Annotated in this window: 48 protein-coding genes and 1 tRNA gene; 19 read left to right on the top strand and 30 right to left on the bottom strand. The window is 40.9% G+C overall.

The window, feature by feature from the left end; genetic code table 11:
- The 13 genes from BW142_RS17195 to BW142_RS17255 form a co-directional block, all read right to left on the bottom strand.
- Positions 1 to 127: GTP-binding protein (locus BW142_RS17195; RefSeq protein WP_033023824.1), on the bottom strand; the 127-nt coding region annotated here is incomplete at its 3' end.
- Positions 128 to 189: 62 nt separating this feature from the next.
- The gene (gene fusA / locus BW142_RS17200; protein WP_024600089.1) at positions 190 to 2,304 is read right to left on the bottom strand and encodes an elongation factor G; all 2,115 of its coding nucleotides are present in this window, start codon (positions 2,302 to 2,304) and stop codon (positions 190 to 192) included.
- A gap of 27 nt (positions 2,305 to 2,331) precedes the next feature.
- Entirely contained in the window at positions 2,332 to 2,802 is a 471-nt protein-coding gene (gene rpsG, locus BW142_RS17205; RefSeq protein ID WP_010555004.1) for a 30S ribosomal protein S7, read from the bottom strand.
- A 97-nt stretch (positions 2,803 to 2,899) separates the two neighbouring features.
- Positions 2,900 to 3,274 (bottom strand): 30S ribosomal protein S12, encoded by a 375-nt coding sequence (gene rpsL / locus BW142_RS17210; RefSeq protein WP_002958885.1) that lies wholly within the window; start codon positions 3,272 to 3,274, stop codon positions 2,900 to 2,902.
- A 194-nt stretch (positions 3,275 to 3,468) separates the two neighbouring features.
- Complete coding sequence (rpoC, locus tag BW142_RS17215; RefSeq protein WP_076925752.1) at positions 3,469 to 7,644, bottom strand: DNA-directed RNA polymerase subunit beta'; 4,176 nt, start codon at positions 7,642 to 7,644, stop codon at positions 3,469 to 3,471.
- Between the two features lie 104 nt (positions 7,645 to 7,748).
- A complete protein-coding gene (rpoB, locus tag BW142_RS17220; protein ID WP_024600087.1) occupies positions 7,749 to 11,774 on the bottom strand; it encodes a DNA-directed RNA polymerase subunit beta in 4,026 nt (1,341 codons plus the stop codon).
- 271 nt (positions 11,775 to 12,045) lie between these two features.
- On the bottom strand, positions 12,046 to 12,408 hold the full coding sequence (rplL, locus tag BW142_RS17225; RefSeq protein WP_002958882.1) for a 50S ribosomal protein L7/L12: 363 nt from the start codon (positions 12,406 to 12,408) through the stop codon (positions 12,046 to 12,048).
- 76 nt (positions 12,409 to 12,484) lie between these two features.
- Complete coding sequence (gene rplJ, locus BW142_RS17230) at positions 12,485 to 12,979, bottom strand: 50S ribosomal protein L10 (RefSeq protein ID WP_002958881.1); 495 nt, start codon at positions 12,977 to 12,979, stop codon at positions 12,485 to 12,487.
- A gap of 321 nt (positions 12,980 to 13,300) precedes the next feature.
- Positions 13,301 to 14,005, bottom strand: a complete 705-nt coding sequence (gene rplA / locus BW142_RS17235; protein WP_024600086.1) for a 50S ribosomal protein L1 — start codon at positions 14,003 to 14,005, stop codon at positions 13,301 to 13,303.
- Positions 14,006 to 14,008: 3 nt separating this feature from the next.
- Complete coding sequence (gene rplK, locus BW142_RS17240) at positions 14,009 to 14,437, bottom strand: 50S ribosomal protein L11 (protein ID WP_002958879.1); 429 nt, start codon at positions 14,435 to 14,437, stop codon at positions 14,009 to 14,011.
- A 213-nt stretch (positions 14,438 to 14,650) separates the two neighbouring features.
- Positions 14,651 to 15,214 (bottom strand): transcription termination/antitermination protein NusG, encoded by a 564-nt coding sequence (gene nusG, locus BW142_RS17245; RefSeq protein WP_024600085.1) that lies wholly within the window; start codon positions 15,212 to 15,214, stop codon positions 14,651 to 14,653.
- Positions 15,215 to 15,218: 4 nt separating this feature from the next.
- The gene (secE, locus tag BW142_RS17250) at positions 15,219 to 15,596 is read right to left on the bottom strand and encodes a preprotein translocase subunit SecE (RefSeq protein WP_002958877.1); all 378 of its coding nucleotides are present in this window, start codon (positions 15,594 to 15,596) and stop codon (positions 15,219 to 15,221) included.
- Positions 15,597 to 15,728: 132 nt separating this feature from the next.
- Positions 15,729 to 15,805, bottom strand: a tRNA-Trp gene (locus BW142_RS17255).
- Positions 15,806 to 15,969: 164 nt separating this feature from the next.
- Here BW142_RS17255 and BW142_RS17260 point away from each other — a divergent pair.
- Together BW142_RS17260 and BW142_RS17265 are read left to right on the top strand one after the other, a co-directional pair.
- Positions 15,970 to 19,950: a hybrid sensor histidine kinase/response regulator transcription factor gene (locus BW142_RS17260; protein ID WP_076925754.1), complete on the top strand. Its 3,981-nt coding sequence runs from the start codon at positions 15,970 to 15,972 to the stop codon at positions 19,948 to 19,950.
- A gap of 136 nt (positions 19,951 to 20,086) precedes the next feature.
- The gene (locus BW142_RS17265) at positions 20,087 to 21,217 is read left to right on the top strand and encodes a CsgG/HfaB family protein (protein WP_076925755.1); all 1,131 of its coding nucleotides are present in this window, start codon (positions 20,087 to 20,089) and stop codon (positions 21,215 to 21,217) included.
- A gap of 50 nt (positions 21,218 to 21,267) precedes the next feature.
- Here BW142_RS17265 and BW142_RS17270 read toward each other — a convergent pair whose 3' ends face one another.
- Both BW142_RS17270 and deoC read right to left on the bottom strand, forming a co-directional pair.
- Positions 21,268 to 22,116, bottom strand: coding sequence for an SPFH domain-containing protein (locus BW142_RS17270; RefSeq protein WP_007580116.1), 849 nt, complete (start codon positions 22,114 to 22,116; stop codon positions 21,268 to 21,270).
- Positions 22,117 to 22,126: 10 nt separating this feature from the next.
- Positions 22,127 to 22,873: a deoxyribose-phosphate aldolase gene (gene deoC / locus BW142_RS17275; protein ID WP_076925757.1), complete on the bottom strand. Its 747-nt coding sequence runs from the start codon at positions 22,871 to 22,873 to the stop codon at positions 22,127 to 22,129.
- Positions 22,874 to 23,159: 286 nt separating this feature from the next.
- Here deoC and cysG point away from each other — a divergent pair, with 286 nt between their 5' ends.
- Genes cysG through cysQ form a run of 6 tightly spaced genes read left to right on the top strand, consistent with a single transcriptional unit; the run spans position 23,160 to position 30,122 of the window.
- Positions 23,160 to 24,587, top strand: a complete 1,428-nt coding sequence (gene cysG, locus BW142_RS17280; RefSeq protein WP_076925759.1) for a siroheme synthase CysG — start codon at positions 23,160 to 23,162, stop codon at positions 24,585 to 24,587.
- Between the two features lie 49 nt (positions 24,588 to 24,636).
- Positions 24,637 to 25,536 (top strand): sulfate adenylyltransferase subunit CysD, encoded by a 900-nt coding sequence (gene cysD, locus BW142_RS17285; RefSeq protein ID WP_008133447.1) that lies wholly within the window; start codon positions 24,637 to 24,639, stop codon positions 25,534 to 25,536.
- A complete protein-coding gene (gene cysN, locus BW142_RS17290; protein WP_076925760.1) occupies positions 25,536 to 26,960 on the top strand; it encodes a sulfate adenylyltransferase subunit CysN in 1,425 nt (474 codons plus the stop codon). The genes cysD and cysN overlap by 1 nt, the downstream gene beginning before the upstream one ends.
- 31 nt (positions 26,961 to 26,991) lie before the next feature.
- Positions 26,992 to 28,716 carry an SLC13 family permease gene (locus tag BW142_RS17295; RefSeq protein ID WP_076925761.1) on the top strand — a complete coding sequence of 575 codons (1,725 nt, stop codon included), beginning with the start codon at positions 26,992 to 26,994 and terminating at the stop codon, positions 28,714 to 28,716.
- Between the two features lie 32 nt (positions 28,717 to 28,748).
- Entirely contained in the window at positions 28,749 to 29,342 is a 594-nt protein-coding gene (gene cysC, locus BW142_RS17300; RefSeq protein ID WP_010555008.1) for an adenylyl-sulfate kinase, read from the top strand.
- Positions 29,343 to 29,351: 9 nt separating this feature from the next.
- The gene (gene cysQ / locus BW142_RS17305; protein WP_024589584.1) at positions 29,352 to 30,122 is read left to right on the top strand and encodes a 3'(2'),5'-bisphosphate nucleotidase CysQ; all 771 of its coding nucleotides are present in this window, start codon (positions 29,352 to 29,354) and stop codon (positions 30,120 to 30,122) included.
- A 103-nt stretch (positions 30,123 to 30,225) separates the two neighbouring features.
- On the opposite strand, the gene BW142_RS17310 is transcribed toward cysQ, so the two are convergent.
- The 5 genes from BW142_RS17310 to BW142_RS17335 form a co-directional block, all read right to left on the bottom strand.
- Positions 30,226 to 30,522, bottom strand: a complete 297-nt coding sequence (locus tag BW142_RS17310; RefSeq protein WP_076925762.1) for a hypothetical protein — start codon at positions 30,520 to 30,522, stop codon at positions 30,226 to 30,228.
- Between the two features lie 58 nt (positions 30,523 to 30,580).
- Complete coding sequence (locus BW142_RS17315; protein ID WP_143475955.1) at positions 30,581 to 30,994, bottom strand: hypothetical protein; 414 nt, start codon at positions 30,992 to 30,994, stop codon at positions 30,581 to 30,583.
- Between the two features lie 71 nt (positions 30,995 to 31,065).
- Positions 31,066 to 31,320: a hypothetical protein gene (locus BW142_RS17320; protein WP_076925764.1), complete on the bottom strand. Its 255-nt coding sequence runs from the start codon at positions 31,318 to 31,320 to the stop codon at positions 31,066 to 31,068.
- A gap of 47 nt (positions 31,321 to 31,367) precedes the next feature.
- Positions 31,368 to 31,649, bottom strand: coding sequence for a hypothetical protein (locus BW142_RS17325; protein WP_076925765.1), 282 nt, complete (start codon positions 31,647 to 31,649; stop codon positions 31,368 to 31,370).
- A 779-nt stretch (positions 31,650 to 32,428) separates the two neighbouring features.
- The gene (locus BW142_RS17335; protein ID WP_007580097.1) at positions 32,429 to 33,226 is read right to left on the bottom strand and encodes an alpha/beta hydrolase; all 798 of its coding nucleotides are present in this window, start codon (positions 33,224 to 33,226) and stop codon (positions 32,429 to 32,431) included.
- Positions 33,227 to 33,671: 445 nt separating this feature from the next.
- Between BW142_RS17335 and BW142_RS17340 the strand changes: the two genes are divergently transcribed.
- Entirely contained in the window at positions 33,672 to 34,955 is a 1,284-nt protein-coding gene (locus BW142_RS17340) for an aromatic amino acid transport family protein (protein WP_076925766.1), read from the top strand.
- Positions 34,956 to 35,085: 130 nt separating this feature from the next.
- Positions 35,086 to 36,429 (top strand): M24 family metallopeptidase, encoded by a 1,344-nt coding sequence (locus BW142_RS17345; RefSeq protein WP_076925767.1) that lies wholly within the window; start codon positions 35,086 to 35,088, stop codon positions 36,427 to 36,429.
- A 53-nt stretch (positions 36,430 to 36,482) separates the two neighbouring features.
- Here BW142_RS17345 and speD read toward each other — a convergent pair whose 3' ends face one another.
- The 8 genes from speD to BW142_RS17385 form a co-directional block, all read right to left on the bottom strand.
- Positions 36,483 to 37,295 carry an adenosylmethionine decarboxylase gene (speD, locus tag BW142_RS17350; RefSeq protein WP_007376266.1) on the bottom strand — a complete coding sequence of 271 codons (813 nt, stop codon included), beginning with the start codon at positions 37,293 to 37,295 and terminating at the stop codon, positions 36,483 to 36,485.
- Between the two features lie 88 nt (positions 37,296 to 37,383).
- Positions 37,384 to 37,797, bottom strand: a complete 414-nt coding sequence (locus BW142_RS17355) for an OsmC family protein (RefSeq protein ID WP_024600073.1) — start codon at positions 37,795 to 37,797, stop codon at positions 37,384 to 37,386.
- 85 nt (positions 37,798 to 37,882) lie between these two features.
- On the bottom strand, positions 37,883 to 38,230 hold the full coding sequence (locus BW142_RS17360) for a DUF3802 family protein (RefSeq protein WP_007580087.1): 348 nt from the start codon (positions 38,228 to 38,230) through the stop codon (positions 37,883 to 37,885).
- A 132-nt stretch (positions 38,231 to 38,362) separates the two neighbouring features.
- Positions 38,363 to 39,832, bottom strand: a complete 1,470-nt coding sequence (astD, locus tag BW142_RS17365; protein WP_024600072.1) for a succinylglutamate-semialdehyde dehydrogenase — start codon at positions 39,830 to 39,832, stop codon at positions 38,363 to 38,365.
- Positions 39,833 to 39,847: 15 nt separating this feature from the next.
- Positions 39,848 to 40,864, bottom strand: a complete 1,017-nt coding sequence (gene astA, locus BW142_RS17370; RefSeq protein ID WP_024600071.1) for an arginine N-succinyltransferase — start codon at positions 40,862 to 40,864, stop codon at positions 39,848 to 39,850.
- 85 nt (positions 40,865 to 40,949) lie between these two features.
- Positions 40,950 to 42,155 carry an aspartate aminotransferase family protein gene (locus BW142_RS17375; RefSeq protein WP_024600070.1) on the bottom strand — a complete coding sequence of 402 codons (1,206 nt, stop codon included), beginning with the start codon at positions 42,153 to 42,155 and terminating at the stop codon, positions 40,950 to 40,952.
- A 379-nt stretch (positions 42,156 to 42,534) separates the two neighbouring features.
- Positions 42,535 to 43,695: an HDOD domain-containing protein gene (locus BW142_RS17380; protein WP_076925768.1), complete on the bottom strand. Its 1,161-nt coding sequence runs from the start codon at positions 43,693 to 43,695 to the stop codon at positions 42,535 to 42,537.
- Between the two features lie 43 nt (positions 43,696 to 43,738).
- Complete coding sequence (locus tag BW142_RS17385) at positions 43,739 to 44,320, bottom strand: aminodeoxychorismate/anthranilate synthase component II (protein ID WP_010555016.1); 582 nt, start codon at positions 44,318 to 44,320, stop codon at positions 43,739 to 43,741.
- A gap of 551 nt (positions 44,321 to 44,871) precedes the next feature.
- Here BW142_RS17385 and BW142_RS17390 point away from each other — a divergent pair.
- The 8 genes from BW142_RS17390 to glpD all read left to right on the top strand — a co-directional run bounded on the left by BW142_RS17390 (position 44,872) and on the right by glpD (position 54,574).
- Positions 44,872 to 45,114, top strand: a complete 243-nt coding sequence (locus BW142_RS17390; protein WP_024600067.1) for a YdcH family protein — start codon at positions 44,872 to 44,874, stop codon at positions 45,112 to 45,114.
- A 444-nt stretch (positions 45,115 to 45,558) separates the two neighbouring features.
- Complete coding sequence (galE, locus tag BW142_RS17395; protein ID WP_024600066.1) at positions 45,559 to 46,572, top strand: UDP-glucose 4-epimerase GalE; 1,014 nt, start codon at positions 45,559 to 45,561, stop codon at positions 46,570 to 46,572.
- A 1-nt stretch (position 46,573) separates the two neighbouring features.
- The gene (locus tag BW142_RS17400) at positions 46,574 to 47,638 is read left to right on the top strand and encodes a UDP-glucose--hexose-1-phosphate uridylyltransferase (RefSeq protein ID WP_076925769.1); all 1,065 of its coding nucleotides are present in this window, start codon (positions 46,574 to 46,576) and stop codon (positions 47,636 to 47,638) included.
- Positions 47,628 to 48,776, top strand: coding sequence for a galactokinase (galK, locus tag BW142_RS17405; protein WP_076925770.1), 1,149 nt, complete (start codon positions 47,628 to 47,630; stop codon positions 48,774 to 48,776). Before BW142_RS17400 ends, galK begins: the two co-directional genes overlap by 11 nt.
- A gap of 19 nt (positions 48,777 to 48,795) precedes the next feature.
- Positions 48,796 to 49,800 carry a Gfo/Idh/MocA family oxidoreductase gene (locus tag BW142_RS17410; protein ID WP_076925771.1) on the top strand — a complete coding sequence of 335 codons (1,005 nt, stop codon included), beginning with the start codon at positions 48,796 to 48,798 and terminating at the stop codon, positions 49,798 to 49,800.
- A 27-nt stretch (positions 49,801 to 49,827) separates the two neighbouring features.
- Positions 49,828 to 51,150 (top strand): dienelactone hydrolase family protein, encoded by a 1,323-nt coding sequence (locus BW142_RS17415; RefSeq protein ID WP_076925772.1) that lies wholly within the window; start codon positions 49,828 to 49,830, stop codon positions 51,148 to 51,150.
- A gap of 208 nt (positions 51,151 to 51,358) precedes the next feature.
- Positions 51,359 to 52,858 (top strand): glycerol kinase GlpK, encoded by a 1,500-nt coding sequence (gene glpK / locus BW142_RS17420; RefSeq protein ID WP_033037088.1) that lies wholly within the window; start codon positions 51,359 to 51,361, stop codon positions 52,856 to 52,858.
- Positions 52,859 to 53,068: 210 nt separating this feature from the next.
- Positions 53,069 to 54,574 (top strand): glycerol-3-phosphate dehydrogenase, encoded by a 1,506-nt coding sequence (gene glpD, locus BW142_RS17425; protein ID WP_076925773.1) that lies wholly within the window; start codon positions 53,069 to 53,071, stop codon positions 54,572 to 54,574.
- Positions 54,575 to 54,653: 79 nt separating this feature from the next.
- Here the strand turns inward: glpD and BW142_RS17430 are convergent, their stop codons facing one another.
- Positions 54,654 to 55,604, bottom strand: coding sequence for a 2-dehydro-3-deoxygalactonokinase (locus BW142_RS17430; RefSeq protein WP_076925774.1), 951 nt, complete (start codon positions 55,602 to 55,604; stop codon positions 54,654 to 54,656).
- A 3-nt stretch (positions 55,605 to 55,607) separates the two neighbouring features.
- The gene (locus BW142_RS17435; RefSeq protein WP_002958845.1) at positions 55,608 to 56,366 is read right to left on the bottom strand and encodes an SDR family NAD(P)-dependent oxidoreductase; all 759 of its coding nucleotides are present in this window, start codon (positions 56,364 to 56,366) and stop codon (positions 55,608 to 55,610) included.
- Positions 56,367 to 56,565: 199 nt separating this feature from the next.
- On the opposite strand from BW142_RS17435, the gene BW142_RS17440 reads away from it, so the two are divergent.
- Positions 56,566 to 57,267 (top strand): FadR/GntR family transcriptional regulator, encoded by a 702-nt coding sequence (locus BW142_RS17440; RefSeq protein WP_007580047.1) that lies wholly within the window; start codon positions 56,566 to 56,568, stop codon positions 57,265 to 57,267.
- Positions 57,268 to 57,671 lie beyond the last annotated feature (404 nt).

Below are 57,671 nucleotides of genomic sequence, written 5' to 3' on the forward strand. Positions count from 1 at the left end.
CACCGCCGTATACTTTTGCAAGTACGTTAGTGATTGCTGCAGTTAGTGTAGTTTTACCGTGGTCAACGTGGCCGATTGTACCAACGTTTACGTGCGGTTTTACGCGTTCAAACTTTTCTTTTGCCATCTTAAAAAATTCCTAATAAAGAAATTAAAGCCTGACTCACTATTGAGCCAGACAAGCTAAAATTATATAACAGCGCGAGCTGAAATTATTGTATCTGCAACATTTTTAGAGGCTTCAGCGTACTTCACAAACTCCATAGAGTATGAGGCACGGCCCTGTGTTGCAGATCGTAAAGCAGTCGCATAACCAAACATTTCAGAAAGAGGAACTTGCGCATTAATTTGCTTAAGTCCACCTAATGCATCTTCCATGCCTTCGATTATGCCGCGGCGACGGTTTAAGTCGCCAACTACATCACCCATATTTGAATCAGGAGTGAGTACTTCAACCTTCATTACTGGCTCTAAAAGTACAGGGTCAGCTTTACGCGCCCCATCTCTCATTGCCAGTGAACCTGCTATTTTAAATGCCATTTCATTCGAATCTACATCATGGAATGAACCATCATATAAAGTCGCTTTAACGCCAAGTAATGGGTAGCCTGCCAGTACACCTTGAGACATTTGCTCTTGGATACCTTTGTCTACCGCAGGAACGAACTCTTTAGGAACAGAACCACCTACGGTTTCGTTAACGAACTCGTAGATTGGTGACTCATCATCCGTAATGTCCATCGGTTCAAGTTTAAGCCAAACGTGACCATATTGACCACGACCACCTGACTGACGTATAAACTTCCCTTCAACCTTAACAGTTGAACGAATAGCTTCTCGGTATGAGACCTGCGGCTTACCAACGTTACATTCAACACTGAATTCACGTTTCATACGGTCGACGATGATATCTAGGTGAAGCTCACCCATGCCAGAGATTATAACCTGGCCTGATTCTTCGTCAGTTTGTACGCGAAAAGAAGGGTCTTCAGCAGCTAGTTTACCTAGCGCGATACCCATCTTATCTTGGTCAGCTATAGTGCGAGGCTCAACCGCAATAGAGATTACTGGTTCAGGGAATTCCATACGCTCAAGCGTAATAATAGAATTCGGATCACACAGTGTTTCACCTGTTGTTACGTCTTTAAGACCAATAGCTGCCGCGATGTCGCCTGCGAAAACTTCTTTGATCTCTTCACGAGAGTTTGAATGCATCTGTACGATACGGCCAAGTCGCTCACGCTTACTTTTTACTGGATTATATACCGTGTCACCCTGTTTAACAGTACCAGAGTAAACACGGAAAAAGGTCAAGGTTCCAACAAACGGGTCTGTTGCAATCTTAAAAGCGAGTGCAGCAAACGGCGCTTTATCATTAGCTGGACGTTCTTCCTCAGTACCATTTTCTAGAATACCTTGGATTTGTTTCACTTGCTCTGGTGACGGCATATACTCAACAACGCCATCAAGCACAGCTTGAACGCCTTTGTTTTTAAATGCGCTACCACAAGTAACTGGAACAATCTCATTCGCTAATGTTCGTTGGCGTAAAGCATTTTTAATTTCTGCTTCACTTAACTCTTCACCTTCTAAGTATTTATCCATTAGTTCTTCTGTTGCTTCAGCAGCGCTTTCAACTAAATGAGAGCGCCATTCTTCAGCTAATTCCAGAAGTTCTGCCGGTATTGCCTCATAAGAGAAAGTCATACCCTGGTCCGCTTCGTTCCAGTTAATCACTTTCATTTTAATAAGGTCAATAACACCTTTAAAGTCGTCCTCAGCGCCTACAGGCAACTGAATTGGAACAGGCGTTGCTCCAAGACGAGATTTCACCTGGCTAACCACAGCTAAGAAGTCAGCGCCCGTGCGATCCATTTTATTTACGAAGATCATTCTCGGAACTTCGTATTTGTTCGCTTGACGCCAAACTGTTTCAGTTTGCGGCTGTACACCAGATGAAGCACAAAGAACAACTACCGCACCATCAAGTACACGTAAAGAACGCTCTACTTCGATAGTGAAATCTACGTGTCCTGGAGTATCAATAATATTGATACGATGGGCGTCAAATTGAGCGTCCATCCCTTTCCAAAAACACGTTGTTGCAGCAGAAGTGATTGTGATACCACGCTCTTGTTCCTGCTCCATCCAATCCATAGTTGCAGCGCCATCATGTACTTCACCGATCTTATGAGAAAGACCTGTGTAGAACAGAACACGTTCTGTTGTGGTGGTTTTGCCTGCATCTACGTGAGCAACAATACCTATATTACGATAGCGCTCAAGTGGAGTTGTACGTGCCATATGATCCTCTTAAAGGTTAAAGACAGATTACCAACGGTAATGAGCGAATGCTTTATTCGCTTCAGCCATACGGTGAACGTCTTCACGTTTCTTAACCGCAGTGCCTTTATTATCAGAAGCGTCAACGATTTCTTGAGCTAAACGTAAGCCCATAGATTTTTCGCCACGCTTACGTGCAGCGTCTACTAACCAACGCATACCTAATGCGTTACGACGAACTGGACGTACTTCAACTGGTACTTGATAAGTTGAACCACCAACACGGCGAGATTTAACTTCTACCTGTGGGCGAATGTTATCAAGTGCAGTTTCAAAGATTTCTAGGTGCGACTTGCCTGATTTCTCAGCAGCCACGTCTAGCGCACCATAAACAATTTTTTCAGCAGTAGATTTCTTGCCGTCTAACATCACGATGTTAACGAATTTAGCAAGAAGTTCCGATCCGAACTTAGGATCTGGAAGAATTTTACGTTGACCGATTACGCGTCTTCTAGGCATTTTGTATCTCCGGTTTATTCAGGTTTGCTCTTTCGAGTCAATCACCCAAAACAATAATTATAAATATTTAGTGCTTGGCCTTACTAACGGAAAACAATTAGCCTTTAGGGCGTTTTGCACCGTATTTAGAACGAGCTTGACGACGATCGCTAACGCCTGCACAGTCAAGTGCACCACGAACAGTGTGAAAACGCACACCTGGTAAATCTTTAACACGACCACCACGGATTAGGATTACACTATGCTCTTGAAGGTTATGACCTTCACCGCCAATGTATGAAGTTACTTCGAAACCGTTAGTTAAACGTACACGTGCTACTTTACGTAACGCCGAGTTAGGTTTCTTAGGTGTAGTTGTATATACGCGAGTACATACACCGCGCTTTTGCGGACACGCTTTTAGTGCAGCTGAGTTACTTTTCGTAACCTTGCTACGGCGTGGCTTACGCACTAGCTGGTTAATAGTTGCCATTTAAATAGCTCCTGAAATTAAAATTACTACTGAAAAAAATAAAAAATCCGCCCTTTATTTACGAGCCTGCATTGAGCACACAAGTAAATGGGTGGCGGAATTTTAATGAGCAAAGTTTAACCTGTCAACCTAAACTAACCGTAAGACAGCATATAACTGCCTCACGATCACTTAATCTATTGATTAAGAACAGTTTATTGATTTCCAGACAAATCAGCATTTAGAGCGTCTGTAAGTGCTTGAGTTGCCTCTTCTGCACTTACTGTTTGCTCTTCTACTACTACTTTGCTTTGTTTACGGCGAGCCATACGTTCTTGATGATACGCAAAACCGGTACCGGCTGGGATCAAACGACCCACAATTACGTTTTCTTTCAGACCGCGAAGCTCATCGCTCTTACCATTCACTGCCGCATCTGTAAGAACACGTGTTGTCTCTTGGAAAGATGCTGCAGAGATGAAAGATTCTGTTGCTAGTGATGCTTTTGTGATACCCATTAACTGGATTTCAAACTTAGCTGGTATCTTACCTTGTTTTTCAAGGTCACGGTTTGCGATATTAACGCGCGCCACTTCGATTTGTTCACCGGCTAAGAAGTCAGTATCACCACCGTGTATGATGGTACATTTACGAATCATCTGACGGATAATTGTTTCAATGTGCTTGTCATTGATCTTAACGCCTTGCAAACGGTAAACCTCTTGCACTTCGTTAACGATGTAGTTAGCAACATGAGTCACACCACGTAGGCGTAAGATGTCATGCGGCGATTCAGGACCATCGGCGATAACTTCACCTTTAGACACTTGCTCACCTTCAAACACGTTAAGTTGGCGCCACTTAGGAATCATTTCTTCGTAATGATCGCCTTCTGCTGGAGTAATAACTAAACGCTTCTTACCTTTGGTCTCTTTACCGAAGCTAATAGTACCAGTTACTTCAGCTAATATAGCTGGTTCTTTTGGCTTACGAGCTTCAAATAAGTCGGCTACGCGTGGTAGACCACCCGTGATATCACGAGTTTTCGAACCTTCTTGCGGAATACGTGCTAACACGTCACCTGGGTTTGCTGTAACGCCGTCAATAACTTCAATCGTCGTGAATGAAGGAAGACGTGTTTCTTGCAGACCGCGCTCTTCATTTTCAATGATAAGCTTTGGTTCTTTCGTATTTACTTTAGCAAGATCTTTAACAACTATACGGGTTAAACCGGTTAGTTCATCAGTCTGCGTTTCTGTATTTGAATCATCGATATCGCTAAACGATACTTTTGATTTATGCTCAAGAACGATTGGGTGACTATGCGGGTCCCAAGTAGCAACGATGTCGTTACCTTGAACTTCAGCATTATCTTGCACTGTTAATACCGCACCGTAAGGTACTTTATAACGCTCTTTTTCACGACCATAGCTATCAATGATAGTGATCTCAGTAGAACGTGAGGTAATAACAATCTTACCATCTGTATTTAATACATATTTAGCGTTGTGCAGTTTTAATGTACCGTTAGTTTTAACTTGTACGTTGTTTTCTGCTGACGCTCTTGATGCTGCACCACCGATGTGGAATGTACGCATCGTAAGCTGTGTACCCGGCTCACCGATTGACTGCGCCGCGATAACACCGACTGATTCACCCGCGTTAATGATATGACCACGTGCAAGGTCACGACCATAACACTTAGCACATACACCAAAGTCGTTATCACATGTGATAACAGAACGTACGCGAACTTCATCCACTGAGTGCTCTTCTAAAAGATCACACAGTTTTTCATCAAGCATGATATTACGTTCAACAAGTACTGTATTAGTACCTGGAATTACAATATCTTCAGCAACAACACGACCTAGAACACGTTCACGAAGTGCTTCTACAACATCACCACCTTCAATAAGCGGTTTCATTGTTAAGCCATCTTCTGTGCCACAGTCATCTTCATTGATTACCAAATCTTGTGCAACGTCTACTAGACGACGCGTTAGGTAACCCGAGTTAGCTGTTTTAAGTGCTGTATCGGCAAGACCTTTACGCGCACCATGCGTTGAGATGAAGTACTGAAGTACGTTTAGACCTTCACGGAAGTTAGCTGTGATTGGCGTCTCGATGATTGAACCATCTGGACGTGCCATTAGACCACGCATACCCGCCAACTGACGAATCTGTGCAGCACTACCACGAGCACCTGAGTCGGCCATCATAAACACTGAGTTAAATGACGGTTGCTCTACTTCTTCACCTTTAGCATTAATAACTGTGTCTTTCGACAAGTTAGACATCATTTCACGTGATAAGTTTTCGTTTACACGTGACCAGATATCGATAACTTTATTGTACTTTTCACCAGCCGTTACAAGACCTGATTGGAATTGTTGGTTGATTTCAGTAACTTCAGCTTCAGCTGATTCAATTATCTGTGCTTTAATCGGTGGGATAACTAAGTCATCAATACCGATAGAAACACCTGACTTCATTGCGTAATGGAAACCGGTGTACATAACTTGGTCAGCAAAGATAACTGTATCTTTAAGACCTAGACGACGGTAACACTCATTCAATAAGCCAGAAATCTGCTTTTTACCTAGCGGCTGGTTGATTGACGCAAACGGCATGCCTTTAGGTAAAATTAGAGACAAAATTGCACGACCAACAGTTGTATCGATAACAGTGATAGTATCTTCTACTACGCCGTCTTCGTTTTTAACTGATTGGCTAATACGTACTTTCACAATAGCGTGAAGGTCTGCATTGCCACTACGGTATGCTTTTTCTGCTTCTTTTGGATCTTTAAATATCGCGCCTTCGCCTTTAGCGTTAATGCGGTCACGAGTCATGTAATAAAGACCCAATACAACATCCTGTGAAGGAACGATGATTGGCTCACCATTCGCAGGAGATAGAATGTTGTTTGTTGACATCATCAATGCACGAGCTTCAAGCTGCGCTTCGATTGTTAACGGTACGTGTACCGCCATTTGGTCACCATCGAAATCGGCGTTGTAAGCCGCACATACTAATGGATGCAAATGAATCGCTTTACCTTCGATAAGCACAGGCTCAAACGCTTGGATACCCAAACGGTGAAGTGTTGGTGCACGGTTAAGTAATACTGGATGTTCACGAATTACTTCGTCAAGTACATCCCATACTTCCGGAACTTCACGTTCAACCATCTTCTTAGCTGCTTTGATTGTCGTAGCCATGCCGCGACGCTCTAATTTGCCATAGATGAATGGTTTAAATAGCTCTAGTGCCATCTTCTTAGGAAGACCACATTGGTGAAGCTTAAGTGTAGGACCAACTGTGATTACAGAACGGCCTGAATAATCTACACGCTTACCAAGTAAGTTCTGACGGAAACGACCTTGCTTACCCTTGATCATATCAGCAAGAGATTTAAGAGGACGCTTGTTAGAACCTGTAATTGCACGACCACGACGACCGTTATCAAGTAGCGCATCTACCGCTTCTTGTAACATACGTTTTTCGTTACGTACAATAATGTCTGGTGCTGCTAAATCTAGTAGACGCTTAAGACGGTTATTACGGTTAATAACACGGCGGTAAAGGTCGTTTAGATCAGATGTCGCAAAACGACCACCGTCTAATGGTACTAATGGGCGTAGATCTGGTGGCAATACTGGAAGTACTGTCATGATCATCCACTCAGGGTTATTACCTGATTGGTGGAACGATTCCATTAACTTAAGACGTTTAGTGATTTTTTTACGCTTAGTTTCAGAGTTAATTGTTGGTAACTCTTCACGCATCTCAGCAATTAATTGAGCAAGATCGAGTTCACGAAGCAAGTCTAAAACTGCTTCAGCACCCATCTTCGCTTCAAACTCATCACCATGCTCTTCTAGTGAATCTAAGTATTCTTCTTCACCTAATAGCTGACCACGCTCAAGCGTTGTCATACCAGGCTCAGTTACTACGAATGATTCGAAGTAAAGAACACGTTCAATATCACGAAGCGTCATATCTAGCATTAAGCCAATACGTGACGGTAATGATTTTAAAAACCATATATGTGCAACTGGGCTCGCAAGGTCGATATGACCCATACGATCGCGTCGCACTTTAGTGAGTGTTACTTCAACGCCACACTTTTCACAGATCACACCACGGTGTTTAAGGCGTTTATATTTACCACATAAACACTCATAATCTTTCACTGGGCCGAAAATACGGGCACAGAATAAGCCATCGCGCTCAGGCTTGAAAGTACGGTAGTTAATAGTCTCAGGTTTCTTTACTTCACCGTATGACCATGAACGAACCATGTCTGGTGAAGCAAGACCAATGCGAATTGCATCGAATTCTTCGGTCTTATTTTGTTGCTTCAGAAACTTAAGTAAGTCTTTCACCTTAGCTCTCCTGTCGGAGTTAATCTTGAGGACGGATAGTCTCGTCCCTACATTCTATTCAGCCGTAACAGATGCTGCAGCGTTAACTGCAGCATCTAATTGGCTTAATTTTCTTCCAACTCGATGTTGATACCCAGTGAGCGGATTTCTTTCAACAATACGTTGAACGATTCTGGCATACCTGGTTCCATTTTATGGTTACCATCAACGATGTTTTTATACATCTTAGTACGACCGTTCACGTCATCCGATTTCACTGTTAGCATTTCTTGTAGAGTGTAAGCAGCACCGTAAGCCTCAAGTGCCCATACTTCCATCTCACCAAAACGCTGGCCACCGAACTGTGCTTTACCACCCAGCGGCTGCTGAGTAACAAGGCTGTAAGAACCAGTAGAACGTGCATGCATCTTATCGTCAACCAAGTGGTTAAGTTTAAGCATGTACATGTAACCAACAGTTACTTGACGTTCAAACTGATCACCAGTACGGCCATCATAAAGTGTAACCTGACCACTACGAGGATAGCCCGCAAGCTCAAGCATGTCTTTGATTTCGTTTTCTTTCGCGCCATCAAATGCAGGAGTAGCTATTGGTAAACCACCTTTTAAGTTTTCAGCTAGACGACGAATTTCGTCATCAGTGAAGCTAGCAATGTCTACAACTTGGCGAGATTCACCAATTTCGTAAGCTTGCTTGATGAATTCACGTAGCTCATGAAGCTCACGTTGTTCTTTCATCATCTCTTCAATACGTTCACCGATACCACGTGCAGCAAGACCCATATGTGTTTCAAGGATCTGACCGATGTTCATACGCGATGGTACACCTAGTGGATTCAATACGATATCTACCGTACGACCTTTGTCATCGTAAGGCATATCTTCTACTGGTACGATAGTCGAGATAACACCTTTGTTACCGTGACGACCCGCCATTTTATCACCCGGTTGGATACGACGTTTAACAGCTAGGTATACTTTAACAATCTTAAGTACGCCTGGTGCTAGGTCATCACCTTGGGTAATTTTACGACGTTTGTTTTCAAACTTCTTATCGTATTCAGCTTTAAGTTCATCGTACTGTGCAGCTAGTTGCTCAAGCTCAGCTTGCTTGTCTTCTTCAGCAAGGCTTTGCGTAAGTACTTTTTCAGCATTTAGAGATGCAAGTTTATCTTCATCAAAACCAGCAGCTATAAGTAGCTTACGTGCACGGTCTAAAACGCCTGCTTCTAAAATACGGAACTCTTCGTTGAAGTCTTTCTTCGCTTCGCGAAGCTGCATGTCTTCAACTTCTAACGCGCGTTTATCTTTTTCAACACCATCACGGGTGAAAACTTGCACGTCAATTACGGTACCAGTTACAGAATTTGGTACACGTAAAGAGCTGTCTTTAACGTCAGACGCTTTTTCGCCGAAGATAGCACGCAGTAGCTTCTCTTCAGGTGTAAGCTGTGTCTCGCCTTTAGGAGTCACTTTACCTACTAGGATATCGCCGCCTTTAACTTCAGCACCAATATATACAACGCCTGATTCATCAAGCTTGCCTAGCGCAGACTCACCCACATTCGGGATATCTGCAGTGATCTCTTCTGGACCTAATTTAGTATCACGGGCAACACACTGTAGTTCTTGAATATGGATAGTCGTTAGACGATCTTCTTCAACTACGCGCTCTGATAACAAGATTGAATCTTCGAAGTTGTAACCGTTCCATGGCATGAATGCCACGCGAAGGTTTTGACCAAGGGCTAAGTCACCTAAGTCAGTCGAAGGACCATCTGCTAACACGTCACCACGAGTAACCGGTTCGCCAACCATACAAGTTGGTTTTTGGTTAATACATGTATTTTGGTTTGAACGTGTGTATTTGGTTAAGTTGTAGATGTCGATGCCCGCTTCACCAGGAATGCGTTCTTCTTCATGTACATTTACAACGATGCGACTTGCGTCAGCATACATTACTTCACCACCACGTTTAGCAACGATAGTTACACCAGAATCTTTCGCTAGTGTTAACTCAATACCAGTACCTACTAACGGTTTATCCGCTTTCAATGTTGGTACTGCTTGACGTTGCATGTTTGAACCCATCAATGCACGGTTAGCATCATCGTGTTCTAGGAACGGGATAAGTGCTGCCGCTACAGAGATCACCTGTTGTGGTGATACATCCATATACTGCTGGTCCATGCGACCCATAAAGGTAGATTCACCTTTGTGACGACATGGGATAAGTTCATCAACAAACTCATTGGTTTCAGTTAAGTTTGAGTTCGCCTGTGCGATAACAAACTGACCTTCTTCAATGGCTGATAAATAATCAACTTCATCAGTTACAACACCGTCTACCACTTTGCGGTAAGGTGTTTCTAAGAAACCGTAGTCATTTGTACGTGCGTACGTAGACAACGAGTTAATTAGACCGATGTTTGGACCCTCAGGAGTCTCGATTGGACATACGCGACCATAGTGAGTTACGTGAACGTCACGTACTTCAAAGCCTGCGCGTTCACGAGTTAGACCGCCCGGACCTAATGCAGAGATACGACGTTTATGCGTAACTTCTGATAGTGGGTTATTTTGGTCCATAAACTGTGATAACTGAGACGAGCCGAAGAACTCTTTAACAGCTGCCGAAATAGGCTTAGCGTTAATAAGATCTTGTGGCATTATCGCGTCAAGGTCACCTAAGCTTAAACGCTCACGTACAGCACGTTCAACACGTACTAGACCAACACGGAATTGGTTCTCAGCCATTTCGCCAACACTACGTATACGACGGTTGCCTAAGTGATCGATATCATCAACATCGCCTTGACCGTTACGAATAGCAATTAATACTTTCATAACAGACACGATGTCTTCTTTGCTTAATGTGCCAGGGCCTGTGTCTGTATCGTAACCAACACGGCTATTGAACTTCATACGACCTACAGTAGATAAGTCGTAACGTTCTTCAGAGAAGAACAAGTTCTGGAATAAGGCTTCAGCCGCGTCTTTCGTCGGTGGCTCGCCTGGGCGCATCATGCGATAAATTTCTACTAGTGCTTCTAAACGGCTGCTTGCAGAGTCAATGTTCAAAGTATTTGACATGTAAGCACCGCTGTCCACTTCATTGATATATAACGTATCAATTTTAGTGTAACCAGCTTTAACCAATTCAGCCATTAGCTCTAGAGTTAGCTCGTCATTTGCATTTGCAATAACTTCACCAGTTGACTCATCAACATAGTTTTTAGCTACAATACGGCCAATGATGTACTCATGTGGTACTTCTAATTGCTTAATGCCTTTCTTCTCGATGCTCTTGATGTGGCGAGCCGTAACACGACGACCGCTTTCAACAAATACTTCACCGTCTTCGCTCTTGATATCAAAAGCGGCAGTTTCACCACGTAAACGCGAAGGTACAAGTTCCATAAGAACTTTACCGTTCGTTACTTCAAACGTAGTGTTATCGAAGAACATATCTAGGATTTGTTCGCTAGAATACTCTAGTGCACGTAGGATGATAGACGCCGGTAATTTACGACGGCGGTCAATACGTACATATAAGTTATCTTTTGCATCAAATTCGAAGTCTAACCATGAACCACGGTAAGGTATAACGCGTGCGTTATATAATACTTTACCCGATGAATGGGTTTTACCGCGGTCGTTATCAAAGAATACACCAGGGCTACGGTGTAGCTGAGAAACGATAACACGCTCTGTACCATTGATTACAAAAGTACCGGTATCTGTCATGAGCGGAATTTCGCCCATGTAAACTTCTTGCTCTTTAATGTCTTTAACTGTGCCTGGTGCTTCTTTGTCCATAACAACAAGACGCAGTTTCACGCGAAGTGGAGCAGAATAAGTCACACCGCGAATTTGACATTCTTTTACATCGAAAACTGGCTCACCAATACGATAACTTACGTATTGAAGCTCAGAATTTCCCGAGTAGCTTTTAATAGGGAACACAGAACGGAAGGCAGCTTCCAAACCATGATCGCCATCAGCGTCCGGCACTAAGAATTTTTTAAACGATTCTAACTGTGTAGACAGTAAAAAAGGTATATCCAAAACTTGTGGACGTTTACCAAAATCCTTACGGATACGTTTCTTTTCAGAATAAGAGTAAGCCATGGGGTTCCTCAGCTTGCTGATCTTTGACCCGACCTGTTCTTGTAAGAACAGACTTAACTGGCAGCTATGCCAAGATTTTACAACATTTAACTGTTGTTCTAATTAGATCTCACTTTAACACTAGCAAACTATAAAGCGTTGAAAGCAAAGAAAAAATCAGATTTTATTTGAACTAAAAGAGTGCATCACTCTATAGCGCAAAAAGGCCGGTGATTAAATAATCACCAGCCCTTGCCTGATTTCTCAGGCAGCGAACTTAGCAAAAGCTAAATTACTTAACCTCAACTTCAGCACCAGCTTCAGTAAGATCTTTTGCAAGTGCTTCAGCTTCTTCTTTAGATACACCTTCTTTAACAGGTGTAGGAGCAGCTTCAACAAGAGCTTTCGCTTCTTTAAGGCCAAGGCCAGTTGCGCTACGAACAGCTTTGATTGCAGAAACCTTGTTAGCGCCAGCGCCAGTAAGGATTACGTCAAATTCTGTTTTCTCTTCAGCAGCTTCAGCAGCTGGACCAGCTACCATTGCAGCTGCAGCAGTTACGCCGAATTTTTCTTCCATTGCTTCGATAAGAGCAACAACGTCCATTACTGACATTTCAGCAATTGCGTCAAGGATTTGGTCTTTAGATACAGACATTACAAATTTCCTAATAATTAACGGACATTACGTCCAAATAAATTTTACACCGAAAGTGAGATTAAACAGCTTAAAATTAAGCAGCTTGCTCTTCTTTCTGTACACGTACTGCTTCAATTGTTTTACACAATTTGCCAGCAGACGCTTCTTTCATAGCACTCATTAAGCGTGCAACAGCTTCGTCGTATGTAGGTAATGTAGCAAGCATTGCTGCATCAACAACATTTCCTTCAAAAGCGGCCGTTTTAAGCTCGAATTTCTCATTCTTTTTCGCGAAATCTGAAAAGATACGCGCAGCAGCACCTGGGTGCTCTGATGAAAAAGCGATTAAGCTTGGACCAACAAATGAATCAGAAAGACACTCAAAATCTGTTCCTTCAAGAGCACGTTTTGCTAAAGTGTTACGGACAACTTTCATCCAAACACCATTTGCACGAGCTTCTTTACGAAGGGCAGTGATTGCGCCAACTGTTACACCACGAGAATCTGCAACAACTGCAGATAGAGCACCATTGGCTGCTTCGTTGACTTCAGCAACTATTGCTTTTTTGCCTTGAAGATTTAAAGCCATGGGTGTTACTCCTGGTTTAATGGGGATACCGATTATCGGATTCCCCTGTTCTACTCTTCCCTACCAAACAAGGTAGAGATGCTTTTTACGGCGAGAGCCAGAAGGATTAGGAAAAATCTATCTGGGGTCTACACCGTCTACGTAGGTGAATATTAAGGCCTAAGCCACCTACGGTCTTGGACGGAAGCCCAATTTATCGCTTTGCCAAAGGCTTAGCGAAATTATGGACTTCAACCCGAATTCTTTACTTTGCCAATTAATAAATTAATCAACAAAATGGCGCAAAATTATAGTACAAATTTCACGCCATGTAAACACTAATTAAGCTACAACAGTGCTTAAAGTGTTTTGGTCAACAGAAACACCTGCGCCCATTGTTGTAGAGATAGTTACTTTCTTCAAGTAAACACCTTTAGCTTGAGAAGGCTTAGCCTTCTTAAGTGCAACAATTAGTGACTCAAGGTTTTGTTGTAATTGCTCAGCAGTGAAATCAACCTTACCAATAGTAGTATGGATGATGCCATTTTTGTCATTACGGTAACGTACTTGACCTGCTTTAGCATTTTTAACTGCTTCTGCAACGTTAGGCGTTACAGTACCAGTTTTAGGGTTTGGCATTAGACCACGTGGGCCTAAAATTTGACCTAGTTGACCAACAACACGCATAGCGTCTGGTGATGCAACAACAACGTCAAAGTTCATCTCGCCTTTTTTAACTAGTTCAGCAAGATCTTCCATGCCTACTAATTCAGCACCGGCTTCTTTTGCAGCTTCTGCATTAGCGCCTTGTGTGAATACAGCAACACGAACGTCACGACCAGTACCGTTAGGTAGTACAGTAGCACCGCGAACGTTTTGATCAGATTTACGAGCATCGATACCAAGGTTAACGGCAACGTCAACACTTTCTACGAATTTAGCTGTCGCTAACTCTTTTAAAAGAGCAACTGCTTCATTGATTTCGTAATCTTTTGTTACTTCCACTTTTTCGCGGATAGTACGCATACGTTTAGTTAATTTAGCCATTTCTTAGTCCTCTACGTTCAAGCCCATCGCACGCGCAGAACCTGCGATAGTGCGAACCGCTGCGTCCATATCGGCAGCTGTAAGGTCAGTTCGTTTTGTCTCAACGATTTCTTCAAGTTGAGCACGAGTTACTGTGCCTACTTTATCAGTGTTAGGACGGCCTGAGCCTGACTTGATACCAGCAGCTTTCTTAAGTAAGTAAGCAGCAGGTGGCGTTTTCATGTCGAACGTAAATGAACGGTCACCGTAAACAGAGATCACTACAGGAACTGGAGCGCCTTTTTCGATAGACTCTGTACGTGCGTTAAACGCTTTACAGAATTCCATGATGTTTACACCGTGTTGACCTAGTGCAGGACCTACTGGAGGACTAGGATTAGCCATACCAGCGGCAACTTGTAGCTTGATTAGAGCTTCAACTTTTTTAGCCATTATAAATACCTCATTTGGTGGGTCTCAGCCTTGTGCGCGCGAGGACGCGTACTCTAACGGCTTCCCAGTTTAAAAATTGGTTTCGTACTTTTTGCACAGTAAAAATAAATTTTACCTTAATACAAAAAGGCCGCTGATTATAAGTTAATCAGCGGCCTTTTTCAAGCTTCATGCCAAAATTTAAATAAAAATTAGCGAAGCTTTTTTAATCAATTACTTATCTTGCTCAACTTGACCGAATTCAAGCTCAACTGGCGTAGAACGACCAAAAATAAGTACAGATACTTTTACGCGGCTCTTTTCGTAGTCAACTTCTTCAACTACACCACTGAAATCTGCAAATGGTCCATCAGTAACGCGAACAACTTCACCTGGTTCAAATAATGTAGCAGGTTTAGGTGCTTCAGCATTTTCTTGAAGGCGATTAAGAATGCGTTCTGCTTCTTTAGGGCTGATTGGAGCAGGACGATCAGACGTTCCACCAATAAAGCCCATTACACGTTCAGTGCTGTTCACTAAGTGCCAGCTTGCGTCGTTCATATCCATTTGTACTAATACATAACCTGGAAAGAATTTACGCTCAGATTTACGCTTTTGGCCAGCGCGCATCTCAACAACTTCTTCAGTTGGTACTAGTATCTCACCGAAGCTCGATTCAAGACCTTCGATTTTAATGTGTTCAGTTAACGTTTGAGCTACACGCTTTTCGTAACCAGAAAAGGCTTGTACTACATACCAACGTAACTTAATTTCTTTGTTCTCGTTCTCATCCGACATGGGATCAGATCTCCAATCCAGTTAAAAAGCCTACAGCGCGGAATAAAATGCCATCTAATCCCCAAAGGATAAGTGCCATAATCACTGTTGCAACCATTACAATTAATGTCGTGTGGGTAGTTTCTTGGCGCGTTGGCCAGATAACTTTGCGTACTTCAATTCGAGCTTCTTTAGCGAAAGCAAGAAAGTTACGTCCCTTAAATGTTTGCGAGGCAATTGCTAATCCGGCCGCTATTGCAACAACAACGCCGATAGCACGTAGTAGTACAGATTGATCTGCATACATGTGATTACCAACAACTGCGCCTGCAAGTAGCGCGATTGCTACTAACCACTTTACTGACTCCATCGCACTTGATGGTGTTTCTACATTCGTGCTCATAATATTATTACCTTAACTACAGACACAACAACCCTACACTACGGTAAGGTTAATCCATTAAAATCTAAACTTAAAAACAGACTTAATTTAAACCGGTTTTTAATCTCAGACTACTCAAACTACAAGTAAAACTGGCAGGGGCGGAGAGATTCGAACTCCCAACCATCGGTTTTGGAGACCGCTGTTCTACCAATTGGAACTACGCCCCTGCAAAGTGGATGCCTATTATACTTACGCAGTCCATTAACACAAGCCTAAAAGATACCCACATTGGAAAATCTCGGCATTGCATTAAAAAATCAATCTTAACATTGATTAAAAAGCAGTTTATGATTGTCTAAATTATAGGGACTCACAATTAGATAGAAAATCTGTGAAAGCAATAAAAACAATCATAAGATATAAAATTATTAGCTTTTTATTATTATTTCATATTAGCTCTTATGCCCTGCCATTGTACTTAGATACATATACAAATGAACAAGGTTTATCACAAAATTCAATTACATGTAGTACCACTGATGAAAAAGGATTTCATTGGTTTGCTACCCAAGGTGGCTTAAATCGATTTGATGGATATGAATTTAAGCACTATAAATTCAATCCTTTACACCCTAGTATTTCGGGGAATTGGATTACAGACTGCCTGAATTTAGGAAATGGCCACATTTGGTTTGCTACAACAAGTAATGGCCTCAACTTATTAAATACTGAAACAGGAAGTTTTAGTGTTTTTAACCAGTATTCAGCCCCTCGTATTACAAACGAACGTATTTCATCAATTTCTTCTAATTCGCCACAAATCATTTGGATTGGTCACGATAAAGGGCAACTTACTCGTTTAGATACATACACAGGTACTACCGAATTATTTTCTTATCAGGGCACGAATTACTTAAATGTTGTTTTTAAGGATGTGCTTTTTGATGATAAAAAAAACCTTTGGTTAGCAAGTAGTATCGGGCTGATTAAATTCGATACACAAACACATCGGTTCGAACATATACCTAATAGCCCTAAACAGCTCTGGCAATTAAAAAAAGCAACAAATAGCAAATTTATTATAGGAGGTAAGACTGGTCTAAGTGTTTTTGACTCAAGCACACTCGCATTTTATAACTTTGAGCAACTCAAAAATGTTTGGGTTACAGATATACTTTTTGATGATGAAAAAAAATTATGGGTAAGCACTTATGGTCATGGTCTTTATTACCAAGCTACAGATAATTTATTAAGTAGCGAGTTTCATCAACTTACTCACTCTCCAGATTTAAAACATGGCTTAGCTAACGATCACCTATTGTCACTTTACCAAGACTCTCAAGGCATTATTTGGATTGGTACAGACGGCTATGGGTTGCATCGCTATGATAAAAGGCAGATTCAGTTTGGTCATCAAAAACATCAAAGTAATAACCCAGCTTCTATCTCGAATGACTTTGTAAGAGCAATACTCAAAGACAGTAACAACTTACTTTGGGTGGGCACGCGCGACGGACTTAACAAGCAAACTGACACAGGCTTTAAACGCTATAAAACAGATAAAAATAAAGATATAGGCTTAACTAATAACAATATATTTAGTCTTTATGAAGATGCCAATAAACGCGTATGGATAGGTACATACGGAGGTGGTTTACTGCTTTACAAACCAATTAATGATAACTTTTCGGCTTTTACTGTGCAAAGCCATCAACTCAGTAGTAACCGTATTTATGCAATAGAAGGTGATCTAAGTGGTAATTTATGGCTTGGCAGTAATGAAGGCTTAACACGATTTAATCCCGATACTTTACAGGTTACAAATTTTAAATACAGCGCAGATAAAAATAGCATCTCAAATAATACTGTTTTTAGTGTTACTTATGACAGCGACAACAACGCTATATGGGCAGGAACCCGCGCAGGGTTAAATAAACTTTCTTTACATGATGAAACATTCACTCATTACAAAAGCGATCTTAAAAAGCCTAATAGTTTAACGCACGACATGGTTACATCCTTGCATTTACAAGATAAAAACACTTTATGGGTAGGTACTTTTGGCGGGCTCAATAAGTTAAATATCCAAACAAACAAAGTAATAAACATTACAGAGTTTGATGGTTTACTTAACGATAATATTTTTGCAATTAAACAAGATACCAGTGGTTACTTGTGGCTAAGCAGCAACCAAGGCCTAACCCGTTACGCTCCTCAAACCCAACAAATGCAGCATTTTTTACCCGCAAACGGTATACAGCATCATTCTTTTATTTTAGGCGCTGCTTTTCAAGCAGATGACGGCGAGCTATTTTTTGGTGGTATTAACGGTTTTAATCAATTTGATCCGTTAAAACTGACTCTAGCAACTCAACCCCCAGAACCTGTTATTACAGACTTACTTATTTATAACCAGTCAGTCGCAACGCAGCAATATATAAAAAACAAGACTCAAACGCCTAAGCTTATAAGCTATACAGACAGACTATTTTTTAAAGAAGAAGATGGTGTTATCGGCTTTAAATTTTCTGCTTTAAACGGTGCAGAGCCCCCTTCTCAATACCAATATGCTTACAAGTTAGCTGGGTTAGATAAGCAGTTTTTATACGCAAGCAAAAACCAGAGGCAAGTTAGCTATTCTCAACTTCCCGCTGGAAGCTATCACTTTATTGTAAAAGTTAAAGATCAATACGGTCAATGGAGTGATGATAAAACAATGGTTGCGCTTACAGTTACTCCACCTTGGTGGAAGAACAATGTTGCCTATGTCACTTACATCATTATCGTATTATTTATAATGTGGTTAATTATAACAGCAAGATATAGGGCTAACGTTGCAGAGCAAGCAAACTTAAAAGAGAAAGAACTTAGCAACTTAAAAACTCAACTATTAGATAATGTTAGCCATGAACTTAAAACACCATTAAGCCTAATATTAGCGCCACTTGAGAGTTTACAAGAAAGCCATAAAGATTCAGACACCCAACAAAAATTAGCTATGATTCAACGTAATAGCTATAAGCTATTAGATCAAATAAACCAACTTTTACAGCTCAGCCAGCGCCCAAGCACTGCAGTGAAACACGTCACACCCTATGCTATAAATCCGGTAGTTGAACAATTAATTGAAGATTTCACCCCTTTATTTAAACAAAAAAATATTATGTTCGAGTTTGAAGATCTAACGCAAAAAACTATTCCCATTAAATTAGAGCTAAATCATACAATTTCTATTATCAGTAACTTATTGAGTAACGCCCAAAAATATACTCCAAACACTGGCAAAGTATTACTTCAGCTATTAACTCAAAAACAAACATTAATCATCACAGTCTCAGATACTGGTGTTGGTATAGATAAAGAGCACCTTGAGACCGTTTTTCAACGATTTACACGCATAGATACGAGTAATCAAAGTGGTAGCGGTATTGGCTTAGCGCTTGTGAAGCAGCTAGTTGAACAATATGGAGGAACTATTGTACTTAAAAGTGAATTAAACAAAGGAAGTTGTTTTACTGTTTCACTCCCAACAACTCAAATAGACGAAACCTCTAACCTTACTGCTCTTGCTGTGTCTAAAAACAATAATTTATGTGCAGTAAAAAGTAATAAGATTCTTATTATTGAAGACAACGATGAAATGCGTGATTTAATAACTTCACTATTTATTAGTAGCTTCACGTGTATAAGTGCAGCTAACGGAGAGCTAGGTTTAGCTTTATGTAAAAACGAAATGCCTGACTTGGTAATAAGTGATGTAATGATGCCTGTTATGGATGGCTATCAGTTTATTAAAGCACTGCGCAGCGACACGGCTATTAGCCATATTCCGGTGTTATTACTTTCAGCAAAGGCAGATACGCATAGCAAATTAAAGGGCCTAGACTTACTTGCTGATGACTATTTGAGTAAACCTTTTGAGCCGCAGCTGTTACTCAGCCGTGTTCAAGGGTTATTAACGATTAGAGAAGTACTTAATCAACATTTAAAACAACAACTACCTGCTTTATCACTAACAACCCAGCTCGACCCACAAATGGCGCAAAGTAAAGATTATGTATTTACCGAGCGTGTAAAAACGACAGTAAAAGAGCATTATCAAGACGAAGCATTTAGCGTAGAAGAATTTGCAGCAGCGCTCTATCTTAGCCCTCGCGCTTTACAATTAAAAATGAAAGCCTTGTACAACCTAACACCAAGCGATTACATTCGAAATATTCGTTTAGAATTTGCACAAGAGCTTTTAAAAAATAGTGAGCTTGCAATTGGTCTAGTAGCACAGCAAGTTGGCTTTAATTCACAAAGCTACTTTGCCCGGTGCTTTAAAGCAAAATATAATATGTCCCCAAAACAGTTTCGTGAAAAATCCTGATAAATTTCGCCTGTGTGACTAAACATTTCGTGCCAGTGCTATTATTAACCTACTGATTTAACTAAATTAACATGAATTTAAATATTAAGGGAAATGCACTGCATTTCCCTTGAGCATATTAATTAAGGACAGTCATATGTTAAAAGCACCACAAAAACTATTATTAACGGCACTATTAACTACCACCCTAAGCGCTTGTCAAAGCACCTCCACAAATGTTACGTCAGGTCAAAATTCACCAGACATAAACACTGTCGCCCAAGAACAATACAATGGGCCTAAAGCTCGTATTGCTGTTGCACGCTTTACCGACAAATCAAACAACTCAAAATGGTGGCGTAAAGAAATAGGCGACGGTATGGCTGATCAATTAACTACAGCTCTAGTATCAACAAATCGCTTTATTGTTTTAGAGCGCCAAGCGCTTGATGCTGTTTTATCAGAACAAGACCTAGCAGCCTCAGGTCGCGTTAGTGCATCATCGGGTGCCGCTTATGGTGAGATTGAAGGCGCTGAAATAGTCGTTATTGCAGCGGTAACTGAATTTGATGACGATAGCTCTGGTGCAAGTGTTGGCAGTGGCGGCTTTATGGGTGATGTATTTAGCTCTGTATCTGCTGGTTTCTCAGGCTCTCATATGGCGATTGATCTTCGTCTAATAGATACACGCACATCACGCATTTTAGCTGCAACAAGTGTTGAAGGTGGCAGTAAAGATTTTGACTTTACTGGAGCCGCAACCAACTTTGGTGGCGCACTTGTTGGCGGTAATATTAGTGGATGGTCTGATACCCCTAAAGAAAAAGCCCTTCGTGAAGTAATTATTAAAGCGGTTGAGTTTTTAGAAACTAAAATTCCAGATACTTACTATCGCTATAACAGTAACAACACTTTAGCACCGGGTTACACTGCGCCGCCACCGGCAGCTGTACAAGCAAAAACAGCCAGCAAGAGCGCTGTAACAGTTGATGTACCAACCCATAGAATGCCACATTATGAAAAAATGGATTTAGCAATGTCACGCCTAAGCTTAGTTTGTTTGGGTTACCTAAGAAATCAGCCTGACTACGAAGAGTTTGAAACACAAGATGTTGAATACGATCGTAAAACAGTTATCGCGCTTCGTGAGTATCAGCAAGACAAAAAACTCAAAGTAACCGGTTTAGCTGATGAAACAACCAAAAAGTCACTTGATGACAGTGGTTGTATTGCTAAAACGAACAAATCAAGCCTCGAAAGTATAAGCAACATGTTTAAGTTTAATTAATGGCTTTGGCTTGGGTAGCTAATAAAAAGAGCTACCCAAGTACTCACTATCTAGTTAGCGCCTTTAACAAGTGGTACTCCGTTATTACCTACCGGAATATAAACAGTTGTATGATTAGGTGACTCAGCCATTTTTATTTGTGCATTAATAGCTTCATGTTGAATGTAATTAGCTGTTAGTGTTGCGTTAATGATCTTCTGAGCTTGAGCAATCCCTTTGGCTTCTTCAACCCTAATTTCAGCGTCTTTTTTGGCAATCTCTTTTTGTGTTTCTTTTTCCGATAATAGCTGCTGAGCTGCCAATTTTTTCTCAACTGCATTAGCAACAATATCGGGGTAATTAATATTGCCTACTACAACGTTTGCAAGTTTAAACGGCGTTGTCGATAAATAACTTTGCAGGCGCAGAGTCACTTCTTTCGCAATTTTCTCACGATTTGTTTTAAGCTCACCACTATCGTATTTTTGTACTGTATCGCGCACATACGTTCTAAAAGTTTCACGTACAAAGCGTTTATACCAATTTTCGGCGCCGTACTGCTCTACCACAGTTTTAACAGAGCCACTCTCAATAGCAATAACAGCATGAAAATCAAATTTAATATTTAAATCATCATTCGCTAAGATTCTAAATGTCTCGGTATATGTATTAGGTCGCATATCGATGTTTACCACTTCATTTCGCAGTAATGACATACCGTAATTAGATGGGCCCTTCATTGTTCCTTGATAACCACCTTCACCAAATACACGCGGCTTTTCGAATACGTAGCCTTCTTCACCTGCGGGTGTGCTTGGGTTAGTACATGCAGTTAATCCAAAACCAACGACTCCTACAACCAATGCACCTTTAAATAGGTTATTAAACAATGTTTGTGTCCCGGAGTTTCTTGCTCTCATCATCTTTCCTTTAATTACTTTTTAATATTGTATAAACGTCACTTAACAAGCTTGAAGCACCAAACCTAAATGTATTTGCTTGCAGATAATCATCACCCATTATTGCGCGTGCTAGCGTTAAATAATCACTGGCATCGGCAACAGTTTTAACACCACCGGCAGCTTTAAAGCCCACACGTTTATCCGAGTTTTTAATGGCTGTTAGCATAATTTCTGTTGATTCAAGGGTTGCATTAATGGCCACTTTACCCGTACTGGTTTTTACAAAATCGGCACCACCTTCAATTGCAAGCTTCGTGGCCTGTGTTATTAGCGCTTCGGTTTTTAGCTCACCGCTTTCTATTATTACTTTTAGTTGCGCGCGCGACCCACATGCTTTTTTACTTTCGCTTACATAACTAAGTACTGTTTGAGCATCGCCCGCTATGAGTTTTTTGTAAGGAATAACCAAATCAATTTCGTCAGCGCCGCGCTCTATTGCAATAAGTGTTTCGTTAATTACATCACTCAGTGGCGCATCACCTGTTGGAAAGTTAGTAACCGTTGCAACTTTTACGTGGTTAAGCTCACGTGCTGCGAGTGCTATTTTTGCATCATCAACAAAGTCGCTATAAACACATACTGCGGCAGGCATGCCCAGCGTCGGGTTTATACTATCAACAAGCGCTTGAATGCTTTTGGTGGTATCGCTAGTGTTTAAGCTTGTTAAATCCATCAGTGCGACTGCTAATGCGGCATCATTTTGGTGTTGTGTCATTAGAGCTCCGTTGCCTCTTAAGTACAAAATAGAATATGCTTCCATATTAACAAATTAAACCAAACTCGCTATAGCTCATAACCAAACACTATAAGCTGTTTATTTTACTTGTAACTCGGCGCAATCCCTTGTTAACTAACTCTTAGGCCTAAAAAGCCCACCTATTATAACTTTTGGTTATATCAACTTGGTTTTAATTATTTTTTACTTATTGATAGCCGCTATATTCTGCTTATCAGAATAAAGCGTTTTCTTATATTTGAATTTGTTTAGGGGTCTTATTAACGTGCAGTATTTACCTATCTTTACCAAACTCGACAACAAACCAGTATTGGTTGTTGGCGGTGGAGAGGTCGCATTACGCAAATGTCGCGCGTTTTTAAAAGCGAGAGCGAGCGTTACTTTAGTAGCGCCTTGGTTTTGCGACGAACTAAAAGAGCATGCGCATAATAATGAAGTAACGCTTATTGATGCCTATTTTGATGAATCGCACCTTGATGGCAAAATGCTGGTTATAGCAGCCACTGACCGTGATGACGTAAACAACAATGTATTTGAGCTGGCAAACGCACGAAATGTATTTGTGAATGTGGTTGATGACCAACCTAAGTGTACGTTTATATTCCCATCCATTGTTGACCGCGACCCAATTACGATTGCTATATCAAGTGCAGGCACAGCGCCGGTACTTGCACGTCGCTTACGCGAAAAACTCGAAACCCTTATTCCGCATCATATTGGCCCTCTTGCAACACTTGTCGGTGGCTTTAGAGACAAAGTAAAAAAACGCTTTAAACATTTTTCAGACCGCCGCCAATTTTGGGAAGGCGTATTCGACTCATCTGTCGTGAGTAAAGTACAAACCGGTGATACTCAAGCCGCACAGCAACAACTAGAGCAAATGTTAGATGCTAAAGCCGAGCCTGAAGGCGAAGTATATGTAGTAGGAGCAGGCCCTGGCGATCCAGAGCTTTTAACACTTAAAGCACTGCAACTTATGCAACAAGCAGATGTGGTTGTATACGACTTTTTAGTGTCTGACGAAATTATGGAATTAGTGCGCCGCGATGCTGACCTTATTTGTGTAGGCAAACGTTTAGGCGATCATAGTGTTGTTCAAGACGACACCAACCAAATGCTGGTCGACCTTGCTAAACAAGGAAAAAAAGTGTGCCGCATTAAAGGTGGCGACCCGTTTATTTATGGTCGTGGTGGCGAAGAAGTACAAGTACTGGCTGCTAACAACGTAAATTATCAAATTGTACCGGGTATTACAGCTGCTGCAGGTTGTAGTGCGTATGCGGGTATTCCGCTAACGCATCGTGACCATGCACAAGCCATTCAATTTGTAACGGGCCACTGTAAAAAAGACGGCCAAGAACTTGATTGGCAATCACTGGCAAAAGCAAATCAAACGCTTGCTATTTACATGGGCGTAATTAAATCGCCGCACATACAAAGCGAGCTTTTAAAACATGGCCGTAAAGCCGACACCCCTGTTGCCATTATCGAAAACGGTACACGTAAAAATCAGCGTGTAGTAACAGGCCAATTAGGCGAACTTGCCGACTTAATTGAACGCAACAGCATTATATCGCCTGCGCTACTCATTATTGGTGAAGTAGCCGCCCTGCACTCGCAACTAGCGTGGTTTGGGAAAAACGAACAAACAAGCAGCTTTGCACAGCCGCTAACAGATGTATCAAATACATAACCGAATTTTAAATTTGTAACTTTTAATCATTTTAGTAGGACGACTAACAATGGCTTTAACTCACCTTCAGCAACTTGAAGCTGAAAGTATCAAAATCATGCGCGAAGTCGCCGCTGAGTTTGAGAACCCAGTAATGCTTTACTCTATTGGTAAAGATTCGTCGGTACTTTTGCACTTAGCGCGTAAAGCATTTTACCCTGCAAAAATTCCGTTTCCGTTATTACACGTAGACACCAATTGGAAGTTTCGTGAAATGATTGAGTTTCGCGACCGTATAGCTAAAGAATACGGTTTTGACCTACTGGTACACAAAAATCCAGAAGGCATTGAAATGGGTGTAGGCCCGTTTACGCATGGCTCTGGTAAACATACCGATATAATGAAAACCCAAGGCTTAAAGCAGGCACTTAACAAATATGGTTTTGATGCTGCATTTGGTGGCGCACGCCGCGACGAAGAAAAGTCACGCGCAAAAGAACGTGTTTACTCGTTCCGCGACAAACACCACCGTTGGGACCCTAAAAACCAACGTCCTGAGCTTTGGAATACTTATAACAGCCAAGTTAATCCGGGCGAAAGCATTCGTGTTTTCCCGTTGTCTAACTGGACTGAGCTAGATATTTGGCAATACATTTACCAAGAAAACATCGACATGGTACCGCTTTACCTCGCAAAAGAGCGCCCTGTTGTTGATCGCGACGGCACCCTAATAATGGTTGACGATGAGCGTATGCCACTTAACGAAGGTGAAGTACCGCAAATGAAATCTGTACGTTTTCGTACATTAGGCTGCTACCCACTTACCGGTGCAGTTGAGTCAACAGCCAGTACTTTAACCGAAATTATTGAAGAAATGCTGCTATCTACGTCATCTGAACGTGAAGGTCGTGTTATTGACCATGATTCAGCAGGCTCAATGGAGAAGAAAAAACGTGAGGGGTATTTTTAATGTCTAGCCAAAATAACGATACATTTAACGAAGTAAAAGAAATAGGCATAGACGCCTACCTAGCACGCCAACAAGACAAAAGCTTATTGCGTATGCTTACGTGTGGCAGCGTAGATGACGGTAAATCAACATTGATTGGCCGCCTACTGCACGACAGCCACCAAATTTATGAAGATCAGCTAGCAGCCCTTCATAAAGATAACGAAAAAGTAGGTAATGCAGGTGAAGATCTTGACCTTGCATTATTAGTTGATGGCCTACAAGCTGAGCGCGAGCAAGGCATTACCATTGACGTAGCGTACCGTTACTTTTCAACGGCTAAGCGTAAATTTATTATTGCCGACACACCTGGGCACGAGCAATACACGCGCAACATGGTAACGGGTGCATCAACAAGCGATGTCGCCATTATTTTGGTTGATGCGCGTTACGGCGTACAAGTACAAACTAAGCGCCATAGCTTTATTTGTGACTCGCTGGGCATTAAGCAGTTTGTTGTTGCCGTTAATAAAATGGATATCGTTGATTTTGACGAAACCGTGTATGAAAAAATTAAGGCTGATTACCTTAAATTTACTGAGCAACTTAACGTATCAAACATTAAGTTTGTGCCTATGTCGGCGCTTAAAGGCGACAACGTAGTAACACGCTCTGCACATACACCGTATTACACCGACAAGCCGCTACTTGAATTACTAGAAGATTCGCCAGCAGCCGAAACAGATACAGGCTTTGAAGCGCGCCTACCAGTGCAATATGTAGTGCGTCCTAACTTAAACTTCCGTGGTTTTCAGGGCACACTTACATCAGGCAAGATACACGTAGGCGATGCAATAAAAGTATTACCGTCGGGCAAAACATCAAGCATTAAAGAAATTGTTACCTTTGATGGCAACCTGGACAGCGCCGAAGCAGGCCAAGCAATTACCGTTACCCTAAATAACGAAATTGATATTAGCCGAGGGGATGTAATAGTACCTGCAAATTCAACGGCCGTTGTTACTAACCAGCTGCAAGCTAAAATTGTGTGGATGCATGAGTCGCCATTAGTATTAGGTAAAAGCTATAACCTAAAACTAGGCAGCAAAAACACCTCAGCTATTGTTACAAAAATTGATTACACGATTGATGTAAACACGCTTGAACACGGCACTGCCGATTCACTACAGTTAAACGAAATTGCGATTGTGACGCTTGAACTAACCGAAACTATTTTGGCAGACGAGTACCACAGCAATCACGAAACAGGTTCGTTTATCCTAATCGATCGCTTTTCAAACCTAACGGTTGCTGCGGGCATGATTGAACAAGTACTACAAAGCCAAGCACAGCAAAGTAACTTTAGCGAATTTGAAGTTGAATTTAACACCTTAGTACGCAAGCACTTTCCGCATTGGCAAGCGCTTGATATTTCTAAGTTATAAGTTGACTTTAGCCTGTTAGGAATTTAAAAGCATGGTAGAACAGCTCGTTTTAACAGGCATTATGCTTACCTTAGTCGGGTGCCTTTTTGGCACCCGTATTAATCCAGCATGGTTATTTGTAAGCGCCATTGGCACCAGCTACTTAGCAGGGCTAATCGATCTTGAAAGCATGTTAATTAATTATGCAAACCCGTCGCTTATCACCTTGGTACTATTGGTGTTAGTGTCGACCGCAATAGAAAAAACCACCCTAATTCAAAAGTTAGCGCAATCGCTATCTAAAGGTAGTTTAGTAAAATCGGTAACAAAATTGGGGTTATCAACCGCCTTTTTATCGTCGTTTACTAACAATACCGCCGTTGTTGCATCGCTTATTACCGCGATAAAAGACAATCCTAATCACTCCCCTTCAAAGCTATTGTTACCGCTGTCGTACACTGCTATTTTGGGCGGCACTATTACGCTTATTGGTACATCAACCAACTTAATCGTCAATGGCTTTGCAGTAGATGCGGGCATGGAACCGCTGGGCTTTTTTGACTTTACCTTAGTAGGTTTAGGCGCGCTAAGCGTAGGCCTAATTACTATTTTAGTAATGCTTAAATACTTACCCGACAACGGTAAAAGCGACCAAGAAGTCGTGCCTTTTTACCTAGAAGGTAAAGTACAAGCAAGCTCAAAATTAATAGGCCAAACCGTAGAAGAAAACGGCCTGCGTGATTTAAAAGACTTATTCCTTGCTGAAATTATTCGCGACGAGAGCCGCATTTGCGCAGTCACTCCGCAGCAAATTATCCAAAAAGACGACGTGCTGCTGTTTGTAGGTGACATAAAATCGGTGCCATTACTTACCCGTTTTGACGGTTTAAAAGTAGTGCACGAGAATCACCAAAAAGACATAGAACACTTAGTAGAAGTAGTCGTAAGTCAATCTTCAAAATTTATTGGTAAAACCGTAAAAGAAGCCCGCTTTAGAGAGCAGTTTCATGCTGCTGTTATTGCCATTCGCCGTGGACATGACCGCTTACAAGGCGGCCTTGGGCAAGTGCAATTACAAGCTGGCGACTCACTTATACTCGCACCAGGCAAAAACTTTTACACTTTGCCTAATTTAAAGCGCGAATTTGTGTATATTTCAGGGTTTGACTTACAAGCCCACCTTGCGCCTAAACAATCAAATATTGTGCTACTAAGCTTTGCTGCAGTACTGGGTTTAAGCATTATTGGCATAGTGCCGCTGGTTAAAGGCTTATTAGTGTTACTGATTAGCTTAATGCTCAGTGGCACCATAAAACTTAACGAAGTAAAACGCCGTTTCCCTATCGAGTTACTCGTAGTTGTAGGTAGCGCCATTGGCCTTGCTAAATTAATGATAGGCACCGGACTTGCCGGTCAAATATCCGACGCCATGTTTATGGTACTTGGCGACTTTGGTCCGTACGGCGCGTTTATTGCCATATTTTTAATGACCGTATTATTTACCGAGCTTATTACTAATAACGCAGCAGCTGCCTTGTCGTTCCCTGTTGCTTACTCGCTCGCGGTTGGTTTTAATGTAGACCCACTACCGTTTATTATGGCGGTTGCCTTTGGCGCATCAGCCAGCTTTATATCGCCATTTGGGTATCAAACTAACCTAATGGTTTATAGCGCGGGTAACTATCGCTTAAAAGATTACATAGTGATGGGCTTACCCCTTTCTATTATTTATTCAATCACGATATTAACCCTGATCCCGCTGGTATTTCCGTTTTAATACCTGCGCTCACAGCATGAGAGACTCTCACTATGGATGAAAATATAGTTTGGCATAACTACGCAACTACAAAAGCACAGCGTAGTGAGCAAAAAAAACATAAGCCCGCTATTTTATGGTTTACCGGCTTTTCAGGCTCTGGCAAAAGCACCGTAGCAAACGCACTAGAAGCGGCGCTTAATCAGCAAGGTACGCACACTTACCTGCTCGATGGCGACAACGTACGCCACGGTTTATGTAAAGACCTAGGCTTTAGCGACGAAGACCGCATTGAAAACATACGCCGCGTAGGCGAAACCGCTAAACTAATGACCGACGCTGGCTTGTTAGTACTTACTGCGTTTATATCGCCTTTTAGAGCAGAACGCGACATGGTGCGCAGCTTAGTAGATGACGGCGAATTTATCGAAGTATTTATCGATACCCCACTGGATGTATGCGAAAGCCGCGATCCAAAAGGCTTATACAAAAAAGCCCGCGCTGGAGAGATAAAACACTTCACTGGTATCGATTCAAGCTACGAAGTGCCAAACAATCCAGAAATAATTTTAGATACAAGTAAAAACACCCTAGACCAATCGGTTACACAACTGATAACGTATCTAAAACAAAAGCACATAATATAGGTTAACCCCATGAATCAAACCGAACTGCTAGAAGAAACCCTCATCCTTGCCCGCAAAGCAGGCCAAGCGATAATGGGAATTTACGAAAAGGATTTTAACGTTGAGTACAAAGCCGATGAAAGCCCCGTAACCGACGCCGATTTAGCAGCTCATAAACTGATTGTGGCAGGGCTTCAACAGCTCACACCTGATATTCCAATACTCAGTGAAGAAAACGCCGACATAAGCTGGGATGTACGCCAAACGTGGAAAAGCTACTGGTTAGTTGACCCAATCGACGGCACTAAAGAATTTATCAAAAAGAACGGTGAATTTACCGTAAACATCGCCCTAATTAAAAACGGCATTCCTATTTTAGCCGTAGTAGATGCACCTGCCCTTGGCGTATCGTACTTAGCCGCCGAAGCCATTGGCGCATTTAAAGATAAAGGCGATGAGCGAATTGAGCTTAAAGTAACAACTAAACCTAACAAAGGGTTAATTCGTGTTGTAGGCAGTCGCTCGCACCCATCACCCGATTTGGCCGAGTTTGTGAAACGCTTTGATGAGGTTGAAATGGTGTCTAAAGGCAGCTCACTAAAACTGTGTTTAGTCGCTGAGGGCAGCGCCGATATTTACCCACGCTTAGGTCCAACCTGCGAATGGGATACAGGTGCAGGCCATGCAATTGCCGAAATAGCCGGTGCAAAAGTGACTAAACTTGATGGCAGCCCGCTTATTTATAACACCAAAGATGAATACTTAAATCCGTATTTTATTGTAAGTGCGATAGAAGAATAAAAGTTAAGAGCTATCAGTTGTCAGCAAGATAAGTGATAGCTTTTACTATAAGAGTTACTCAGGGAGCATAAAGTAAAATACTTAGTAACGCTTAAGTTATTTGTTATGTAAAAGCTAACTTAATAAGCGCACTAAAGCATAGCAAAGTTATCAACAAACCAAGCGATAAAATAACCTTTTCCTTCAGGGTTTGCTCAGGCTTTTGGGCAAATACAAAAACAGTTCGGTAAAGTGTACTAGGCACTATTAAAACCAAGCCAATAAACGCAGGGAACATACCCAATATCAAGTTATATGCTAAACCTAAATTTTCCATCTGGCTGAATATAGCGCTAAACCCAACCCAAATAATAGCAACTGCAAAAAATGCAACGCCCACTGAAATCGATAAAAGTGCCATTTATTAAATTCCTTTTGTTTCATTCGAAATGAGAAATTAATTTACTTACATAAACTCATCAGTTTAACGATTCTGAAACGGCTATCTCTGCATCTATAATAGCTCGATGCGCCTTTAAACCAATACTACTAGAATAAAAGTCAGCAGCAATTTTTAACTCTTGTGCAGTTAATAATGAAGTGAGTTTGCTTTTAAAAATAATTTTAGCTGCATTGACATTAATTGGGTCAGCCATAACTTTTGAAGGCATTGACTCAATGAAGGCCCGCTTTTGGCTTTCTGGTAAATCTCTTAGTACTCCTGAAAGTATCTTTTCAGGACTAATATTCATTTCTCCCTCAAATGAACTTAAGATCTCTTCCATTTTGAGTGCTGCATAGAGTCGTTTAAATTGAACGTTTGAATCTATCTTATGAGTTGAAGTGCAGGCACAGGCCAGAAAAATAGATAAAAATAACAATAATTTACCCATGACAACCTTCTAATTTATAGATTTGAGTGGAAGTAAAAAACTGATCCTAATTCTTTTTTAATAGAGTACATTTAATTTATATTCAGCACTAAAAGCACTATCCCTCCAACAAATAGCACAAAATAAATCTTAACATGCCAGTTTTTTGAATAGTTTTCTTTATACTCTGTAAGCATTTTATCAATATCGCTAGATGTGAATTCATAGCCACATCTATAACAGGTTGCCATGCCTTTTTTAATATGAGCTTTGCACTTAACACATTTATAAATATACGTAAGTCGGTCTATATTGAGATAAGGATATCCGTTATCTTTATTTTTCATCCTGCCGACACCTAATAATATAAAGAGCTACTGGGCAAATATACTTTTTAAGGGATAAAGAAAGTAAAATAGGTGCACACACCGATGCCTATAATCAGCATAAAGAGCCGCTTTATTAAATTACCTTCAGTAGGAGGAATTTCCTCACCGGTATATGGTGCATAAATACTTCTCTTTAATATAAATGCATAGATATATCTATAACAAAAGAAAAATACAAACACACAAAACAACAACTTTTCTACTGACTCAAAACCTATGAAAAAAGCAGCTCCTAATATAAACCATACTATGCCGAATAATATAACAATGGCTTTCTTTTTATCCATGCGAACTCTCTTTACTGCCTTTGCTTTTCTTTAAGTTCTATACTTATAAACTTTAAAAGGCGTTTTAGTTAACTGATTTGGCGCTATTGTAGCCAGTGAAAATCTAAGTAAAGTTTTAGCCTTTATTAAATTGCGGTTTTAACGCCGGAATTTGTAGTCGGTAACCCTAACTTTTTGGCTATCGCTGCAAATTGAGCTTTTGTGTATGGCCCATAAACAAACTCCTTGTGTTCAGCAAACTTGTTATCTTTGATTTTATCAATATAGTAAAAAGCACAAGTTTTATGCGGACAAGCATAAACCGAAATATATTGCTCGTTAGACTTAATATTTATTGGTTCATCGAGTCGCCCAATATATGCGCCCTGACCAAGGCTGTAACCTAACCTTTTGGTACCGTCAATTAATACACTTTATAAGGTTGCTCCTCCCAAATTGGAGAGCACCCACTAAGAAGGAATGATATTAAAACTAAAAATGTTCTCACACACTTCCCTGCATTCTAGTAACTTGCTCAAATCACACCCTTATAGTTAACATGAGCGTGTTCTTATTTTGTGAACATCTATTAGTAACAAACTGTGTAAGTGATTGCCAATTATAAAATTATATTTAATCGAGGTATTTTACTGTGTGTAAAAGGGTGTGGCATGAAGCAATACAGTGTTTTTAGCTTGAGGATAAAGGCAAAAGAATGACCGTTTCCAATCAACAAGTGATGGCTATTATACGTTTTTAAGACTTGCCATTAATTAAACGCTTTTTAAAAGCAACAACCCTTAACGATTTTGCTGGGCGATAAAAGCAAGCGAGTGCTGATTGAATAAGTCAGGACGTTCCACATTACAGACATGGCCACAATGGTGAATAGTTTGCAGTACGCTGTTTTTATGACGCTTAACCATTTCTTTAACAGGGCCAAGGAACATATGATCTTCCTTACCCATAATGTAAAGAATGGGAATATCAATGTCTTTTTCTTTGAAATATTGCATTAAAGGATTTACGTCCATGGCTAATTTAAACCATTTTATAAACTCTTTTTGGCACAAGCGCTTTGCTTCACGAACAAACAAAAGTCGAGATTCTTTATGGCGCTTTTTAGGCATCATAATAAAAGCAAATAAACGATACAGCCACATATAAGGCAAGAAGTGTTTAAAAGTATTGCCTAAATAAACCAATGTATTACTGCGCGTATTAAAACGAGTAACCGCTCCACCTAGCACCATGCTAGAAACATATTGCGGCGCAATTTCAGCAATATTTCGAATAATAATTGTGCCCAATGAAATGCCTACAAAGTGTGCGCTGGTGATATTGTTATGATCTAACACATCGATAATGTCTTTAGAGACATTATTAAATGAATAATTATTATCAACAAAGTTTTGTACTAAGTTATTTGATTTACCGTGACCACGAAGATCTAGCAACAACACATTATATTCTTTTTTATAGGCTTTAAGCTGACGAAACCAAATTGCCGAACTACCACCTGCTCCATGGACAAATACAACCCATGTTTTACTGGTTTCGTGCGCAAAAGTAGTATGGAAGAGAATCTCTTTGCTCATTACAGTTAGTGGCCTATTTACTTCGTTTGGCATATTCAATTGCAGGAAGTATAACGGAGTTTAATAAAAATCTCTTATGAAGTTCAGATCAATGGCTTCTACTTAACAGCTTTTGGGAGCAGATTCTGATTTTTAAATGCAAACCAATAAAAATGACCAGTCCCTATTTTTACGTTATGAAAACCGCCTATCTCGGCTTTGCTGCTCGCGTGACACTATAGCGTGTTGGGTTTCGCTGCGCTCAAACCAACCTACTTTAAAATTATAATGTGGTGCTGCCGCTTAAGGGTTTGCTCACTTTTACACCGCTGTTTCGTATTCATGACACTTACCCTTCAATTTGGTCTAATTAATTAGTCTACAAATCCTCTCAAAACATGAAATTTTTAGCTAAAAACTATATTCTTGCGCGCGATTATTATTTAAATAATGGATAAACACACACATGACAACATCTCAAGATGCAACGCTTTCAAATGCATCAACAACAGGTGCACACACACCTTCAAACACACCCACTTCTAAATGGAATCTGCACGATACGCAGTGGACTTTAAGCCTTTTTGGTACCGCCGTTGGTGCGGGTATTTTATTTTTACCTATTAATATTGGCATTGGCGGTTTTTGGCCGTTAATTATTTTGGCATGCTTAGCATTTCCAATGACCTTTTGTGCACACCGTGGATTAGCGCGTTTTGTACTTTCATCAAAAAATAAAGATGCCGATTTTACCGATGTAGTTGAAGAACACTTTGGTGTGACTGCGGGGCGGTTAATTTCTTTATTGTACTTTTTATCTATATTCCCAATTTTGCTTATTTACGGTGTGGGCTTAACCAATACCGTTGATAGCTTTATGGTTAATCAAATGGGGATGGAATCACCTTCTCGCGTGTTGCTTTCGGGTGTATTAGTTGCAGGTATGATTAGCTTAATGATGGGCGGCGAGCGCTTAATGCTGCGTGCCTTTGCTATTTTAGTTTACCCGCTTGTGGGTATATTGTTCTTTTTATCACTTTATTTAATCCCAAGCTGGCAAATGCCAGATATGACAATGCCTGAAATGGGCAGCTTTGGAAAAACGTTGTGGTTATCGATTCCTATTATTGTGTTTTCGTTTAGCCACGCAGCGGCTATCTCAAGCTTTGTGAATGTGCAACGCGGTCATTACGGCGAACAAGCTACACGTAAGTCTGAGGCGATTTTAAAGCGCACTAGCTTGCTACTTATTACCTTTGTACTGTTATTTGTATTCTCTTGCGTGCTGTCGCTTACAGGCGAACAAATGGCGGCGGCTAAAGCAGCTAACGTGTCGGTTTTATCCTACCTTGCTAATATCACTGATAACTCGTTCATTGCCACACTAGGGCCGCTTGTTGCCTTTATTGCTATTACATCGTCGTTTTTGGGTCATTTTTTAGGTGCACGCGAAAGCTTTACAGGTTTAGTAACTAAACAAACAGGCTTAAGCGCTGGCGTTACCGATAAAATTGGTGTGTTAATCATGTTTTTAGCTATTTGGTTTTGTGCAGTTAAAAACCCAAGTATTTTAGACATGATGGATCAGTTGTCAGGCCCTATCATTGCGATGATTTTATTCATCATGCCAATGATTGCAGTTTATAAAGTACCTGCACTTAATAAATACCGAAATCGCTTTAGCACGCTATTTATATTAGCGATTGGCTCACTTGCTGTATTTGCACTTTTATACAGTATGCTTAAGTAATAAAACTGTTCATACAAAAGCCCGGCTACTTTTTAGCTGGGCTTTTTTGTGTGCGGTTTATCTCAAATTGTTTTTTTATAGTCGCTCTTCAGGCATGTTATAAATTAACTAGCCTAAAAATAAAACAATTATGCACTTTACTAAACAACTCCTACTTTATGTAAGCTTGCTAACTACGCTTGTTTTAAGCCTCTTTGTTAAAGCCGATGACGCTCCCGCTATTTTATCGATGAAAGAGCGCGCTGCGTTTATAGATAAAATAACTGAGCTTAGAGTTAATACCTTAATGCCCTCGTTAATGAAGCAGCACAACACTGATATGTGGCTACTTATAAGTCGTGAATATAACGAAGATCCAATATTAAAAACAATGCTGCCTGCAACATGGCTTTCAGCCAGACGCACCACTATTTTGCTATTTGCACTTAATAAACAAGGTGGAGTTGATGCTTACGCTATTGCGCCTTATAAAATAGGTAACGTATTTAAAAAAGGGTGGGATAAACAAACGCAACCAAGCCAGTGGGAAGCACTCAATACACTTATTGAGCAATACAAACCTCGCAACATTGCGCTTAATACTTCTACCGACTGGGCACATGCCGATGGCCTTGCGCTAGGCGATTACAAAACCTTAATGGCTAACTTGCCCGCCGCTTATCACAATAAAATAATTTCTGCCGAGCCACTTGCTGTAAGCTGGTTAGAGCAACGTATCCCCAAAGAAGTAGAGATGTATAAGCACATTGTTGCTATTGCCCATCATATTATTGCAGAGGGGTTTTCGGGTAAAACAATTACGGTTGGTGAAACAACTAGCGATGACTTGGTATGGTGGTTTAGAGAGCGCGTAAAAGAGCTAAAACTACAAACATGGTTTCATCCAAGTATTGCTATTCAGCGCGCCGATGCGAAGTCGTTCGATCATGAAGAAAGCTTTACCAATGGCTACGATGATAACGTTATACAAGCCGGTGACTTGCTTCATGTAGATTTTGGGATTACTTATTTACGCTTAAATACCGACACGCAGCAGCATGCGTATGTGCTCAAAGAAAACGAAACGAGTGCGCCTAGTTACTTAGTTGAAGCACTAAAAAGCGGTAATAAACTACAAGACATATTTACCAATCAATTTGCGGTAGGTAAAACCGGTAATGAGGTTTTAGCTGCAGCACGAAAAGCCGCTATTGATCAGGGATTAAAACCCACTATTTATACTCATCCTCTTGGCTATCATGGCCACGCTGCTGGCACTACATTAGGTATGTGGGATTCTCAGCAAGGTGTACCGGGAGATGGTGACTATCCGCTACATTTAAATACAGCTTACTCAATTGAGCTTAACAATGCTGTGTTTATAAAACAGTGGAATAAAGAAATAAGAATAATGCTAGAGGAAGATGCTATTTTTGATAAAAGCGGTGTCTGGTATTTAAATGGCCGACAAACACAGCTATTGCTTGTAAAATAAAGCATAAAAAAATGGCGCTCATTGAGCGCCATTTTTAATTTAATTCGTTGCTATTATTCTGTATCTGGCAGGTTACGGCCATAGAATATTTCTTGCATTTCACGGGTCAGCTTTGAGCGAATTTCGTCTTCTTCGCCCTCAGATAAATCTGCCGTAGAAAGGCCGAATAAATACGTGTTTAGATCGGTTTCTTTTAACATCATTTTGGTATGGAACAGGTTTTCTTGATACACGTTCACGTCCATCATTTGGTACGCTTCTTTTGTATCTTCTGTCATGAAGTTTTGAATCGAGCTAATAGCGTGATCAATGTAGTGCTTAACACCGTTTATGTCGCGGGTAAAACCACGAACGCGGTAGTCAATTGTTACTACGTCTGATTCAAGGCTATGAATTAAGAAGTTTAACGCTTTAAGTGGCGAAATAATGCCACAAGTAGACACTTCAATATCAGCACGGAAAGTACAAATACCATCATCAGGGTGAGCTTCTGGGTATGTGTGTACACAAATGTGGCTTTTATCTAGGTGCGCAACAACTGAATCAGGTAATGGGCCTGGGGCTTCGTCAGCATCGTAATTTTGCTGCTCTTCTACTGGTTCTTCTGAAACCAAAATAGTTACACTTGCGCCTTGCGGTTCATAATCTTGGCGCGCTACATTTAAAATGTTAGCACCAATAATATCAACAACTTCACCTAAAATGTCGGTTAGTCTATCTGCACTGTACTGCTCATCGATATATTCAATATATTCTTTACGTTGTTGCTCGGTCTTTGCGTAACAAATATCATAAATACTAAAGCTTAAACTTTTGGTTAAATTGTTAAAACCATGAAGTTTAAGTTTATCGAAGGGTTTGTTCATAATAAACCAACCTATAAATTAGTGGGTTCTGCACCTGCAGAATGAAAAGTTCGCGGATTTTATACGAATTTTCCTCGAGGAAAAAGCGTTATTTTGCTTGTTCTTGCACAACTTCGTGGCTATGCGTAATTTCTACTGTTTTATCAAGCATTAATGCAACCGAGCAATACTTTTCAGCAGAGAGTGAAACGGCGCGTGCAAGGTGCTTTTCAGACACATTATTGCCTTTAACAACAAAGTGTAAGTTGATTTTGGTAAACACGCGAGGGGCTGTTTCGGCGCGCTCTGCACTTAGTTGTACTTGTACATCTGAAAAATCTTGTTTGGCTTTTTTTAAAATACTAACCACATCAACTGATGAACAACAGCCAACTGACATTAAAACCATTTCCATTGGGCTTGGTGCTGCACTATCGCTGCCGCCATCAAACACAACATTGTGGTTAGAATTAGAACGACCAATAAACGTATCGCCTTCAACCCATTTTACATTTGCTTGCATTGTTATATCTCAAAAAATATTTTCTTGATTGTAAGCAAGTTAGCCGTAGTTGCAAATGAAAATGCAACGCAGGGCTATAAAATGACTAAGATTGTTGCGTTAAAGCGCTATCAAAGAGGTTTTTTACTAAACCTGCAAATTCGTCTATAAAGGCATGCTGTTCAACCGTGACAGGCTGTGAGGTGATGCTGCTGAGGACTTCTTCTAAATCGTAAACTATGCCATCAACTTCACGTACAATTTGACTACGCTGCTCTGTGTTGAGGTTTGTGTGCTGCTCGCAAATAAGCATCACATTTTGTGCAATAACGTCTTCGATTAATTCCATTACTGTTGGGGCACCTGGTTTTATTTCGCCTGGCTTCTCAAACAATGCTAAATTTTGAGTTAGATACATGATCAAATCATCGTACCCTTGCCTATCTAAAACCATTTTTGTACCACCTTTGTATAATTAATTATTTTTGATTTAAGCAGAAAGCGCTGTTGATTGCTAGCTTTGCGCGTTAGCAATACAAAAAAAGCAGCCGAAGCTGCTTTTATAATAATTAAGTAGTATTACTACTTAATCTATTTTTAAGCCTGGGCTAAGTGTTGCTGGCATCGCTACTTTTTCAAGCTCTACCGAAGCAACTGGGTATGCACAGTAATCAGCTGCATAATACGCGCTTGCTCTGTGGTTGCCCGATGCACCAATACCACCAAACGGTGCTGCGCTAGATGCGCCAGTAATTGGGCGATTCCAGTTAACAATACCTGCACGAATACGACGTAAGAAGTGGTCGTAATCTGCTGCACTATCACTTAATAAACCAGCCGATAAACCAAAGGTTGTATCGTTTGCTTTATCAATGGCTTGGTCAAAGTCGTCAAAGCGGAATACTTTTAAAAGTGGTCCAAAATGCTCTTCATCTGGGAAGTCACTAATATTTGTACACTCAATAATACCTGGTGTTACAAAGCCGGTATTGGCTGTGTGCTCAAGTTCTACTAATACTTGAGCGCCAAGCTCAACAAGCTCGTTTTGCGCTTTAACCATGCCTGCTGCTGCAGCTGATGAGATCATAGAACCCATAAATGGCTGGTCTGCATCGTCATAGTTACCTACTTTAATCGCTTTAGTTGCTGTGATTAAACGCTCCAGTATCACATCGCCTTTGCTACCAGTTGGTAAAAATAGTTTACGTGCACACGTACAACGCTGGCCACTTGAGATAAACGCTGATTGAATAATATCGTGTACAACGGCTTTAGTGTCTTCAACGTCGGTAATAATAAGTGGGTTGTTGCCACCCATTTCTAACGCTAAAATTTTACCCGGTTGACCCGCAAACTGTTCATGTAAAATATGACCAGTGCGCGAAGAACCCGTAAAGAACAAGCCATCAATACCTTTGTGAGCAGCAAGGGCTTTACCCGTTTCTACTTCACCTTGTACAAGGTTAATTACACCTGCTGGTAAACCTGCTTTTTCCCACAGCTTAAGCGTAAGCTCAGCAACTTTAGGAGTAAGTTCAGACGGTTTAAACACAACTGTGTTACCCGCTAAAAGCGCTGGAACAATATGCCCATTAGGTAAGTGACCCGGAAAGTTATACGGACCAAATACAGCTACAACACCATGTGGCTTATGGCGAATCATCGCACGGCCAAGTGGCATTGCGTTTTCTACGTCGCCAGTGCGCTCTAAAAATGCTTTTTCAGAAATGGCAATTTTACCAACCATAGCACCCGCTTCTGTGCGAGTTTCCCACAGTGGCTTACCTGTTTCTTGTGCGATAGTAATAGCGAGCTCTTCGCTGTTTTCTTTTAATTGCGCTGCGAATGCTTTAATTATTTCTAAACGCTCAGTAAAGCTTTTATCAGCCCATGCATAAAACGCTTCGCGCGCTGCATTTACTGCGGTGTCTACTTGCGCCGCAGTTGCCGATGAAGCCTGCCAAATAACGTCGTTATTTGCAGGGTTTACTGAATTAAATTCTGTGCCTTGGCCTTGTGACCACTGACCATTTATAAATTGTGCAGGATGAGTCATATACTTTCTCCTAAATTAAACTGGGGTTGCGCTAACAATATCGCCAGCTTGCAAATGCAGTGCATCTGCTATTTCTTGCGATAAAATAAGGCTTTTAGCTCGATCGTCAAACGACATTGGCGCAACAGTCGCTCTAAAGTCATTAAGCTTTTCGTTAGCTAGTAACACCATGGTGTCGCCAGTCATTTGGCCTATTTCAACTTTAAAGTTATGCGCATTACGAATAGTCGCAATGTTATCTACTTTGGCTTCAACAGTTGGGCCCGCGTCAAAAATATCTACGTAGCCATTAAACGTAAAGCCTTCGCTTTTTAATAATTCAATTGCTGGGCGTGTATTGTCGTGTACCTTACCTATTACAGCTTGCGCATCTTTACTTAGCAAATTTACGTAAATTGGATATTTAGGCATTAGTTCAGCAATGAAAACCTTCTGGCCAATACCTGTTAGGTAATCGGCTGTTGGAAAATCCATTGAGAAAAAATGCTCTTCTAGCCACTGCCAAAAAGGGCTACTGCCGTTTTCGTCAGACACACCGCGCATTTCTGCAATCACTGTTTGTGCAAAACGCTCTTGATGCTGCTTTATAAACATAAAGCGCGCTTTGGAAAGTAGTTTACCGTTACAATTTTTACGATAACCATCTTTTAAAAACAATGTGCAAAGCTCTGTAGCACCTGTGTAGTCGTTACATAGCGTTAGAATATCAACCGCTTTGTATACGTCTAATGTGCGCGAAGAGTGAATCACTTTACTTAAGTGATAATGATAAAATGCATCATCAAGCCCTACTGCCGCTTCAATTGCAGACGTTCCTACAACTTCACCGGTTTCGCTATCTTCAAGAACAAACAGGTAGCCTTCGTCACCAGGTTGTGACGTTTGTTTAGCAAAAGAGCTTACTGAATGGTCGATCTTTTTTTGTAATAGTTCTTCGTTTAATGGCAAAGACGTAAAACCATGCCCTGATTCGTGGGCAATTTTCAGTAATGCTGAATAATCATTTTGCTGGATTGGGCGAAGGATCATCATGAGTCCGCTTGCTCCCTTATAAATAACGGTAAATAGGAATTGCAGGGCAAGCAGTGCTTGCCCTTAATTGGTTGGCTTAAGTCGCTTATGCGTTTACTACGCTTGCTACTGCTTTTTCAAAGCGTGCCATACCTTCGCGAATGTCCGCTTCAGGAATTACTAAAGATGGAGTGAAACGTATTACGTCTGCACCAGCAACTAATGACATAAGGCCTTGCTCAGTCCCTGCCACTAAAAACTCTTTTGCACGACCTTTATATTGCTCGTTCACTACTGCACCAATTAATAAACCTTGGCCACGGATTTCGCTAAATACGTTGTATTTTTCGTTAACCGCAGTAAGTAGTTCATTAAATAATGCTGCTTTAGCTTTTACGCCAGCAAGTACTTCTGGGGTATTTACTGTATCAAATGCAGCTTCTGCAACAGCACACGCAAGCGGGTTGCCGCCATAAGTAGAACCATGAGTACCTACTTTAAGATGCTGTGCAATTTCAGTTGTTGTGATCATAGCGCCAATAGGGAAACCGCCGCCAAGTGCTTTAGCTGAAGTTAAAATATCAGGTACTATGTTTAAGCCTTGGTATGCGTATAAATCGCCAGTACGGCCAACACCTGTTTGAACTTCATCAAAAATAAGCAGTGCGTTATGCTTAGTACATAAATCGCGAACGCCTTGAGCAAACTCGTCAGTCGGCGAAACAATACCGCCTTCACCTTGTAGAGGTTCCATCATTACGGCACATGTTTTGTCGCTAATAAGCGCTTCAAAAGCAGCTAGGTCGTTGTAATCGCAATGTACAATGTCGCCAGGCTTAGGACCAAAACCATCTGAATAGGCAGCTTGGCCGCCAACAGTTACGGTAAAGAATGTACGACCGTGGAAACCTTTGTTGAACGCGATAATTTGTGATTTTTCTGCGCCAAACTTATCAAGTGCAAAACGACGCGCTAATTTAAGCGCTGCTTCGTTTGCTTCTGCGCCAGAGTTGGCAAAGTAAACTTTTTCAGCAAATGTCGCATCAACCATTTTTTTAGCTAGGCGAAGTGCCGGCTCATTGGTCATTACATTTGATAGATGCCAGATTTTTTCGCCTTGCTCTTTTAATGCGCCTACTAATGCAGGGTGGCAATGGCCAAGACAGTTAACTGCAATACCACCAGCAAAGTCGATAAACTCTCGACCTTCTTGATCCCATACGCGAGAACCTTCGCCTCGAACAGGAATTACGCTTGAAGGTGCGTAGTTAGGAACCATTACGTGATCAAATAATTCGCGATTGACTGTCATTTTATTTCCTCTTAATTGTGAGCAACACAAAACATCAAAATAGGTGTTTGGTTAATATTTGTAACCAACTTTATAGGCAAGATCAGTAACCTGATAATTGCGCAAAATTGCTTTGTGGTTCAATTTTCAGACGCACATTATTTCAGAATTACTTATATCTGTCTCGTTAAAAACTTTCATGTATCCCTTGAAAATAAAGGGCTAAAGATATTATTTCATAGATAGTGAATAACTATTTGCATAACTATTTATGCTTATTTTTAGGCAACTAACCGCATGAGCACCGAGGCGCGGACGCTTTAATCGGCAAATATGCAATACAACAATGGAGTGAGAATGAATGGTTAGTCGCAAAAAAATTAACAAAAAATTCAGATTTTTAGTCAATTTGAATAGCTAAATTGGTAAAATTACTCGATTGGAGGGTTTTTAGTTCCGTTTTAGTGAACTTAAAGTACGAAAACCAGCTTAGAGTTTCGTCAGGCTCAATAAGTTGATGCTCTTTTAAATTAAGATATTGAGAGTAGCAACGTGCCTTTAGCATTACTTGTGTTAACGGCAGTAATGTATCGCCCTTATCTACCCCATTTACTAGCTGCTGCATTACACCTTTAAACGGTAAATATTTAAAAGCCATTTTGTCTATTACTTTGGCGCTTACTTCTATCGACTTATTGCTAAGTAGAGTGGTTAAAAATAGCGGGTCGGGCTGTAGCTCTAATAATGCGGTGTGTAAATCTTTTTGGTTTTCATTTCGGGCTAACTGCACTTTACGTTGCCATACTTTCTCAAACGTTTTTAAGTACAAACGCACCAATGCAATTCGCCCTACATCTAAAAGCATACCAAGGGTAAATGCATGAACGTCGTTCACATTATTAATTTGTGCAATTTTTTGCGCAGCAATCGCGTTTGCCATCGCGCTGTCGCGTAGCCGGCGTTTTAATAATGAAAATGGCTCGGTGCTATGTGGCATCCAATGACGCGTAGCAAATGTAGGTATAACTAGCTGTAAGTTATCAAGACCAATATAGCGAAGAGCAAGCGATGGTTTATCTACTTTTACAGACGTGTTTTTACTACGCTGATTACGATAGTAGGGTAAGTTAACGAGCGTGACTAACTCCCTACCTAACCAGCCTATATCATTTACCAATGGCTCTAAGCGCCCTACCGATGCCGACTTTACAGCTAATATATCGAGTATATTGGCAATGCCATCTTCAATGCCTATGGTGCTATGAATTACGCCATCTATATCTTCGAGCTGCTTATATATAGCTGTTTCAATTGTTTTGTGTAGTTGCTCACTCGCTTGAGCGCGATACTTATAATGTGCAGTACTGCTTTGCTGGCGTTTATGCTGTGCGGCCACTTCAACCTGAAGCAAAGTACGTTGCTTCATCGGTTCGCCGTAATCTATATCTAATGTATGAATGAAACCAATTTGCTGATGCGCAAAGCTGTGCCCAAGCAATAAGTCATGAGCCCGTTGGCTTAATATTTTGGCAGTACGCTGTTGCGCTTCAAGTTCAGTCATGACATCCATTAATAAAGTATTAAATGCTCTGTGTATTATAACATTAGAAGCGAGTTAAAAAGTTATCAAGCAGTTCTAAGCCTTGATCAGTTAGAATAGCTTCGGGGTGAAACTGCACACCTTCGATTGCTAATTCTTTATGAAGCAATCCCATAATTTCGTCAAACTCGCCTTGCTCAGTCTGAGTCCATGCGGTTACTTCAAGCTCTTTAGGTAGAGTTTGTGCTTTAACCACTAAAGAATGATAACGACATACCGTTAACGGATTGGCTAAACCTTTAAACACACCTTTATTAGTGTGAACTATGGGTGATGTTTTACCGTGCATAACCTTTTTAGCACGAATTACATCTCCCCCTAAAGCTTGCGCGATAGTTTGATGCCCCAAGCAAATCCCTAGAATAGGGTATTGTCCTTTTAGCTGCTCAACAACATTTAATGAAATACCCGCTTCGTTAGGGGTACATGGTCCCGGCGATAACACGATGTGCTGCGGGTTTAACTGTTTTATTTGTGCAATGCTTAGCTCGTCATTACGTTTTACTAAAACGTCTTGATCTAAACGCTGAAAATATTGCACTAAGTTGTAAGTAAACGAATCGTAGTTATCGATCATTAACAGCATTACACAACAAACCTTATAAATTATTGACCACTTACTTCACACAAATGGTACTAAGCGCTGCATTCTACCACTATTAACTAGCCAACATAAATTAGCAAAAAGCGTTAAAAATTAACTGTTTTTGCTAAAAGTTCTTTAAAGTCTTTAGTGGGTACTGGTTCTCTTAACCCGAACTCTGGTTAAGAGATTTATTAACGTATTAAATCATGGTGATATTTAAACTTATTTTCTCTAGCCAGAGATTCCTTGCACCTTGAGCAATAATATCGAGCTTTAAGCTTTTCGCGAGTAGTTAACACACCTATTTAGGCTGTATACCCCAACAATAAATTATTGACCCTAAAGTACGTGCGTTTATTGATCGCTCTATTAAATACTTTAGTGAAATGCCTTACTGAGCAAAATAAACAGATTGTTTGAGCTGCATCAAATTAGTGGCTCAATGGTTGAATTATATCTATATAAGCCCCAGTGTATTATATGAAAGGCAGTAATTCACTCATACAACTCACTTACTTGTGAGCTCATTTATATCCTATTAAGGAGCGAATATGTTAGGCGAAGACCACTCATTAACAAATGACTTTCCAGAGTACTTAAGGACAATTGCCGAGTTAAATGAAAGCGATACTGAATTTGCAAAAAAAGCAGATAAGTACGACAAGCTAGATAAAGAAATTAGAGTGTTAGAGCTCAAAGATGCGCCCATAAGCGATGAGCAAATGCACCAGCTAAAACATGAACGTACAGAATTAAAAGATTGGCTATACGAGCGCTTGCAGCAAGAGCAGTAATGCAGCTAAAAAAAAGAGCTCACTGACAAGTGAGCTCTTTAGATCAACCATAAGGATTTTTTCTAAAACTTTACAAAGCCACCCACAGATTTCATAAATACAGTACTTGGGTTAATAACATCTTTGCGTTTCTAGCAAGTGCTACCGGTAACACCGGTAAGTAAAACTGTTTTATTTATGTTGCTCTCTCCTAACTTTGTTCTCGCTATATTAGCAGCCCCCCTACCGCTGAAATTAGGTCAATAATCGAATCAGTTTATCTAATCAATTGATAAAGCTAAGCCTATGTTAGTTAAAATAAAAGTATGCTATTTAAAGGCAGGCGAGTTTTTAATCTGAATGTTTTTTATGCTTTTATTTGAATTATCCAGCAATCATAACTATTGTTTTTAAATCACCTTAATAGTAGTATTTATCATATAAATACACTTTTCGAGAATAAACATGAAAGTTTTAGTCACTGGCGGCATGGGTTACATAGGTAGCCACACATGTATTGCATTGCATGAAGCAGGTATTACACCTGTTATTTATGATAACTTGTCTAATGCTAGTTCGCGGGTACTTGACCAACTCGAAAAGATTACTGGCACTCGGTTTGAGTTTATATTGGGTGACATTCAAGACGAGCAACAATTTAAGCTCGCTCTAAAACACACTAAAGCCGAGGCTGTTTTTCACTTTGCAGCACTAAAAGCTGTTGGTGAATCAACTGAGCAGCCACTTCGTTATTATCAAAATAATGTGTCGGGCACATTAAGTATGTTACAAAGCATGCAAGAGGCAGACGTTAACCACATTATATTTAGCTCATCGGCTACTGTGTACGGCGAACCCGACTACCTCCCTATTGACGAAAAGCACCCTATACGCGCAACTAACCCTTATGGTTGGACTAAAGTCATGGTTGAACAAGCCATGCAAGACGTATGTAATGCCAACAGTAAATTTATGGGCATCGCACTTCGTTACTTTAACCCAGTAGGTGCACACCCAAGTGGTTTATTAGGTGAGAGCCCTAATGGCATTCCTAACAACTTAATGCCATTTATTGCTCAAACAGCGGTAGGTAAACGCGACGTGGTTAATATTTTTGGTGACGACTATGACACCGAAGATGGCACAGGCGTACGCGACTATATTCACGTTTTAGATTTAGCTAAAGGCCACGTTGCCGCTTTTATGCAGCATAAAACAGATACCGCCTTTCATGCTTATAACCTAGGCACCGGGCAAGGCTATTCAGTGCTCGATATGATCAAAGCATTTAGCGCATCAGCCAATAAAGATATTCCGTATAAAAGTGCACCGCGCCGAGCAGGCGATATTGCCTGTAATTACGCCGATGCTACAAAAGCGCAAAACACACTTAACTGGCACGCAGAACTAACACTTAGCGACATGACCAACGATACATGGCGCTGGCAAACTAATTACCCTAGTGGGTTGGAGAGTTAACATGGCTTTATTAGAAAGTACTCACAGACGTAAAAACCCGCTAACGGGTCGTTGGGTATTAGTTTCACCACATCGTAATAACCGCCCATGGTTAGGCGCAACAGAAGCTGTTAACGAAAACGTATTACCAAAACACGATGAAAGCTGCCCTCTTTGCCCAAGTAATACCCGTGCAAATGGCGACAGTAACCCAGATTATAAATACACACACGTATTTAGAAATGACTTTGGTGCACTCACACCTAATGCCAGCGAGCAATTACAAAGCTTAGAATCAGACAGCGATTTATTTATTGCCGACGAAGCCAGTGGCGAATGCCGCGTAATTTGTTTTTCGCCAGAGCATAATAAAACACTACCAGAGCTTAGCCAAAACGCATTGCACGAAGTAGTAAAAACCTGGAAACAAAATTACACAGAGCTTGCACAGCAGTACGAATGCGTACAAGTTTTTGAAAATAAAGGCGAGATCATGGGTTGTTCGCAACCTCATCCTCATGGCCAAGTATGGGCTCACTCGCATTTATCAACCGAAATAGAAGCCGAAGATAACCAGCAGCTTAACTATTATAAAAAGCATGGCACAGCCATGCTTGCCGATTACGCGCAAAAAGAGCAAGCAGATCAAACACGTGTTGTATTTGAAAACGAACATTGGCTTGTTGTTGTGCCATTTTGGGCAGCGTGGCCGTTTGAAACAATGCTAGTAACTAAAGATAACATTCAAAACTTTAGCCAGCTAAACGATGCGCAAACCGACTCTTTGGCTCAGGCACTTAAAGTATTAACCACTAAGTACGACAACGTATTTAATTGCAGCTTTCCCTACTCAATGGGATGGCACAATGCACCGGCTAACAGAGGCTCTGATGAGCAACATTGGCGTTTGCATGCCCATTTTTATCCGCCGCTACTTCGCTCTGCTACTGTTAAAAAACACATGGTAGGCTACGAAATGCTAGGCGAAAGCCAACGCGACTTAAGCGCAGAAACCGCTGCTTCTATTTTAAAAGCAGCCAGTACAACACACTATAAAGATACAGCAGGACACACAGATGAAGCTTAACGAATTCCAACAACAATTTTTGTCACTGTATGGCGCGCCTGCTCAAGGTATTGCAGCAGCACCGGGCCGTGTAAACCTTATTGGCGAATTTACCGACTACAACGACGGTTTCGTTTTACCGTGTTCGTTAGAGTTTCGTACCCAAGTAATGTTTAAAGAGCGCGACGACAATATTATCACTGTGCATTCTTTAAATTACCCAGGCGAAAAAGACAGCTTTAGTGTTGATGAAGAAATCACTGAAGGCCAATCGCAATGGGGTAACTACATTCGTGCTGTTACTTATGTTCTTAAAAGAGCGGGTTACACTCTGCGTGGTGCCGACCTACTAATTGACAGTAACTTACCGCAAGGTAGTGGCTTGTCGTCATCGGCCGCACTAGAGGTTGCTGTAGGCGGTATGTTTAACCATATTGCACAGCTTGGTTTACCGCCAGAGCAAATTGCGCTATTTGGCCAAGAAGCCGAAAACGACTTTATGCATTGCCAATGCGGCATTATGGATCAGCTTATTTCAGCTAAAGGCGAGAACGGTCATGCACTATTAATCGACTGTGAAAACTTAGCAACCAAATCAGTTAAAGTTCCTGATGATTTAAATATTGTTATTGTTAACTCTAACTACCCGCGTAAGTTGGTTGATAGCGAATACAACCAGCGCCGTATTGACTGCGAACAAGCAGCTGTAAAAATGGGTGTAGAAACACTTCGCCAAGCAACCATGACTGCCCTACAAGCAGTAAAAGCGACATTAAGCGAAAACGAATATAAACGTGCACACCACGTAATTAGCGAAAACGACCGCGTAATTGCAGCAACAACTGCACTACAAAATAACGATATGGATGCACTTCGCACCCTAATGGCAGCATCGCATCAATCACTTAAACACGACTTTGAAGTAACCGTACCTGCAACCGATGGCCTAGTAGAGATTTGTAAAGAAGCCATGGGCGATCGCGGTGCAGTACGTATGACGGGTGGCGGCTTTGGTGGCGCAATTGTATGTTTGTGTCGTGATGCTGAAGTACCACTAATTAAAGCAGCGGTAGAAAAGCATTACTTTGAACGCTTTAACTTAAATGCTGATATTTACGTATGTTCAGCGGGCTCAGGATTACAAATTACGTCTTTTTAAATAAAACTAAGGAATAAGCATGGCAAAGGTTAATTGGGGAATTATTGGGTGTGGCAATATAGCTCACACCTTTGCTAAAAGCATTGCGCATTGTAGTGATGCACAGCTTATTGGCGCGGCATCAACGAGTATGCAGCGCGCTAAAGAATTTGCCACACCGTACAATATTCAAGACTATGAGAGCTATCAAGCTCTTATGCAGTGCCCAAATATAGATGCCATATATATTGCTAATACGCACGATCAACACTTTAAAACTATCGCCCAATGCTTAAAACACAATAAGCACGTGCTAAGCGAAAAACCAATTACCGTTAATGCTAAGCAGTTGCAAAACCTCACTAAGCTTGCCAAGCAACAAAGCTGCTTTTTAATGGAAGGCGTTTGGATGCGGTTTTTACCAGCCATAGTAAAATTACAACAACTCCTAAGAGAAGATGTTATTGGTAATGTGCACAGTGTTAATGCCAACTTTAGTTTACCTGGCAGCTTTGCAGACACTCACCGATTAATGAACCCTGTAACAGCGGGTGGCGCCCTGCTCGATTTAGGTATTTACCCTATTTCGATTGCTGATGTGGTATTTAATAAAGCCCCTGAACACATCAAATCCTTTGTACATAAAAGCACAACCGGTATTGATGAGCGAAGCACTGCTTTAATTGATTACGGTAACGGGCAATTTGCATCTCTTGCCAGCGCACTGCAGCAAAATGGCCCAACAGAAGCATGTATAAACGGTGAGCTTGGCTATATTCGAATACCTCAATTTGTAGGCGCGCAATCTATAGAGCTACATATAAGTGGCCAAGACCCTAAATACTTTGAATACAACTTTAGCGACGATGAAAACTTTAAGTTTGAAATTGCACATGTCACGCAGTGTATATTACAAAAACAAACCCAAAGCAGCGTGTTGCCACTAAGTACTAGCTTACGAGTTATGAATATAATGGATACCTTGCGAGCACAATGGCAACTGCAATATAGCAATGCCGTCGAGTCGGCTGAACTGACTAATTAAAAAATAAAAATACAACAAGGACACACAATGACACACACACTCAAGGCGCTTTCAAAAGCCATATTACTTGCTACGTGCAGTTTATCTGTCAGTGTAGCTGTTGCTGAATCTAATAAACCAGAGCAGCTATATCCGCCAATCACTAGCGAAGTACTCCCAGAGCTAGCAGCTAAAGGTAGCTACAATGTAGGTGTGCAAACACTTGATTTAGTTAACCCTGCGCAATTTGACCCCGCTACACAAGGTCAAAAAGATCGTCCTTTAAAAGTAGAGGTGTGGTATCCGGCTGCAAATACAGCAAAAGCGCCACTTACCAGCTACACAGATGAAACTCGCTCAGGTAAAGAGTTTACTTTGCAAGCCGATGCAATGCGTGATGTCGCCATTAATAATAAAGAGCACTACCCTGTCATTGTGCTTTCGCACGGTTATACCGGTTACCGTACAATTATGTACTACCTTGGCGAGCATTTAGCATCGCACGGTTACATTGTTGTTGCACTTGATCATACCGATTCGACCAATGCCGATGTTGATTTTAAAAACGCACCATTCTCTGGCTTTTTTAGTACGCTAATAAATCGTTCACGCGATCAGCAGTTTGTTATTAATTACTTTAATGAGCAAAACAACTTTGCAAGCAAACAAGTAGATAACAAAAGCGCAGGCGTAATTGGTTACTCAATGGGTGGCTATGGCGCTGTAAATACGATAGGTGGCTGTTACGCTTTTAATGAGCAAACTACGGCTATGTTTACGGGTATGAAAGACCCTGCTCAAATTGAAAAAGTACAGCAATTACTAAACAGCTGCGCTGGTGGGCAATACCAAAACCCAAAAGTAGACCCACGTATAAAAGCGATGGTGGCCTTTGCCCCATGGGGCGGACAGCACGCTATATTTGATGCCAAAGCAATGGAAAACATTAAAGTACCTTCGCTTTATATAGCCGGTAACCTAGATGACATTTCAGGCTATGAAGGCATTAAAAACCTTTATGAACAAACAGGCAGCAAAGATAAGTACATGCTTACTTACAAAAATGCACGCCATAATATTGCACCACACCCAGCCCCTGCTATTGCACAAAGCAGCAGTGAGCTAGATATAGGCCATTACTACGAGCCTTCGTGGTCTATGCGCACACTAAACGAAATCAACAAACACTTTGTACTTGCCATGATGGATTGCCACGTAAAAGGCATAGCCAGCGAGTGTAAATACTTAGATTTACCACAAAACGGCGACCAAGCTGTTGTTGACGGTAAACCGCTGCCACAGTGGCGCGGGTTTGATAATCGCTTTTCTACCGGTATGGATTGGCAACAAGCTAAACCTCACACCAAGTAATAATAAGCTTTAAGCGGCTGTTTTTAATCAATAGCCGCGTACGCCCTTAAAATAATGCAAAAATAAAACGCCTTTTATATAAAAGAGTTACCAACAAATATTAGCGTGTTTATTTTTTAATCTGCTATTTTAAGAAAAAACCATTGCCATTAACTTCGGTTAAAGGCAATCTAGTCATATATAAGATAAGATAAATAACACAAATATAATGTCCAAATACATACTCTCAATTGATCAAGGAACCACAAGCTCTCGGGCCATCTTGTTTACAAAAGATGCAGACGTTTTTGGTACAGCACAACAAGAATTTTCGCAGCATTTTCCACAAAATGGTTGGGTAGAACACGACCCTAACGATATTTGGCAAACAGTGCTTAGTACTAGCCGCGAAGTCTTAACTAAAAACGATGTAAAGCCTGAAGAAATTATTGCCATTGGTATCACCAACCAACGCGAAACCACGTTAGTGTGGAACAAAAAAACAGGCAAAACAATTTATAACGCAATTGTTTGGCAAGACCGTCGCACTAGTGACTATTGCGAAAGCCTAACAACTGATGAGCTTTGCCAAACAATAAGCGAAAAAACAGGCTTATTGCTCGACCCTTATTTTTCGGCCACTAAAATTCGTTGGATTTTAGATAACGTTGAAGGCGCACGCGAACAAGCTCTTGCAGGTGAGCTCGCCTTCGGTACAGTTGACACCTACCTGCTTTGGCAGCTAACAGGCGGCAAAGAGCACCGCACCGATGCAACCAATGCATCGCGCACCATGTTATTTAATATTCACACCCAGCAATGGGATCAAGAGCTTTTAGAGTTATTCGATATTCCAGAATCTATGCTTCCAGAAGTAATGGATTCAGCTGACGAGTTTGGCTCAACCAGTGCTGACATTTTTGGTGCGCCAATTCGTGTTTGTGGTATTGCAGGCGATCAGCAAGCTGCGCTTGTTGGTCACGCATGTTTTGAACAAGGCATGGCAAAAAGTACTTACGGCACAGGCTGTTTTTTAATGCTTAATACTGGCGAAAAAGCACTGACCTCAGAAAATCGCCTACTGACCACTGTTGCCTATAGATTAAACGGCAAACCAACTTACGCCATTGAAGGCAGCATATTTATGGCTGGCGCAACGATGCAGTGGATTGTTGAAGGCTTAAAGCTACTTAGCCATGCTGGCGAAAGTGAATCGATGGTTAAAGATGTACCGCTCGATCATGGTGTATTTTTAGTGCCTTCGTTTACGGGTTTAGGTGCTCCTTATTGGGATCCTAATGCACGTGGCGCTATTTTAGGCCTAACACGCGATTCAGGTATTAGCACTATTGTTGCGGCTGCTCTGCAATCAGTTGGTTACCAGACCAAAGATTTACAAAAAGCGATGGAGCGTGATGGTCTTCGCCCAAGTGTGCTTCGTGTAGATGGCGGTATGGTAAAAAATAACTGGGTTATGACCTTCTTATCAAATATTTTAGGCGCAACAGTTGAGCGCCCAACTGTGACCGAAACGACCTCTTTAGGCGTAGCATATTTAGCTGGCTTACAAACAGGTGTGTACGAGTCAACCGAGCAGTTATCTAAAATGTGGACATGCGACCGTCGTTTTGAGCCAACTATGAGCGCCGACGAACGTAACGATTTATATGCAAAATGGCAGCACTGCGTTGCTCAAGTATGTTTAACGAATAAAAACTGTCCGGAGTAAGTACTAAGTGGCTAAGCAAATACTTTAGCCACTTCGCCTTTTTAACTTAGCCAATAGCTAGATTTAAAAGGGATGCTTTACTGCTTTAAATTGAAAATGGATCAGCGTCAAAATTAACGAATAAAAAACTGGGTTTTCTATTGTCAAATGAAAACAGCAGCTTTATGATGCTTATGTCTTATTTATATTACAAATAAAAAGGTTAGCTCGGTGGAATTAGCAGATAACGAATATGACTTACTAGTCATCGGTGGCGGTGTAAACGGCACTGGAATAGCAGCTGATGCAGCAGGCAGAGGATTAAAAGTACTCTTGTGCGAACAATCAGACCTTGCCTGTGCAACATCTTCAAACAGTTCTAAGCTGATCCACGGTGGTCTGCGCTACCTTGAGCACTACGAATTTAGATTAGTAAAAGAAGCCTTAGCCGAGCGTGAAGTGCTACTTAAAAACGCACCTCATATTATGTGGCCACTTACTTTTAGATTGCCGCATCAAAAGCATTTACGCCCTGCATGGATGATTCGCATTGGTTTGTTTATGTATGACAATCTAGCAAAGCGCGAAACACTTGCGGGTTCTCGAAGCATCAAGTTTGGCGAAAATAGCGTACTAGAACCTTCTATTACCAAAGGTTTTGAATACTCAGATGGCTGGGTTGATGACTCTCGCTTAGTCGTTTTAAACGCCCTAGCAGCGCAGCAAAAAGGCGCCGTTATTACCACGCAAACTAAGTGTGTAAATGCCAAACGCGAGCAAGGTAAGTGGCAGGTAACGCTTGAGCAGCAAAAAAGTAAAGCTAAATACAGCATTTCTGCCAAAGGTATTGTTAACGCTGCGGGCCCTTGGGTTGCTAAATTATTTGATGAAGCGCTAGCAGAAAAGTCGCCACAAAATATTCGCCTTGTGAAAGGCAGCCACATTGTGGTGCCGCGCATTCACGATGAGAAGCAAGCTTACATTTTACAAAATAAAGATCAGCGTATTGTATTTGTTATTCCGTTTGAAGATGACTTCTCACTTGTTGGCACAACCGATGTAGAACACACAGGTGAAGCGCAAGACGTTAAAATTAGTGATGAAGAAATCGATTACTTAATTGATATTACTAATAGTTACTTTAAAAACCATATTAAACGCGAAGATATAGTACATACCTTCTCGGGTGTACGCCCATTACTTGATGACGAATCAGTTAATGCACAAGCCGTTACTCGCGATTATAAATTAGAGCTTTCGAGTGACGCTAAGCAAACACCACTATTAAGTGTGTTTGGTGGAAAAATTACTACTTATCGTAAACTCGCCGAAGCTGCAGTTAATAAGCTTGAAGAATTTTACCCACAAATGAGCGAAGCGTGGACTAAGCACAGCTCACTCCCTGGTGGCGATTTTAGCTCTGTAGAAGCTCTTAAATCAGAGCTAAAAGCGAAATATGAATGGCTACCTGAAATAACACTTAAACGCTTTGTGCGCACTTACGGTACTCGCGCTAAAATTATACTAGGTAGTGCAACTGGACTGAGTGATTTAGGCCAAGATTTTGGCCATGGTTTATTTGCAGCAGAAGTAAATTACTTGCTAAATGAAGAGTGGGCAGAAAACGCATACAATATTTTATGGCGTCGTAGTAAATTAGGACTACGTTTTAATGAGGCACAAGTTGCTACGCTTAATGATTATATTGAGCAAACCAAAGCGGCTAAAATTGCTTAATAACCGCTAAAGTAATTGGCTGTTGTAGTCCTAAAAACTTCCCGTGCAACCCCTTTATAATTGATTATTATAGAGGGGTTTATTTTTTTGACTCTAAATTAAATAAATAATTAAAGCCACTTAGCGTGGCAGTTTTAATATCAAACTCAACACACTTAACACCAATTTGCTTAAGTGCTGTGGTAAAACACATATTAAGTTGCTTTGTACCAATCACTACAACTTGTGTATCACTCAATAATTGCCACTCGCTTGCATGGCGAGCTGCTCGTACATCGCTCCCTATTAATACGCCCGACAAATAGGCTTTTGCTTGTACTGGTGTTAGCTCCTTTGAAAGCTGGCGGGTACGCACACTAAAAATACCATGTGCCAAGTTACCGCTATCACTACCTAAAGTTAGCTCGCAGCCTTGCTCAAATGCTTTAAAGTCAAACTCACCTTCTGCGCAGTCGTTAGGAATTAAAACACTTTGATGACATAACAAATCATATAACTCGCCGGTCATGGCTGTTTTAAAGCAAATGATTTCGCCGTTGTTTATAAGCACCCATTTAGTATGTGTACCAGGCAAACATAATAATATTTTGCCTTGTTGATACTCTGGATTTTGTTTTAAAAACCCTAAAATTTGCAGCTCTTCGCCGCGCATTACATCAAATAAGCTATTTTGCAGCGTACACTTTGTGCCGGGTAACGCTTTAATAGTATGCCCATTGCAATCAAAACTAACCGCTGCATTAAGTAACCCTTCGGGATTAATTGGGCACTCTAAATAAGGCGTTTCGTGCCAGCCAATACTTGAGGTAATTTGCCCGGCAATATAAATGGGTAAACTACCATATTCTTGCTTCCACACCGCAATGGTGTCAATTAAGGTTTGCTCAAAATTTTGATTCGCCTTAACAACTCCTGGGCCATCACGCTGTGCTAGCAACTTAAGTGTTGATTGCGCATGTACTTCGCACAAATAAGCACGTAAATGGCTCGTGCCCCAGTCAACAGCAATAAAAAGAGATGAATTAGCCAAGCTTTAAAGCCTCCCACCGTCGATTTTAATACTTTGCCCGGTGATCATACTGCTTTCATCGGCGGCTAAAAAGAGTGCCAAATTAGCAACATCTTCAGGGGTTACTAATTTTTTAAGCGCCATGGCTTCCATCCACTTAACTTGCTCTTCTTCGGTAAACCAACTTGCTAGTTGACGGTCGGTAGCAACCCATCCAGGTAAAATAGCGTTAACGCGAATACCGAACTCGCCGTAATCGCGAGCCAATGCCTTAGTCATACCTATTAGGCCTGCTTTTGCGGTTACATAGCCTGCCATTTGTGGCTGGCCCATAATCGCGTTAATAGAGCTAAAGTTAATGATACTGCCGGCTCCATCGCCTTTCATAAAAGACATAGCAACTTGAGAAGCAAAAAATGCAGGGTTTAAGTTTATTTGTAAGCACTGATCCCAATCTTGCACGGTAACGTCTTCGCTCGCTTGCCGGCGGTCGTTCGCTACATTATTAACTAGTACATTAATAGCACCAAAAGCGGCGCATGCATCCACAAGTGATTGCTGAAGTGCATGAGAGTCAGTTACATCAACTTGCCTATACCATAGTTTTGCATTGGGTAAATCACGAATAAGCGATTGCGCTGCCTTATCATCAATATCTATAAATGCTACTTTTGCATTTTGGTTTACAAAGGACTTAACCATTGCTCTGCCGATGCCTGATGCACCACCAGTAATAAAAATAACTTTACCAGAAAGACTATGATATTGAGCGAGGGTGTTCAAATTCAACTCTCCATACAGCGCATTTTCAATTTCATTTAAACTCTTTATAAACTTATACTTACACCATAAAGAGCCAAACTAAGCTGTTATTGCTGTGTTAAAATATTTAGCTAATTAAAAGTTTATATCATATCCTTGAGTACATTAATATGATATATGATATATAATAAAGCAATATATCAACTCGGAATCCTGCGCAATGAAAAGCCAACCCCGTCAAAATTTAACACAACAATTAACCCACGATTTGGGTTTTGCTATTGTGCGTGGTGTTTACCCTGTAAGCGAAGGCCTGCCTTCTGAAGCCGATTTATGTATAAAATATGATGTAAGTCGCAGCGCCACCCGCGAAGCGGTAAAAATGCTCTCAGCTAAAGGATTAATTTCTTCTCGTCCTAAGCAAGGTATTCGTGTATTACCTGAAAGCAGCTGGAACATGTTTGATACCGACGTACTACGTTGGATTTTAAGCAGTAAGCCATCACTGTCATTATTAAAAGAGTTTACTCAAGTACGTGTCGCGCTTGAACCACAAGCGGCCGCGCTTGCTGCACTAAATGCAACTGCAGAACAACTCGCTGAAATTGATAACGCCTTAGCCCGTATGGCTGAAGCAGACGAAGGCTTAGACGATCCACTAGAAGCTGACATTGCTTTTCATACCAGCATATTAGTTGCCAGTAACAATCGCTTTTTTGTGCAGTTAACTGAGTTTATTAGTACAGCCCTTAGAGTAAGTATTCGTTATACAAACCACATTAAAGGTGTACCGGGCGCAGACGTTGCTAAGCACGCTGATATTTTAGAGACCATAAAGTCACGCGACCCTGAACGCGCTAAAAAAGCAGTAGAAACAATTTTAGAAGAAGCACTGCAGTTAATTGAATCTAAATTAGTTTAATGTTAGTTCAACATATTGTATAAATATTGAGTCCATAAAATTTACTCTTTGCAGTATATTTTATGGACTTTTTTATTGCCTATAAGGCTTAATACCAATCTGCAATAATACTTAATCATTTTGCGGGGCTAAACGCGTCGCTACCTGCGTTAAAAAATTCTCATTTACGACTGCATGGATGCAGAAGGTAGAGCAATGCAGGAGCAATTGCCGAGAACAACTAAATAGCGAATTTTTTGCCTAGCTAGCAACACGTTTTTCCGCCCTCAAAATAGATCATTTAATTAAGCGAATTGGTATAAATTACAGGCATTAAAAAATCCGATATCAGTCTCCTGATATCGGATTTTTAATTATTTAAATCAGATTAATAACTCTGGTTATTAACTGAGATAAAACGCCTT

This window comes from Pseudoalteromonas sp. EB27, assembly GCF_001974875.1.
Taxonomy (GTDB): domain Bacteria; phylum Pseudomonadota; class Gammaproteobacteria; order Enterobacterales; family Alteromonadaceae; genus Pseudoalteromonas.

Excerpts from the sequence above, each read along its gene's own strand:
- deoC (WP_076925757.1), bottom strand. The coding sequence starts at position 22,873 with ATGACACAACACCAAAATGATGCCGCATTAGCAGTCGCACTGATGGAT.
- BW142_RS17310 (WP_076925762.1), bottom strand. The coding sequence starts at position 30,522 with ATGGCACTTTTATCGATTTCAGTGGGCGTTGCATTTTTTGCAGTTGCT.
- BW142_RS17385 (WP_010555016.1), bottom strand. The coding sequence starts at position 44,320 with ATGCTGTTAATGATCGATAACTACGATTCGTTTACTTACAACTTAGTG.
- BW142_RS17410 (WP_076925771.1), top strand. The coding sequence starts at position 48,796 with ATGGCAAAGGTTAATTGGGGAATTATTGGGTGTGGCAATATAGCTCAC.
- galK (WP_076925770.1), top strand. The coding sequence starts at position 47,628 with ATGAAGCTTAACGAATTCCAACAACAATTTTTGTCACTGTATGGCGCG.
- BW142_RS17270 (WP_007580116.1), bottom strand. The coding sequence starts at position 22,116 with ATGAGAGCAAGAAACTCCGGGACACAAACATTGTTTAATAACCTATTT.
- nusG (WP_024600085.1), bottom strand. The coding sequence starts at position 15,214 with ATGTCGGATGAGAACGAGAACAAAGAAATTAAGTTACGTTGGTATGTA.
- rpsL (WP_002958885.1), bottom strand. The coding sequence starts at position 3,274 with ATGGCAACTATTAACCAGCTAGTGCGTAAGCCACGCCGTAGCAAGGTT.
- BW142_RS17440 (WP_007580047.1), top strand. The coding sequence starts at position 56,566 with ATGAAAAGCCAACCCCGTCAAAATTTAACACAACAATTAACCCACGAT.
- cysQ (WP_024589584.1), top strand. The coding sequence starts at position 29,352 with ATGAATCAAACCGAACTGCTAGAAGAAACCCTCATCCTTGCCCGCAAA.
- BW142_RS17345 (WP_076925767.1), top strand. The coding sequence starts at position 35,086 with ATGCACTTTACTAAACAACTCCTACTTTATGTAAGCTTGCTAACTACG.
- BW142_RS17315 (WP_143475955.1), bottom strand. The coding sequence starts at position 30,994 with ATGGGTAAATTATTGTTATTTTTATCTATTTTTCTGGCCTGTGCCTGC.
- cysN (WP_076925760.1), top strand. The coding sequence starts at position 25,536 with ATGTCTAGCCAAAATAACGATACATTTAACGAAGTAAAAGAAATAGGC.
- rpsG (WP_010555004.1), bottom strand. The coding sequence starts at position 2,802 with ATGCCTAGAAGACGCGTAATCGGTCAACGTAAAATTCTTCCAGATCCT.
- BW142_RS17340 (WP_076925766.1), top strand. The coding sequence starts at position 33,672 with ATGACAACATCTCAAGATGCAACGCTTTCAAATGCATCAACAACAGGT.
- astA (WP_024600071.1), bottom strand. The coding sequence starts at position 40,864 with ATGATGATCCTTCGCCCAATCCAGCAAAATGATTATTCAGCATTACTG.
- rpoB (WP_024600087.1), bottom strand. The coding sequence starts at position 11,774 with ATGGCTTACTCTTATTCTGAAAAGAAACGTATCCGTAAGGATTTTGGT.
- BW142_RS17320 (WP_076925764.1), bottom strand. The coding sequence starts at position 31,320 with ATGAAAAATAAAGATAACGGATATCCTTATCTCAATATAGACCGACTT.
- BW142_RS17325 (WP_076925765.1), bottom strand. The coding sequence starts at position 31,649 with ATGGATAAAAAGAAAGCCATTGTTATATTATTCGGCATAGTATGGTTT.
- BW142_RS17355 (WP_024600073.1), bottom strand. The coding sequence starts at position 37,797 with ATGCAAGCAAATGTAAAATGGGTTGAAGGCGATACGTTTATTGGTCGT.
- BW142_RS17360 (WP_007580087.1), bottom strand. The coding sequence starts at position 38,230 with ATGGTTTTAGATAGGCAAGGGTACGATGATTTGATCATGTATCTAACT.
- astD (WP_024600072.1), bottom strand. The coding sequence starts at position 39,832 with ATGACTCATCCTGCACAATTTATAAATGGTCAGTGGTCACAAGGCCAA.
- BW142_RS17390 (WP_024600067.1), top strand. The coding sequence starts at position 44,872 with ATGTTAGGCGAAGACCACTCATTAACAAATGACTTTCCAGAGTACTTA.
- speD (WP_007376266.1), bottom strand. The coding sequence starts at position 37,295 with ATGAACAAACCCTTCGATAAACTTAAACTTCATGGTTTTAACAATTTA.
- BW142_RS17380 (WP_076925768.1), bottom strand. The coding sequence starts at position 43,695 with ATGACTGAACTTGAAGCGCAACAGCGTACTGCCAAAATATTAAGCCAA.
- BW142_RS17295 (WP_076925761.1), top strand. The coding sequence starts at position 26,992 with ATGGTAGAACAGCTCGTTTTAACAGGCATTATGCTTACCTTAGTCGGG.
- BW142_RS17415 (WP_076925772.1), top strand. The coding sequence starts at position 49,828 with ATGACACACACACTCAAGGCGCTTTCAAAAGCCATATTACTTGCTACG.
- secE (WP_002958877.1), bottom strand. The coding sequence starts at position 15,596 with ATGAGCACGAATGTAGAAACACCATCAAGTGCGATGGAGTCAGTAAAG.
- cysD (WP_008133447.1), top strand. The coding sequence starts at position 24,637 with ATGGCTTTAACTCACCTTCAGCAACTTGAAGCTGAAAGTATCAAAATC.
- BW142_RS17400 (WP_076925769.1), top strand. The coding sequence starts at position 46,574 with ATGGCTTTATTAGAAAGTACTCACAGACGTAAAAACCCGCTAACGGGT.
- BW142_RS17375 (WP_024600070.1), bottom strand. The coding sequence starts at position 42,155 with ATGACAGTCAATCGCGAATTATTTGATCACGTAATGGTTCCTAACTAC.
- galE (WP_024600066.1), top strand. The coding sequence starts at position 45,559 with ATGAAAGTTTTAGTCACTGGCGGCATGGGTTACATAGGTAGCCACACA.
- rplK (WP_002958879.1), bottom strand. The coding sequence starts at position 14,437 with ATGGCTAAAAAAGTTGAAGCTCTAATCAAGCTACAAGTTGCCGCTGGT.
- rplL (WP_002958882.1), bottom strand. The coding sequence starts at position 12,408 with ATGTCTGTATCTAAAGACCAAATCCTTGACGCAATTGCTGAAATGTCA.
- fusA (WP_024600089.1), bottom strand. The coding sequence starts at position 2,304 with ATGGCACGTACAACTCCACTTGAGCGCTATCGTAATATAGGTATTGTT.
- rplJ (WP_002958881.1), bottom strand. The coding sequence starts at position 12,979 with ATGGCTTTAAATCTTCAAGGCAAAAAAGCAATAGTTGCTGAAGTCAAC.
- BW142_RS17265 (WP_076925755.1), top strand. The coding sequence starts at position 20,087 with ATGTTAAAAGCACCACAAAAACTATTATTAACGGCACTATTAACTACC.
- BW142_RS17335 (WP_007580097.1), bottom strand. The coding sequence starts at position 33,226 with ATGAGCAAAGAGATTCTCTTCCATACTACTTTTGCGCACGAAACCAGT.
- cysC (WP_010555008.1), top strand. The coding sequence starts at position 28,749 with ATGGATGAAAATATAGTTTGGCATAACTACGCAACTACAAAAGCACAG.
- glpK (WP_033037088.1), top strand. The coding sequence starts at position 51,359 with ATGTCCAAATACATACTCTCAATTGATCAAGGAACCACAAGCTCTCGG.
- rplA (WP_024600086.1), bottom strand. The coding sequence starts at position 14,005 with ATGGCTAAATTAACTAAACGTATGCGTACTATCCGCGAAAAAGTGGAA.